The organism is Endozoicomonas sp. 8E, assembly GCF_032883915.1.
In the GTDB taxonomy this organism is placed as follows: Bacteria; Pseudomonadota; Gammaproteobacteria; order Pseudomonadales; family Endozoicomonadaceae; genus Endozoicomonas_A.
On record NZ_CP120717.1, the window covers coordinates 3,794,828 to 3,852,498 of the forward strand.

Annotated in this window: 26 protein-coding genes and 5 tRNA genes (1 of these 31 cut by a window edge); 11 read left to right on the top strand and 20 right to left on the bottom strand. The window is 50.4% G+C overall.

Annotated features, from left to right (window positions below; genetic code table 11):
- On the bottom strand, positions 1-206 hold the 5' end (the start) of the coding sequence (locus P6910_RS12520) for a LysR family transcriptional regulator (RefSeq protein WP_317141634.1). Its footprint begins 751 nt before the window's first position; only the first 206 of its 957 coding nucleotides appear in the window; the start codon lies at positions 204-206; the stop codon falls past the left edge of the window.
- Between the two features lie 384 nt (positions 207-590).
- Between P6910_RS12520 and aceA the strand changes: the two genes are divergently transcribed.
- The gene (gene aceA, locus P6910_RS12525) at positions 591-1,862 is read left to right on the top strand and encodes an isocitrate lyase (protein ID WP_317141635.1); all 1,272 of its coding nucleotides are present in this window, start codon (positions 591-593) and stop codon (positions 1,860-1,862) included.
- A gap of 180 nt (positions 1,863-2,042) precedes the next feature.
- Entirely contained in the window at positions 2,043-3,044 is a 1,002-nt protein-coding gene (locus P6910_RS12530; protein ID WP_317141636.1) for a threonine/serine dehydratase, read from the top strand.
- A gap of 190 nt (positions 3,045-3,234) precedes the next feature.
- On the opposite strand, the gene rraA is transcribed toward P6910_RS12530, so the two are convergent.
- Positions 3,235-3,717, bottom strand: coding sequence for a ribonuclease E activity regulator RraA (gene rraA, locus P6910_RS12535; RefSeq protein ID WP_317141637.1), 483 nt, complete (start codon positions 3,715-3,717; stop codon positions 3,235-3,237).
- A 142-nt stretch (positions 3,718-3,859) separates the two neighbouring features.
- Positions 3,860-6,229 (bottom strand): phosphoenolpyruvate synthase, encoded by a 2,370-nt coding sequence (gene ppsA / locus P6910_RS12540; RefSeq protein ID WP_317141638.1) that lies wholly within the window; start codon positions 6,227-6,229, stop codon positions 3,860-3,862.
- A gap of 206 nt (positions 6,230-6,435) precedes the next feature.
- Between ppsA and P6910_RS12545 the strand changes: the two genes are divergently transcribed.
- Entirely contained in the window at positions 6,436-7,257 is an 822-nt protein-coding gene (locus P6910_RS12545; protein WP_317141639.1) for a pyruvate, water dikinase regulatory protein, read from the top strand.
- Positions 7,258-7,283: 26 nt separating this feature from the next.
- On the opposite strand, the gene prpF is transcribed toward P6910_RS12545, so the two are convergent.
- From prpF to P6910_RS12570, 5 genes are read right to left on the bottom strand one after another with little or no spacing between them, the layout of a single operon-like run.
- Positions 7,284-8,474 carry a 2-methylaconitate cis-trans isomerase PrpF gene (gene prpF / locus P6910_RS12550; RefSeq protein WP_317141640.1) on the bottom strand — a complete coding sequence of 397 codons (1,191 nt, stop codon included), beginning with the start codon at positions 8,472-8,474 and terminating at the stop codon, positions 7,284-7,286.
- Between the two features lie 2 nt (positions 8,475-8,476).
- Positions 8,477-11,077: a Fe/S-dependent 2-methylisocitrate dehydratase AcnD gene (acnD, locus tag P6910_RS12555; protein WP_317141641.1), complete on the bottom strand. Its 2,601-nt coding sequence runs from the start codon at positions 11,075-11,077 to the stop codon at positions 8,477-8,479.
- Between the two features lie 18 nt (positions 11,078-11,095).
- Positions 11,096-12,238 (bottom strand): 2-methylcitrate synthase, encoded by a 1,143-nt coding sequence (gene prpC / locus P6910_RS12560; protein ID WP_317141642.1) that lies wholly within the window; start codon positions 12,236-12,238, stop codon positions 11,096-11,098.
- Between the two features lie 38 nt (positions 12,239-12,276).
- The gene (locus P6910_RS12565) at positions 12,277-13,116 is read right to left on the bottom strand and encodes an oxaloacetate decarboxylase (RefSeq protein WP_317141643.1); all 840 of its coding nucleotides are present in this window, start codon (positions 13,114-13,116) and stop codon (positions 12,277-12,279) included.
- A gap of 59 nt (positions 13,117-13,175) precedes the next feature.
- A complete protein-coding gene (locus P6910_RS12570; protein ID WP_317141644.1) occupies positions 13,176-13,868 on the bottom strand; it encodes a GntR family transcriptional regulator in 693 nt (230 codons plus the stop codon).
- A gap of 255 nt (positions 13,869-14,123) precedes the next feature.
- On the opposite strand from P6910_RS12570, the gene pabB reads away from it, so the two are divergent.
- Both pabB and P6910_RS12580 read left to right on the top strand, forming a co-directional pair.
- On the top strand, positions 14,124-15,524 hold the full coding sequence (pabB, locus tag P6910_RS12575; RefSeq protein ID WP_317141645.1) for an aminodeoxychorismate synthase component I: 1,401 nt from the start codon (positions 14,124-14,126) through the stop codon (positions 15,522-15,524).
- Positions 15,525-15,596: 72 nt separating this feature from the next.
- The gene (locus tag P6910_RS12580; protein WP_317141646.1) at positions 15,597-15,878 is read left to right on the top strand and encodes a hypothetical protein; all 282 of its coding nucleotides are present in this window, start codon (positions 15,597-15,599) and stop codon (positions 15,876-15,878) included.
- A gap of 32 nt (positions 15,879-15,910) precedes the next feature.
- Here P6910_RS12580 and cysB read toward each other — a convergent pair whose 3' ends face one another.
- Positions 15,911-16,885: an HTH-type transcriptional regulator CysB gene (gene cysB / locus P6910_RS12585; protein WP_317141647.1), complete on the bottom strand. Its 975-nt coding sequence runs from the start codon at positions 16,883-16,885 to the stop codon at positions 15,911-15,913.
- Positions 16,886-17,082: 197 nt separating this feature from the next.
- Here cysB and P6910_RS12590 point away from each other — a divergent pair, with 197 nt between their 5' ends.
- Entirely contained in the window at positions 17,083-17,853 is a 771-nt protein-coding gene (locus P6910_RS12590) for a sulfite exporter TauE/SafE family protein (RefSeq protein WP_317141648.1), read from the top strand.
- A gap of 196 nt (positions 17,854-18,049) precedes the next feature.
- Positions 18,050-19,126, top strand: coding sequence for a 3-deoxy-7-phosphoheptulonate synthase (locus P6910_RS12595; RefSeq protein WP_317141649.1), 1,077 nt, complete (start codon positions 18,050-18,052; stop codon positions 19,124-19,126).
- A 43-nt stretch (positions 19,127-19,169) separates the two neighbouring features.
- Here the strand turns inward: P6910_RS12595 and P6910_RS12600 are convergent, their stop codons facing one another.
- Together P6910_RS12600 and greB are read right to left on the bottom strand one after the other, a co-directional pair.
- Entirely contained in the window at positions 19,170-19,481 is a 312-nt protein-coding gene (locus P6910_RS12600) for a hypothetical protein (RefSeq protein WP_317141650.1), read from the bottom strand.
- A gap of 249 nt (positions 19,482-19,730) precedes the next feature.
- Entirely contained in the window at positions 19,731-20,216 is a 486-nt protein-coding gene (gene greB / locus P6910_RS12605; protein ID WP_317141651.1) for a transcription elongation factor GreB, read from the bottom strand.
- A 175-nt stretch (positions 20,217-20,391) separates the two neighbouring features.
- Here greB and P6910_RS12610 point away from each other — a divergent pair, with 175 nt between their 5' ends.
- Positions 20,392-21,639: a protein kinase domain-containing protein gene (locus tag P6910_RS12610; protein WP_317141652.1), complete on the top strand. Its 1,248-nt coding sequence runs from the start codon at positions 20,392-20,394 to the stop codon at positions 21,637-21,639.
- Positions 21,640-21,905: 266 nt separating this feature from the next.
- Here P6910_RS12610 and nfuA read toward each other — a convergent pair whose 3' ends face one another.
- Positions 21,906-22,487 (bottom strand): Fe-S biogenesis protein NfuA, encoded by a 582-nt coding sequence (gene nfuA, locus P6910_RS12615; RefSeq protein ID WP_317141653.1) that lies wholly within the window; start codon positions 22,485-22,487, stop codon positions 21,906-21,908.
- A gap of 326 nt (positions 22,488-22,813) precedes the next feature.
- On the opposite strand from nfuA, the gene P6910_RS12620 reads away from it, so the two are divergent.
- The 3 genes from P6910_RS12620 to P6910_RS12630 all read left to right on the top strand — a co-directional run bounded on the left by P6910_RS12620 (position 22,814) and on the right by P6910_RS12630 (position 29,593).
- Positions 22,814-24,013, top strand: coding sequence for a multidrug effflux MFS transporter (locus P6910_RS12620; RefSeq protein ID WP_317141654.1), 1,200 nt, complete (start codon positions 22,814-22,816; stop codon positions 24,011-24,013).
- Positions 24,014-24,316: 303 nt separating this feature from the next.
- Positions 24,317-28,024 (top strand): methionine synthase, encoded by a 3,708-nt coding sequence (gene metH, locus P6910_RS12625; RefSeq protein WP_317141655.1) that lies wholly within the window; start codon positions 24,317-24,319, stop codon positions 28,022-28,024.
- A 237-nt stretch (positions 28,025-28,261) separates the two neighbouring features.
- On the top strand, positions 28,262-29,593 hold the full coding sequence (locus tag P6910_RS12630; RefSeq protein ID WP_317141656.1) for an MATE family efflux transporter: 1,332 nt from the start codon (positions 28,262-28,264) through the stop codon (positions 29,591-29,593).
- A gap of 82 nt (positions 29,594-29,675) precedes the next feature.
- On the opposite strand, the gene P6910_RS12635 is transcribed toward P6910_RS12630, so the two are convergent.
- The 8 genes from P6910_RS12635 to P6910_RS12670 all read right to left on the bottom strand — a co-directional run bounded on the left by P6910_RS12635 (position 29,676) and on the right by P6910_RS12670 (position 56,450).
- Positions 29,676-49,874: a VCBS domain-containing protein gene (locus P6910_RS12635; protein ID WP_317141657.1), complete on the bottom strand. Its 20,199-nt coding sequence runs from the start codon at positions 49,872-49,874 to the stop codon at positions 29,676-29,678.
- Between the two features lie 484 nt (positions 49,875-50,358).
- Positions 50,359-51,639, bottom strand: coding sequence for an IS4 family transposase (locus P6910_RS12640; RefSeq protein WP_317146543.1), 1,281 nt, complete (start codon positions 51,637-51,639; stop codon positions 50,359-50,361).
- Between the two features lie 276 nt (positions 51,640-51,915).
- Positions 51,916-52,008, bottom strand: a tRNA-Ser gene (locus P6910_RS12645).
- A gap of 42 nt (positions 52,009-52,050) precedes the next feature.
- Positions 52,051-52,127: transfer RNA gene (locus P6910_RS12650), tRNA-Arg, on the bottom strand.
- A 22-nt stretch (positions 52,128-52,149) separates the two neighbouring features.
- Positions 52,150-52,226: transfer RNA gene (locus tag P6910_RS12655), tRNA-Arg, on the bottom strand.
- Between the two features lie 22 nt (positions 52,227-52,248).
- A tRNA-Ser gene (locus P6910_RS12660) sits at positions 52,249-52,341 on the bottom strand.
- Between the two features lie 39 nt (positions 52,342-52,380).
- Positions 52,381-52,457, bottom strand: a tRNA-Arg gene (locus tag P6910_RS12665).
- Between the two features lie 174 nt (positions 52,458-52,631).
- The gene (locus tag P6910_RS12670; protein ID WP_317141658.1) at positions 52,632-56,450 is read right to left on the bottom strand and encodes an autotransporter outer membrane beta-barrel domain-containing protein; all 3,819 of its coding nucleotides are present in this window, start codon (positions 56,448-56,450) and stop codon (positions 52,632-52,634) included.
- Positions 56,451-57,671 lie beyond the last annotated feature (1,221 nt).

The window sequence follows — 57,671 nt, forward strand, 5'->3', positions numbered from 1 at the left end:
AGGGCGAGAGCCCTCTCTGTTGGTGACATGCCTTCACTGGTTCTTACCAGCAGAGGGTCGTTAAACAGAGTCCTGAGCCTTTTCAACCCGTTACTCATGGCTGGCTGGGTTATGCCCAGTTGCTCAGCCGCTTTGGTGACACTTCTTTCACGCAGAAGCACATCCAGATACACCAGCAGGTTCAGATCAACACGAGCCAAGTTCATATTTTTTGTTTACATCCTGAAGCGGTTCGCCAGATGGCCAAAAATAGTTATCCCCCTGCTGCAAAGTCAGACAATCGTCTGATCCTGAAAAACGCCCTCATTTATTGCTATAAGCGGTAGCAAGCTTTTTGACTAACATCAAGGACACCTGAATCCAGAGAATACTGCTTTAAAGCCTCCGTGAATCCAATGACATTAACTTCCCGACTATGAAAAGAGCTTTTCAGTAAAAGGGCCAACTATTAGTAGCAGAGGAAAGGTATTGTGACATTTTTGACGAGAATATTCACTATAACCATAATAAATTATCAAGTTTGTTATCTTTTGTTATAGATTGAAATTGCCTTGACAAACAACCGTTTGATTTTCAGGAGAGGCGATAAAATGTCTACTTATAATCGCGCTGAAGAGATTGCTCGCATCGAAAAGGACTGGTCAGCAAATCCTCGTTGGGCCAATGTAAAACGCACCTACAAAGCTGAGGATGTCGTCCGTCTGCGCGGTTCCATTAAGGTAGAAAATACCTTTGCTCAAATGGGAGCAGACAAACTCTGGACTCTACTCTATGAAAACAAGTCACGCAAGGGTTACGTAAACAGTCTGGGGTCTCTGACAGGGGGTCAGGCACTGCAGCAAGTTAAAGCGGGACTGGAAGCCGTTTACTTGTCTGGCTGGCAGGTGGCTGCCGACAATAATTCAGCCAGCTCCATGTACCCCGATCAGTCTCTCTATCCGGTAGATTCGGTACCGGCGTTGATCGAAAGAATGAACAACAGTTTCATGAGAGCAGATCAGATCCAATGGAAAAATGGTATTGAACCCGGTGATGAAGGCTTCAGAGATATGTTCGCCCCCATTATTGCCGATGGCGAGGACGGCTTTGGTGGAGTCCGTAACACTTACGAGCTGATGAAAAGCATGATCGAAGCTGGCGCTGCGGGTGTTCACTTTGAAGACCAGCTGGCTTCTGTCAAAAAGTGCGGGCACATGGGAGGAAAAGTTCTTGTTCCTACCCAGGAAGCTGTCGACAAACTGATTTCTGCTCGACTGGCCGCAGATGTCGCCGGAGTTCCGACTCTGCTTATGGCAAGAACCGATGCCAGTACAGCTGATCTGATCACCTCTGATATTGATGATTATGATCAGCCTTTCCTGACCGGCGAGAGAACCAAAGAAGGCTTCTATCGCACCCGCAAGGGTATTGAGCAGGCGATTGCCCGGGGACTGGCTTACGCACCTTATGCCGACCTGCTCTGGTATGAATCAGAGACACCGGATCTGGATGAGGCAAGAACCTTTGCTCAAGCTATTCGCTCCGAATACCCGGATCAATTACTGGCCTATAACTGCTCTTCTTCCTTTAACTGGAAAAAGAACATGGACGATAAAACCATTGCCCGCTTCCAGGATGAACTGAGTGAGATGGGTTACAAATTCCAGTTCATCACACTGGCAGGCATTCACAGTATGTGGCACAACATGTTCGATCTGGCCTACCACTACGGTAAGGGAGAGGGCATGAAACATTACGCAGAAATGGTTCAGCAACCCGAGCAGGCTGCGTTTGAACGAGGCTACACCTTTTCATGCCCTCAGAAAGAAGTAGGGACAGGATACTTTGACCACATCACACACGTGATCCAGAAAAACCGATAGTGCCTTAATTGATTGTGAGAAATTTAGGGGTTTTCTGACAATTTTTAGCACCCGAAGCAGCTCTTCATCTTCAACGGATGAAGAGCTGCTTCTTATTACGAGCCATTTTCCATAGCGATAGGAACCCCCACCCCCTGCATAGTGTCTATTCTGTACTGAGTTGTACAAAATGGAACCCCTATGCCGACCTCTATGCCTATCCCTGACTTAAAAACCCTGAAGGAAATCTATCAAAGCCTGCAGAGCTTCACTCGAAAGACACCTCTGATTCCCAGCGAAGAACTGGGAGCCAGAGTCCAGGGCAAAGTATTTGTAAAGGCTGAGTCTCTGCAAAAAACCGGCGCGTTTAAATTCAGGGGAGCCCTTTACAGACTTCTGAAACTCACTAAACACGAGAAATCTCGAGGCGTTGTTGCCTATTCTTCTGGCAATTTTGCCAGAGGACTGGCTGCAGCAGGCGAGATACTGGGCATTGATGTTCACCTTGTTATGCCCGCTGATGCCCCGAAGAACAAGATAGAAAGCGCCCGCGCCCATGGTGCCGATGTTAAACTCTGTTACGAATCCGATCCATCCAGAGAGGAGGCAGCTGCCGCGGAGGCCGTTAGGCTCTCCCAGCAGCATGACTATTCTCTGCTTCACCCTTTTGATGATGCCACTCTGATTCAGGGTCAGTCCGCTGTTGCCATGGAAGCTTCCGAACAACTTGAACAGATGGGGGAGACCTGCCATTTCCTGTTATGCCCGACCGGTGGTGGTAGCCTGGCCGCCGGTTCGAGCATGGTTTTTAATACTGCGAACTATCCTGACACTCAGGTACTGGCAATTGAACCCTCCGGATACGAAGGGATGACTTTATCGATTGAAGAAGGGCACCGTGCCAGAGCGGACGGCAAACTATTCAGTTCCTGTGACGCCCTTCAGGCTTTGAGCCCGGGGGAAAACAATCTCTCAATCATACAGAATTCAGAAGTCGCCGGTCTGGCCGTTGATGAAGAGTTTGTTCACGAAGGCATCCGATTTGCAGCTTCCAAGCTGAAGCTGATCCTCGAGCCCAGTGGCGCAATTGGACTCGGGGCACTATTGCAGCACTCAGAAAAGTTCATGGGAAAAACAACTGTAATCATCGCTTCAGGCGGAAACATTGATATTGAAAAGTACTCCATGATCATTCATCGATGACCCAGCCATCGTTTCAGGCGATCTAACAGCAGGCTGTTTTCAACCGGGGGGGATAATCGTCCACACCCGCTGCTATGCATCTTTTCTCATCTTATTCTGACGTTTCTATAGCCTGACTGCCATCTTCCGCCAGCACCAGATTCAAACCCTGTTTATGCAGCAGAGACGACAATACTCTTTCAAGAGTGCGTCATAGCAACCGCTCTCGGGAGAAAAGCATTCCATTGTTATCGGCGTAAACATAGCCCTCAGGTGCAAAATTAACACCATGAAAAGAGACCACCAGATTACTCTCACCCACGCCTTTTTTATCTGTTTTCATGGGATGGCAGCCCAGCGCCTGAACACCCAGTGGTAAATCGGCAATAATATCAACATCCCTGATACAGCCATAAATAATTATCCCTGCCCACCCGTTTTCAACGGCACGCTCTGCCAGCATATCGCCCAGCATGGCCCTGCGCATGGAGCCACCGCCATCAACCACCAGCACTCTGCCTTCTCCCGGCTGCCCTACCCACTCACGAACCAGAGAATTATCTTCAAAACACTTCAAGGTCACGACCTGTCCATGAAAAGCATTAACGCCACCAAAGTTTTTGAAACCTGGTTCAGCAACGGAGATCTGTTCAGGAAAATCATCACAAAGATCCGGGGTTGTAAACTGAGTCATTCTTTTTTCCTTCTTTTATCGACAGGGTTTGCCGACAAAAAGTGTACAGGAATCAATGAAGTGAAGAAGACAAGTGAAGTGAATAGTGAATATAAAGAGAAATGATGAAGCCCGCATTGCAGGCTTCATTTATAGCTCATAGCTATCGAGACTCATTGTCAGCGAGGTACAGCCAGGTTTCCAACACAGAATCCGGATTCAGAGAAACAGTCTCTATTCCCTCTTCCATCAACCATTTGGCGAAGTCAGGATGGTCACTCGGGCCCTGACCACAAATACCTACATATTTACCCTGTTTTCTACAAGCCTGAATAGCCATCGACAATAACTGCTTGATGGCAGGATTACGTTCATCAAAGAGATGGGCAATCAGACCGGAATCCCGGTCCAGACCCAGTGTCAGCTGAGTCATATCATTGGAGCCAATGGAGAAACCATCAAAGTATTGGAGGAAGTCATCAGCCATCAGCGCATTAGAAGGCAATTCGCACATCATGATGACTCGAAGACCGTTTTCACCTCGTTTCAGACCAAACTTCTCCATGATGGAAACCACCTGACCCGCTTCGTCCGGCGTTCTGACAAAAGGCACCATCAGCTCAACATTGGTCAGCCCCATTTCATCACGGACCCGCTTCATGGCCCGGCATTCCAGTTCGAAACAATCCTGAAAATCTTCAGAAATGTAGCGTGACGCTCCCCGGAAACCCAACATCGGGTTCTCTTCATTGGGCTCATAGAGATGACCACCCACCAAATTGAAGTACTCATTGGACTTGAAGTCAGACAAGCGAACAATGACCTTTTCCGGTGCAAAGGCCGCCGCAATGGTGGAGACTCCCTCTACCAGTTTTTCAATATAAAAGTCTACCGGACTGCTATAGCCTGATATGCGCTCACCTACTTGTCGTTTCACATCCACAGGGAGCTTGTCAAAATTCAGCAGAGCTTTCGGATGCACACCAATCATCTTGTTGATGATGAATTCAAGTCTTGCCAGACCTACACCTTTATTAGGCGTACGAGAGAAACTGAAAGCACGATCCGGATTACCTACGTTCATCATCAGCTTGAAAGGCAACTCTGGCATGACATCCAGGTCACGAACCTTGTGTTCAAAGTTTAACAGACCCTCATATATAAAACCGGTATCCCCTTCTGAACAGGAAACAGTTACGGGAGTGCCTTCCCTGAGCCTGAAGGTCGCATCGCCACAACCCACAACCGCAGGGATACCCAGCTCACGAGCAATAATGGCCGCATGACAGGTTCTGCCACCCCGGTTAGTCACGATGGCAGAAGCCCGCTTCATTACCGGCTCCCAATCAGGATCAGTCATATCAGTGACCAGAACATCGCCTTCCTGAACCTTGTCCATCTCATCAATATCTTCGATCAGGCGAACTTTACCCTGACCGATTTTCTGGCCAATACTGCGACCTTCAACCAGTAACGCACCCTTCTCTTTGAGGATGAAGCTTTCCAGCTTTCTGCCACTGCTCTGGCTTTGTACGGTTTCAGGACGAGCCTGAACAATGTAGAGCTGCTGATCATCACCATCTTTAGCCCATTCAACATCCATTGGACAGCCGTAATGTGCTTCAATAGCCATGGCCTGACGACATAATTCAGTAACATCCTCATCGTTGATTGAGAACTGTCCTCTGGCATCCAGATCCACATCTACCGTTTCTACGGAACGACCTGCCGAACCGCTGTGGCCGTAAATCATCTTGATCGCCTTGCTGCCCAGGGTGCGTCTCAGAATACCGGGGCGCCCGGCTTTGACAGCAGGCTTATAGACGTAAAATTCATCCGGATTAACAGCACCCTGAACAACTGTCTCACCCAAACCGTATGAAGCCGTAATAAACACAGCCTGATCAAAACCGGACTCAGTATCCAAAGAGAACAGAACCCCGGAAGAACCAGTCTCGCTGCGCACCATTCTCTGAATACCGGCAGACAGTGCTACATTTCTGTGATCAAAGCCCTGGTGAACACGGTAAGCAATAGCTCGATCATTAAAGAGTGAGGCAAACACTTCGCGAACAGCAATCAGTACGTTTTCTGCACCGCGAATATTCAGAAAAGTCTCTTGTTGACCCGCAAAAGAGGCATCGGGAAGGTCTTCCGCAGTCGCTGAGGAGCGGACCGCTACTGGCAGGTCATCACTCCCGGAAAGGGACTGGTAAGCTTTGATAATGGACTCTTCCAGTTCCGGCCTGAAAGGCTCCTCCATAATCCAGCGACGGATTTTTGCACCAGCCGTGGTCAACGCCCGGATATTATTGATATCCAGATCATCCAGCAGGTTATGAATTCTTTGATAAAGTCCATTGCCATCGAGAAAGTCCCGATAAGCCTCGGCCGTTGTCGCAAAACCACCAGGCACTTTTACCCCAGCCTTGCTTAAGCCACTGATCATCTCGCCTAAAGAGGCGTTCTTACCGCCGACTTTTTCGACGTCTCCCATGCCCAGAGTTTCCAGGCCAACTACAAAATTATTCAAAGCAGCATTCCCCGCTCTTTTCTATCTGCTTATGGCTGTTTCGGTTAGCCAGGTGTGCTTGTATGCTTACGGCCAACTCTTGGCTTTTTTGTACAAAAGACAAACGTCTGATATACCAGACTCAGTCCAGCCTATCGCTTCCGTGTTTCGGTAGGTACACTATGTTAGATTTTGTTATAAAATGAAATACCTTGAAGGAAAAAAATGTGAAAAGAACGGCAGTTTTCGTCTCAGACGGCACAGGAATCACTGCGGAGTCGTTCGGACAGAGTCTCCTCGCGCAGTTTGAAGGCTATGAGTTTCAACATGTTACCTTCCCTTATATAGATTCCACTGCAAAAACCATTCAACTGATTGAAAAGATTCACAGCATTCACAAAGTAGAACAAATAAGACCTGTCGTCTTCATGACAGTTCTGAATGAAGACGTCAGTCGCATACTTCACACCAGTGGTGCCTATATAATAGACCTCTTCGAAACTTTTCTGCCGGGTCTTGAGCATGAGTTCGGCCAACACCCTCTCTATAGAACAGGCAAAAAGCGTTCCACAACTCACAGCCATATTTACCACCGACGTATAGAAGCCGTTCAGTTTGCACTTGATAATGATGACGGAGCAAAAACAAGAAATTATGACAAGGCAGATATTATTCTGCTGGGGGCCTCCAGAAGTGGTAAAACCCCATCCTGCATTTACCTGGGCCTGCAGTTTGGCATCTTCGCTGCGAACTATCCCATCACAGAAGAAGATTTGGATGAACCGCTCAGACTCCCCAAACCCCTGCAGCCACACAGGGACAAACTGTTCGGCCTGACGATCCACCCCGGTCGTCTGGCCGGCATTCGCCACGAAAGACGCCCGAACTCACGCTATTCATCCAGCCAGCAATGTCAATTTGAAATCCATACGATTGAGCAGATTTATCGTAAGGAACGCATTCCCTACATCAACAGTACTGATTACTCCGTTGAAGAAATTTCTACTCGTATTATGGATCTTGCTCACCTCAAACGACGGCTGAAGTAATATTCGATGGAGTCATGGGTGTCAAATTAAAAAGAATCCCCGGGGACTCTTACCCAACCTTCCATCAAAACCCGGGCACTGCGACTCATAATGGCTTTTTTCGCTGTCCACTCTCCGTTTTCCAGGGCAGCTTCTGCCCCAACACACAGGACTCCGGAGGGGTGTCCGAAACGAACCGTATCACGTTCACCGCCACCTGCAGCCAGGTTTACCAGTGTTCCGGGAATAGCGGCAGCAGTAGCGATGGCTACTGCCGCAGTTCCCATCATGGCGTGGTGAAGCTTGCCCATGGACAAGGCTCTTACCAACAGATCAATATCATCCGCTTTGATCTCTTTACCACTGGCTGCGGTATATGGAGTGGGCCTGGCGACAAAGGCAACCTTGGGAGTGTGCTGACGTTTTTCAGCTTCATCCACACGGTCAATGAGCCCCATCCGGACAGCACCATAAGCACGAATGGTTTCAAAACGTGCCAATGCCTCTTTGTCACCATTAAGGGCTTCCTGCAACTCAGCTCCGATATAACCCAGCTCCTGCGCATTCAGGAAAATGGTTGGAATACCTGCATTAATCAGCGTGGCTTTCAGCGTCCCACCCTCTATAACATGAGAGGGAACTTCCAGATCATCAATCAGGTTACCCGTTGGGAACATAACGCCATCACCATCGGCCGGATCAAGAAACTCCACCTGAACTTCTGCCGCCGGAAAGGTCACTCCATCCAGCTCAAAATCTCCAGTCTCCTGAACCACTCCGTCAGTGACAGGCACATGGGCAACGATGGTCTTTTTTATATTGGACTGCCAGATGCGCACCACAGAAACACCATTCTTTGGTACACGACTGGGGTCAATCAGACCTTTACTGATTGCAAAAGCACCGACAGCGGCAGTCAGGTTGCCACAGTTACCACTCCAGTCTATAAAAGGCTGATCAATGGAAACCTGGCCGAACAGATAATCCACATCATGATCAGGCTGGTGGCTTTTAGACAGAATGACGATTTTACTGGTGCTTGAAGTAGCTCCCCCCATTCCGTCAGTATGCTTTCCATAAGGATCAGGACTGCCAATCACCCGCAGCAACAGTTTGTCACGGACTTCACCGGGAGTCTGTGCCCGCTCAGGGAGGTCATCCAAACTGAAAAAGACTCCTTTACTGGTGCCACCCCGAATATAACTGGCTGGCACCTTGATCTGAGGCACATACGACATTCTTATTTGCCCTCCAGAAAGTCCTTGGCAAATCGCTGTAGTACACCACCAGCAGCGTATACAGAAACTTCTTCTTGTGTATCAAGGCGACAGGTCACAGTTACTTCCAAGGTTTCACCATTGGCACGATGAATCAGCAGCGTCAGATTCGCTCGTTGAGCAGGCTCACCCAGAACATCATAAGTTTCAGTGCCGTCCAGACCCAGAGTTTTACGGGTAGCGCCATCCTTGAATTCAAGTGGCAGTACCCCCATACCCACCAGGTTGGTCCTGTGGATACGCTCAAAGCCTTCAGCCACAATAGCTTCAACACCGGCAAGACGAACACCTTTCGCAGCCCAGTCACGGGATGACCCCTGGCCATAATCGGCACCCGCAATAATGATCAGTGGTTGCTTGCGATTCATGTAGGTTTCAATCGCTTCCCACATGCGGATTTCTTTACCTTCAGGCTCAATACGGGCAAGGGAACCCTGTTTCACCGAACCCTTGTCATCCAGACACATTTCGTTGAGCAGTTTCGGATTAGCAAAGGTCGCTCGCTGTGCGGTCAAATGATCACCACGGTGTGTGGCATAAGAGTTGAAATCTTCTTCAGGCAATCCCATTTTCGCCAGATATTCACCTGCCGCAGAACTCGCCAGAATGGCATTCGATGGTGACAGATGATCGGTAGTAATGTTGTCACCCAAAAGTGCCAGAGGACGCATACCTTTGAGAGTTCGCTCACCAGTAAGCGCTCCTTCCCAGTAAGGAGGACGACGGATATAGGTACTCATTGGACGCCAGTCGTAAAGCGGACTACTGGCTTCTTTTACCTTACCCAGATCAAACATAGGGATGTAAACTTCGTTAAACTGCTCTGGTTTCACACTTTCAGCAACGATCGCATCAATATCTTCATCACTTGGCCAGATATCTTTCAGAGTGATGACATTGCCGTCTTTATCTGTCCCGAGTGCATCTTTTTCTATATCAAAACGAACGGTACCGGCAATGGCATATGCCACTACCAGAGGCGGAGAAGCCAGAAAGGCTTGTTTGGCATAGGGGTGGATACGGCCGTCAAAGTTGCGGTTACCGGATAATACCGCTGTAGAGTAGAGGTCGCGATCAATCAATTCTTTCTGGATGTTCGGGTCCAGGGCACCACTCATACCGTTACAGGTCGTACAGGCGTAGGCGACAATCCCAAAGCCCAGTTTCTCCAGCTCAGGCAATAAACCAGACGCTTCCAGATAGAGTCTGGCAACCTTGGAGCCTGGTGCAAAAGAGGATTTAACCCAGGGCTTGCGCACCAGACCCAGTTCATTTGCCTTTCTGGCAACAAGGCCCGCAGCGACAACATTGCGAGGGTTGCTGGTATTGGTACAGCTGGTGATGGCAGCAATGATCACTGCACCATCGGGCAGAAGACCGGCTTTTTCTTCGGCCTGAGCTTTTTCCAGATCTACAGCAATGCCACGCTTAGCCAGCTCAGAGGTGGGCAGACGACGATGAGGATTTGATGGCCCCGCCATATTACGAACAACAGTGGACAAGTCAAACCTGAGTACACGCTCGTATTCGGCAGTTTTCAAATCATCAGCCCAGAGCCCGGTTGTCCTGGCATAATTTTCAACCAGTGCCACCTGCTCCGGCTCACGCCCTGTAAGCTTTAAATAGTCGATGGTTTGCTCATCGATGTAAAACATGCTCGCAGAAGCACCAAACTCCGGTGTCATGTTGGAGATAGTGGCACGGTCACCAATAGTCAGATCCGCAGCACCTTCACCAAAGAACTCGAGGTAAGAAGAAACAACACGCTCATTACGCAGGAACTCTGTTATGGCCAGAACAATATCGGTTGCGGTAATACCGGGCTGACGCTTGCCTGACAGCTCGACACCAATAATCTCTGGAAGACGCATCATGGAAGGACGCCCCAGCATAACCGTTTCAGCTTCCAGCCCACCAACACCCATTGCAATAACACCCAAAGCATCGACATGAGGCGTATGGCTGTCTGTACCCACACAGGTGTCCGGATAAGCGACACCATCGCGGGCCTGAATCACCGGAGACATTTTCTCCAGATTGATCTGGTGCATGATGCCGTTACCCGCCGGGATAACATCAACATTTTTAAAGGCCGTTTTGGTCCACTCAATAAAATGAAAGCGATCCTCATTACGTCGATCTTCAATAGCACGGTTCTTTTCAAAAGCGTGCGGATCATAGCCTCCGAACTCTACAGCAAGAGAGTGATCAACAATCAACTGCGTGGGAACCACCGGATTAACCTCGGCAGGATCACCTCCCTGTTCGGCAATCGCATCACGGAGGCCAGCCAGATCAACCAGAGCCGTCTGGCCGAGAATGTCATGACACACGACACGGGCAGGATACCAGGGAAAATCAAGCTCACGTTTACGTTCTACGATTTGCTTCAGGGCATTCGTCAGGGTTTCGGGGTCACAGCGACGAACGAGCTGCTCAGCCAGAACCCGGGAAGTATATGGCAGAGTTGCGTAGGCACCAGACTGGATCGCTTCGACGGCTGCGCGAGTATCGAAATAATCCAACTGAGTGCCCGGTAATGGTTTGCGATGTGCAATGTTCATAACTTCAGGCCTTCTTTTTTATATACGATCTTCGATCGCAACCCACTCAGCACTTTCCGGACCGGTGTAGTCCGCAGAAGGACGAATAATACGATTATTGGCTCGCTGCTCCATAACATGTGCCGCCCAGCCAGAAACCCGTGAACAAACAAAGATCGGTGTAAACAGCTTGGTTGGAATACCCATGAAGTGATAAGCAGAAGCGTGAAAGAAGTCGGCGTTACAGAACAATTTCTTCTCGCGCCACATGACCGCTTCAACACGCTCGGAAACAGCGTACAGGTGCTCATCGCCAACCTGCTGAGACAATTTCCTGGACCACTCTTTAATAATGGCGTTACGAGGATCAGACTCACGGTAAATCGCGTGACCAAAGCCCATAATCTTATCCTTGCGAGCCAGCATGGCCATAATGTTCTGTTCCGCTTCATCGGCAGAGCGCCAGTTCTCAATCATAGCCATAGCGGCTTCGTTAGCACCGCCATGCAGAGGTCCACGCAAAGAACCAATTGCAGCCGTTACACAGCTGTGAACGTCAGAAAGTGTGGAAGCACAGACACGGCCGGTGAAGGTAGAAGCATTAAATTCATGCTCGGCATACAGAATCAGGGAAGCGTGCATTACCTGAACATGCAGAGGCTCTGGCTTACAGTCATGCAAAGTCCACAGAAACTGTTCAGCAATGGAGTCTGCTTCGGTATCTACACTAATACGAATGCCTCTATGACTGTAGTTGTACCAATAATTGATCATGCCCGGAAAGATGGCCAGCATACGATCGATGTGATCCAGCTGTTGGGAAAAACCATGCTCAGTCTCCAGATTACCCAACATTGAACAACCGGTTCGCATAACGTCCATTGGGTGCGCACCCGCAGGGATCTGCTCCAGCACCATCTTCAGGGCATCAGGCAGTGAACGCATACCTTTCAGACGGGTTTTGTAGGCTTCCAGCTCAGTCTGATTGGGCAGCTTGCCATAAAGCAGCAGATAAGCCACTTCTTCAAACTGTGCCTTGTCAGCCAGTTCCTTGATGTCATAACCGCGATAAGTCAGACCAGAGCCGGTTTTACCAACGGTGCAGAGTGCAGTTTCCCCAGCAGACTGACCACGCAGGCCAGCACCACTGAGTTTCTTATTGGAAAGCGTCTTTTCTGCCATGATCGTTCTCCGTTCTTCTTATTAAATAAGTGTCATGATTAAGGGTTCAGAAACTCTTTGGTCTTAACCAGTCGCTCACGCTCCTGAAATGTCATCATGCCATTGGCAATGGCACCGCTGTTGCCGTCACGCTTGATGACTTCAAGCACTTCACGCATAGCAGTCACTGCAGCTCGCTGCAGATCAGAAGGAATGATGATCAGTTGATAACCCATTGCTTTCAGATCTTCTGTGGGTACCAGCGGTGTCTTGCCGCTGTAAAACATATTGATCAGTTTCGGGCCAGGTGCCTGTCTTGCGATCTCTTCAATCTGCTTAATAGTCTGGGGCGCTTCGACGAACAACATATCCGCCCCCGCTTCAAAGTAGGCCTTGGCCCGTTCGATTGCATCATCAAAGCCGGTTACCGCAATAGCATCTGTTCGCGCTATGACAGTGACATTACCGGCATACTTGGCAGCAATGGAAACTTTCTTGCACATCTCTTCAGTGGACACCAGAGACTTGCCATCCAGATGCCCGCAACGCTTTGGAAATTCCTGATCTTCCAGGTGAAAGCCACATACTCCGGCGCTTTTGAAAAGTTCTACGGTGCGCCTGACATTAACTTCGTTACCGAAACCAGTATCCGCATCGGCAATTACAGGAAGTGAAGTAGCTTCACAGATTTGACGAACACGATCGACCACTTCAGTCAGCGTCAGCAGACCAATATCGGGGACACCTGTGCTTCGTGCTATCGCACCACCACTTCCATACAGTGCAGAAAAGCCCGCTTCTTCACCCAGACGAGCAGAGATACCGTCGTATACACCAGGTGCGGTAACAATGCCCTCTTTAGCAATAAGTCGACCAAGGGCGTTGTTTTTATCACTCATTTCAAGTCCTCTATTTATCCAGAAAAAGATTTCGCTCCCTGGAGCAAAGGTTATGTCATTCAGCCATGCTGGTGATTGGAGTCAATGAATTGTTCAATTTCTTTTCTGGCCCGGGCAATATGGCGACGCATCAACATTTCGGCGAGCTCACCATCACGGTCTTTCAGAGCCCTGAAGATCATCTGATGCTCAGTCAACGCTTCTTCAGGACGAGCAGTACGACCTGAAGTTTTCCGGTACATTTGAATCAGATGATAGAGCTCATCGCAGAGCGAGCGGATCAGCCTCTGGTTACAGGATCCGTGGATCACGCGGTAATGAAAATCCAGATCGCCTTCCTGATCAATGTATGACTGACCACTGTGCTCATAAATATGGCTGGCGTGTGTTTTAAGCAGGAATTCGAGATCCAGCAGTTGCTGATCGGACATATGTTTCGCTGCCAATCGAGCCGCCATTCCCTCAAGCGCTTCCCGAACGGCAAAAATTTCTGATAATTCATTCTGGTTAAGCGTGACTACCCTGGCACCTACATGGGGAGCACGAACAACGAGACCAGCACCTTCAAGTTTCAGGAGAGCCTCTCGAAGAGGACCACGCCCGACTCCGTACTTTCTTGAAAGCTCTGGCTCTGAGATTCGGCTGCCCTGACTTAAACGACCCGAAGTAATATCTCCGATCAGCAGGCCCACCACCTCTTGCGCCTGAGTCTCAATACGAACCGGATCCTTGTTTGAGAACTTTTCTGGCATAAGAACTGTTTACAATATTCTTTTTTACAACCATTTATACATTAGAAATGCTTCGGAATATAGATTATTGTTAACAATCTGAGAATTAGCAAAATTTTTGCACGATATATTGCTTTCAACTGAATAAAGATTAACTTCTTAGAGCCTGACCGGTCTTTGAAAACAATACTCCTGAACAATAAAACACCAGAAAAGTCCGTAGCGCCAACAATACTCTGAAGGTAAAATGCGCGTCTGATCTAACCCGGGATTTTTATGCCTTTTATGAAAGAGCTATTCATCGTTGAACTGGACTACCTGAGTGACTCCAGCCCTTATTTCGAGCCTTTTATCAAGCAAGCCTGGGCATGTTATCTGGACAGCTGTTCGTCCTCTTCCATAAAAGAACAACACAATCGCTATGACATCATCACGGCTGATCCTTGGGCCGTCGTCACCGTAGACAGCTACTACCGCATAAAGACCACCAATCGTCTATCCGGTGAAATTCGGGTTGAGAGCGATCGGTCACCTTTCAAGATACTGGATGATCTACTCGCAACCATGTCGGAAGTAGAGCATCCTGATTTACCCTTTACGGGTGGCGCCCTCGGATTTTGGGGCTACGAACTCTGCGGCTTGAGTGAGCCAGAAAAGATTCAGTCACGACAGCTAGAAGCGCCTTTAATGAGCGTGGGTCTCTACCATTGGGCCATTATTTGCGACCACCACCAACAAAAAACCGTCTTTTTCAGCCACCCTGATATGCCAGACAATAACCGGGAAAGCATTCTTGCTCGCATCCATAACAAAGCAGGTCTCGAGGATTCAACGCCATTCCAGTTGCAGGAAAATTTTTCTACTACCATCAGCGAATCAGAGTATGAATCCGCCTTCAACAAAGTAAAGGATTACATACTTGCAGGAGATACCTATGAAGTGAATCTGACTCAGGAATTCACCAGTCGATACCATGGAGACTGCTGGCAGGCATACAAACATCTCAGGAAAGTGAGTCCGGCGCCCTATTCTGCTTACCTGTCCCATCTCGATGTTGTTGTCCTGAGTCACTCGCCAGAGCGATTTATAAAAGTGACAGATTCCAAAGTAGAAACTCACCCCATAAAGGGTACAAGGCCCCGGGGTGAAACACCTGAAGAAGATCTCGCCCATGCTCAAGAATTATTGGCCAGCGAAAAAGATCGCTCTGAGAATCTGATGATTGTTGACCTCTTGAGAAACGATCTCGGTAAAGTCTGCAAACCCGGAAGCATAAACGTTCCCAGACTGTTTGAACTGGAAAGTTATGCCAATGTTCATCATCTGGTCAGCACAGTGACCGGCGAACTGAGTGAGGAACACAGCATTCTCGAATTGATGGAAGGAGCCTTCCCGGGTGGCTCAGTCACCGGCGCCCCAAAAATCAGGTCCATGGAAATCATTCGTGAACTTGAAGCTGTCGCCAGAAACGTATACTGCGGCTCCATTGGCTATATTAGCTGTAACAACAAGATGGACACCAGCATTACCATCAGAACTCTGGTTGCGCAGAATCAAAGGCTTCGCTGCTGGGGTGGAGGTGCCATTGTTGCAGACTCAGACTGCCACCAGGAATATCAGGAATCCATAACCAAGGTAAAAAACCTGATGTCAGCTCTCGAGACTTTCTGTGAATAAATGACCACGGGCGAAGAAAAAACAGCGTTTTCATAATAAAATAAATCGCAAACTAGCCACAGGAGTCTCTTGATGAAAATCACCATGGTCAAAAAAATAATGGCGGACGGTAGCCCCTGCAAAAAATGCAGTGAAGTTCTGGAGCGACTTCAAAGCTCCGGTTACCTTGAAAAAATTGACCAGGTACTGATTGCCAAAGAAGGTGAAACTTCGAGCGAAGGTGCACTTCTGGCCGACCACTACCAGGTAGACAAGGCTCCGTTTTTTGTTGTTGAGGAAGACGGTCAGGAACCGAGAGTCTACACAGTTTACTTCAAGCTGGTGAAGGAAGTGCTGAATCGGCAGGCTGCGTGATGCAGCCGCCACTTCAAAAAAGAAAATAAAAGTCAGTGATCGGGCAGCTGAACACCAGAGAAAAGTTCATCTACCTCGGTTTTGTTGTGCCTTGAAATCGCTTCCTGCACAACTTCTTTCGTCAAGTGTGGCGCAAAATGCTGGATGAAGTCATACATAAATCCGCGCAGGAAGGTCCCTCTTCTGAAACCAATCTTAGTGACACTAGGTTCAAACAGGTGATCTGCATTCAGGGGAACCAGGTCAGAATCCAGCTCTGGGTCATAGGCCATCTTCGCAACAATCCCCACACCCAGCTTCAATCTCACGTAGGTTTTGATGACATCAGCATCGGTTGCCGTGAAGACAACTCTGGGCGACAAGCCTTCATTCATAAAGGCCTCGTCCAGCTTGGAGCGACCTGTAAAACCAAATACATAAGTCACCAAAGGATGTCGGGCAACATCCTGCAGTGTCAGTTCAGATATTTGTGCCAGTGGATGATCTCTAGGGACAAGCACACAGCGATTCCAGCGATAGCAGGGCATCATCACCAGATCGTTAAAGAGTTCGAGCGCTTCGGTCGCGATGGCAAAATCGACGACACCGTCAGCGGCCATCTCGGCAATCTGGATCGGAGCCCCCTGATGCATGTGCAGGGATACATCCGGATACTGGGAAATAAAATTATTGATGATGTCAGGCAGCGCGTAACGTGCCTGAGTATGAGTCGTAGCAATGGACAGAGAGCCTTTACGTTCATCACTGAACTCTTGTGCCACCTGTTTGATGCTTTCGACTTTCCTGAGAATTTCACCCGCAGTTTCTATAATTTTTTCACCAGCCGGGGTGATTCGGGTCAGATGTTTACCGCTGCGGGCAAACACCTCAACACCCAGTTCATCTTCAAGCAGGCGAATCTGTTTGCTGATACCGGGTTGCGAGGTATATAAACTCTGCGCTGTGGCGGATACATTGAGATCATGGTGAGCGACCTCCCAGATATAGCGCAGTTGTTGCAGCTTCATTGATGGCCTCCGGTCGAGCTAACGTCTACCCATAGCGTGAAAAAATACAAGCACTCTTAGTTCATAGCGGCATAAGAGAATATCATTTAATTACTTCCAAGAATACAAGCCGGTCGCTACAGTTACCAGCGAATCATGCAGCTTTAATCATGATTTCAAACATCGCCTGAGCTACTTATAACTTTAGACCATATTTTATGGACACATTGCTCTACATTTCAGCGGGTGCCAGCGTGGGCTTTGCCGTTGGCTTAACCGGCATAGGAGGCGGGTCACTAATGACTCCGCTACTCCTTTTATTTGGATTTCCGACTCACATAGCAATAGGTACGGACCTGTTGTATGCCGCCCTTACCAAAGTCAGCGGCGTCTGGGTTCATCATCGACAAAATAGTGTTAACTGGCGACTCGTCAAACTACTGTGTATGGGAAGTATCCCAGCGACTGTGGCTACTATATTCCTGTTGAAATATCTTTTCACCGGAAGCGATCATTATAGCCCGATACTTACTACCTGCCTTGGCTTTATGCTTACCTTGACAGCACTGGTGCTTATATTTAGCAACAAATTGAAAAAAATGCAGTTTTACAACACAAAAATGCTGTCTGGGAACAGACTGAAGTACTTTACCGTATTTATGGGGATGGTCCTGGGCGTTCTGGTCACCCTGTCATCTGTAGGAGCTGGGGCACTAGGTACAGCGATCCTTTTGCTGATATACCCTGCACTGGTTTCTGTGAGAGTAGTCGGCACTGAATTGGCACATGCTGTCCCCCTTACCCTCGTTGCCGGGATAGGTCATACCTTGCTGGGCAATGTTGATTTTAACCTTCTGGGAGCACTGATGATTGGTTCACTCCCAGCCATTTATGTGGGCACTAAAGTTGGCAAATACATGCCAGAGAACATAATGCGTATGATTCTGGCCGCCATTCTGCTGGTGCTAGGTATTCGCTACCTAATGTAAACCAGCAAGATTCCACAATGATAGCAACGACTTAAATTAAGCAAAATTATTATTCACAGGGTTGTAGCAGCCACAGTTCTTGATTAGAGTGAATCACCGTCGTTGATCTCTGCAAGCCCGACTTCTACATAACCGGGCGAGCAATCTAAGGCGCAAACCCGGAAGGGAGTAATAATTAAAGTTGAGAGCGAAACAAATGGCCGCATTACCGATTGAAAACCTGAACATTGAATCCCAGGACTTACTGGTCACTCCAGAGCAGCTGAAAAAGGAAATTCCCTTGAGCGAAGCTGCTGAGCGAACCGTTTCCGAAGGCCGTGAAGTTATTCGCAACATTCTTGATGGCAAGGATCATCGTCTTTTTGTTGTGGTAGGTCCCTGCTCTATCCATGATGTTGAGGCGGCCATGGATTATGCCGGACGTCTAAAGAAACTGGCAGATGAGCTTAGCGACACTCTCTATCTGGTCATGCGCGTCTATTTCGAAAAGCCACGTACCACTGTGGGCTGGAAAGGACTGATTAACGACCCACACCTCAATGACTCTTTCAAGATTGAAGAAGGTCTGCACATTGGCCGTCGCCTGCTGATGGATGTTGCTGAGCTTGGTATGCCTTCAGCCACCGAAGCTCTGGATCCTATCTCGCCACAATACCTGCAGGATCTGGTGTCCTGGTCTGCTATCGGTGCCCGTACCACTGAATCCCAGACCCACCGTGAAATGGCCAGTGGTTTGTCTTCGGCTGTGGGTTTCAAAAACGGTACAGATGGCGGCCTGGAAGTAGCGATCAACGCTCTGAACTCGGTATCCAATCCTCATCGTTTCCTGGGTATTGATGGCAATGGTCAGGTAGCTGTCACGCGTACCAAGGGGAACCAATATGGTCATATTGTTCTGCGCGGTGGTAACGGCAAGCCCAACTATGACTCTGTCAGCATGACTCTTTGCGAGCAGGAGCTTGAGAATGCCGGCATCAAGCCAAACGTTATGGTTGATTGCTCTCACGCTAACTCTAACAAGGACCCGGCGCTTCAACCTTTGGTCATGGAAAACGTGACCAATCAGATTATCGAAGGCAACAAATCTGTTGTGGGCCTCATGATAGAAAGCAACATTGGCTGGGGTGCCCAGAAAGTGCCCGAAAACCTTGAAGACCTGAAATACGGTGTATCGATTACTGATGCCTGCATTGACTGGGAAACTACAGAGAAAACCCTTCGTGATATGAAGGAGAAGCTGAAAAACATACTTCCTGCAAGAATTACAGAATAATTAACAGCATGACACGGTCAATTTATGACTGTGTCAGCGTCCTTTAAAACAAATCGAATTGATGTCCTTGTGCGGCCTCTTTAGTCCCGGATACATCCATCTCTTCTCTCAGACCAGATAACAGGTCCATTTGCGATTCTGGCACTTCTACACAAACTTCATTGAGAAAACTGGAAGAAATCAAGCGTTTTTTTGGCATATTACTGATTCTTCTAGCCAAGATAGCAGCACAAATCGGGCAAACTTCCGGCAGCAAGTGATTGGTCAGCACTTCATAGTGGTGCGCGCCGTGTAACACTTCTGTACACAGTGTGCGATCCGCGCGAGATTCAATATCAAGATTGGCTTCTACCAAGTGTGTACACCGGGAGCCGCAAGATTTGATGATCTTGGCTACGAAGAAATTTGACAGTATGGCTTGCTTATACCGTTTCACAGTTTTTTTATTTACTGGAACAACCAGAAACATCACAAAAAAGGCGCATTATGATATACGTTTATGGCCAACTGTTACACCCTAAAACCATCTTAGGTAAAAATACAGCAAAAGGCTCTGCTCTTTGGTTATGAACTCCGGTTAAAAAATCCAGAACCGAAATTGCTATCAAAGTGAATTGAAAGGCTTGTATTGTATCTTGTTGATAAACCAGATTTTGTTTCCCTCCGGCGTTCTGACCAATACTTCGTCGTCAACCTGCTTACCGATTAAAGCCCTGGCCATGGGTGAATTAACCGTTATGTGGCCCCGCTTGACGTCAATTTCATCAGACCCCACAATCCGGCATTGAAGCACATCCCCTTCCTCATTCTCGACCTCTACCCAGGCACCGAAAAAAGCCTTGCCTTCCTGCTCAGGTGAATAATCCACCACTTTGACAACATCAAGCCGCTGGGTGAGAAAGCGAATTCTTCGATCAATTTCTCTCAGCAGCCTTTTCCCTTCCTTATACTCAGCATTCTCACTTCGGTCACCCAATGCTGCTGCTTCAGAAACTGCCTGAGTCACTTTGGGTCTCTTATGCCGCCAGAGGTCATGCAGCTCTTCTTCAAGCTTGTCTTTGCCAGCTTGTGTAATAAGATTCGACTTCATTCAATGCCAATCCAGTGAAATCCAGCTTTTTTATAGAAAAAAATGAGTTAACCCAACATCCTAATCAAAGATAGAAATCAATCAAGGCACTGTTTGTATCAATATCATCCAGCGCAGTCATTTTATTTACATTTTCATCTATAGTGTGAATATTGATCAATCAAGGACGATTACCATGGAAGCCCTACCTACACCCGGTCTAGCCGAACCAGCCAATAAATTACCGACACTGGAAAAACAATATAAAGAAAGTTGGTTCTACGCATTTTTGCGAAGCATCAAACTTGAATTTGTTGCCAAACTGCTCAAGCTGGAAAGAGTCGAAATATTAATTGTCCCGGTCTTTGAACGAAATATTGAATCACAAGAGCCTGTCCCTCGTTATTACGTTAATCCAAGAGACTTAACCAAGGGCGCACTGGTCGGAGTCAAAGGTCACTATTGTGTAGAAAAGGGGGATGAAGATGCTGATTCTGTCCAGCGTTGCATCAACCTTAACAAACGAGTACCTGAGGATATCAGAGACTGGGTTAATGTCCGCAAGAACAGCTCTGCCAATGAGCTCACGGACAAAGAGCTTGAGGCCACCTGCACTGCACTTGAAGAATTGGTCAAGAAGAAAAATCAACAACTTGAAAAATGGCATGCCAACGAAGTTGAAACAATCCAGAAGCTGCACCAAAAAAAAGGAAAACAGGATACAGGCGCTAGCTATTTACCAAGCCTTGTTGAGGCAGATGGAAAAACATTCAAAGCCTATTCAGGATCACCCGCAGCACTGGTCTGCCCTAAGGCCGGAGAGTCCTTAAAACCATTTACAGACAAAATAAAGCCAGTTTTGGACTGTCTGGTTTACATCCATAGCAAAGGTTTTGCCCACGGCTGTGTCAGCAAAGAATGCATTGTTGAGGATGATAACCAGATTAGACTTGATGGTTTTGGCATGGCAACCCAACATCAGGACAGAGCGGCACTTCATGATAAATCCATGATGAACCGGGTAAAATACTTTTCTGACACCATTTTTAACGTTCCTCACCCTGAACTTTTGCCACCAGAAGCTTTCTCCCACGAAAAAGGTTACGAGACAGCTGGTGATATTTGGGCGCTAGGTGTCACTATCGCTCATTGGATTGCTCCTGAAGAGAGTCAGAGGATTACCAATGGACACATAGTTGAGACCCTGCAAAACACCGGTAAGTTGGAGACATCCAGAGAGGCCATCGTTAAATATGGCAAAAAATTAAAAGATGCCTGTAGTAAAACATTGGAAAGAGAGACTCGATCCGGGCATCGTTTCATGATTTTAGAACTCTTGCCTAAGCTACTGGAAGCCAACCCAGAGAAGAGATGTACAGCAGAGCAAGCTCTAAACCATCGTTGCTTCAAAGAGGAATTAGACAACCCCGTTGCTGCCAGATAATTGCCTGATTGCCATAGCCTCCCAAATAAATGTGGACTGATGAACAATCGGTCCCTCTTTTTTTATATGAGTTTTAAAGTTTGAACGGAGCCTCATTTCAATTAACAGCATTAAATATGATTGTATATTGTACATACATAATTAAGTGATGCTGATTCGCTATTTGCACCATTTTCCAGTGCACAAAAAACCGGTTTATGGGACGACGGGACTCGCTTAACGGAGTGCCATTAGCCTATAAACCGGTTCTTCAGACAGACAGCCTCTTACTTGAAGTATGCGTTCTCGGTAATGCTGTGATCTGTCACATCCCTGACGCCCTTCAACTCAGGAATTCGTTCGATCAGAGTTTTCTCGACACCGTCTTTCAAAGTCAGATCCACTGCACTGCAGCCCTGGCAACCACCACCAAACTGCAAAACAGCAACATCCTCATCAATCTCAACCAGAGAAACAACACCACCGTGGGAAGCCAGCCCCGGGTTGATTTCGGTCTGCAGGAAATAGTTGATTTTCTCGTCCAGCGGACTGTCTTCACTGACTTGAGGCAATTTGGCATTCGGTGCCTTGATAGTCAGCTGGCCACCCAGTTTATCTTCGGAGAAATCAACAACAGCGTCTTCCAGGTACTGTTCACTTTTTCCTTCTACATGGCAATTGAAGTATTCCAGCTCAAGAATCAGATCCCCTTCCTTCTCCTCTCCAGGTTTACAGTAGGCAAGGCAGGTTTCAGCATAAGGAGTACCAGGCTGGGTAACGAACAGACGCACCCCAATACCCTCCACATTCTGCTTCTCTAACAGGGTGGCCAGGTACTTTCGTGCTGCTTCCGTAAATGTAATCTTCAACTCAAGAACCCTCTCAACATTCTGTCGACATTCTATGCCATTCGGCGTTATGTTGAAATCCCCAGTGGGGCAGTCAGGTATTAAAGACTTGTGCTTCAACGACGGCAGGTTACACCCCATTACTGTAGTTGTCTCTTTAATGCTTCGTGAGTCCCCAGTCTTATGTGAAATTATACGATTGTTACCCAGTTCAAAAGCTTGTACCCTTCGCGCTCTTTTTCCAGGGTACAGGGGAATTTTGCCTGAAAGTAAGGGTCCAATTAATTCCTTCGAGCCCGTCGAACTTATCCCTTCACGCATAAATTTCAGTAGAACGAGTCGCAGCCATGAGCTCATTAGATATAGAAAAACACTCCACTACTGTCCTGATGATACTGACACTGTTTGCCATTGTTGGTCCGGTATCTATCGATATATATTCACCTTCTCTTCCGGCTATAACAGAATATTTTGGCAGTAACAGTGCTACAACCCAGTGGAGTATCGGTATTTTTATGCTGGGTTTTTCGATATCGATGCTCATTGTGGGCCCGCTGGCTGACCGCCTGGGTCGTAAAAAGACCTTGATGCTGGGTTATGCCCTCTACCTGCTTGCCACTGCTGTCACCCTGTTGACCAATAACATTGGCCTGTTCATCGCTGCACGCTTTGCCCAGGCCGTATTTGGTTGCTTTGGTACTGCCGTTGCCCGAATTTTGGCCAAAGATTACTTCCGCGACCAAATGGAAGTGAGGATGCTGTCCTACATCAGCGCCTGCCTGACACTGGCCCCTATGCTGGCTCCCATCGCAGGTGGATTTATTCAAGAATATGCAGGCTGGAGGTACAACATTCTGGCCATGGGGGCAATGGCCATTATTGCGATGATTAGCCTGCTATTTATCCCTGAAAAACATCAAATCCCCAGAAGTGTTGGCCACCCTATCCTCTCAGGCTATAAAGACGTATTAACTGACTGGCGCTATTTACGGTTCACTATCGCTGCCGGGACAGCCTTCTCTGGCGCTTTTGTTTTTGTCGCCGGTGGTCCTTTTGTAATGATCAGCCAATTGGGCCTGGCTCCAAAATATTATGGATTCCTCTTTGCGATAGCCATTGCAGGCTACCTTTTCAGTGCCACCTATGGCCCCAAATTGAATGACCGGTTAGGACGTGAGAAAAGTACTCGACTTGCCTGGATCACTCTGGCTGCAGGTGCAAACATTTCCTTTGCTACTGCCTGGTGGAGTCATGGCAGCTCTATTCCGGGTTATATGTTTGGTATGGTTGTCTTTGAGCTGGGACTGGGTCTCTTTATGCCCCTATGCCAGGCCAGAGCCACCGAACATATGATTAGCAATGCAGGCACCGCTGCCGGCCTGATCTTCTTCATAGAAATGCTGCTGGCTACAATGGTCAGTGGTTTGGTGGGTTCACTGCCACAAATGGGTACACTGACGCTTGCCAGTGTAACTTTGGTTGCCACCCTGGTCGCTGGGTTTTGCCTTCAAAAGAATAGCCATGACAATATTCAGGCTTCAGCATAAGCATCCCGATGTTAAAAACGGCCAAAGAGGGGTCCAGACCCTTTGGGTTTATGGCCTGTCAAAACTCGCAAATATTTTATTCGCCCGTGAGTTTACGTCATTATGCCTGCAGCTGTGTCACAATCCCCCCCCATATTACTTACTTTTTCTATGGACATGAGTAATTTGAAGTAGACACTCTTCGGCTCATTTCTGATACCATCGCCCTCCTGAAAATACTTACAAGCAGCCGTGAGCCGTCAAACTGAAATCTTGGCGGCCTGTTTCATGGCAATAGAGAGAACTGGCCCGGAATCTGTACCCATGCCTAACAGTCAAGAAAGAGCACACTTTCCAAGAGCAAACCTTCTCAAAGAGCAATTGGAGAAACGGATTCTGATCCTTGACGGTGCCATGGGCACCATGATTCAAGGCTATAAACTGGATGAAGAAGATTACCGTGGCGAACGGTTTGCTCATCACGGCTGTGACCTCAAGGGCAATAATGACCTTCTCTCTCTGACACGCCCTGAAATTATCAAGGAGATTTACCAGTCTTACCTGGATGCCGGTGCTGACATTCTGGAAACCAATACCTTCAACGCTACAACTATTGCCATGGCTGATTACGAGATGGAACATCTCGTACCGGAGATCAATCGGGAGTCAGCCCGTATAGCCCGGGAAGTCGCGGATGCAGCCACCGCTCAAAACCCTGATAAGCCCCGTTTTGTAGCAGGAGTACTAGGCCCAACCAACAGAACTGCTTCGATTTCGCCTGACGTCAACAATCCAGGCTATCGCAACACCAGCTTTGAAGCACTGGCTATTGCCTACAAAGAAGCAGCCCTTGCACTGATTGAGGGCGGTTCCGATATCATTTTAATCGAAACCATTTTCGATACCCTGAATGCCAAAGCCGCTATCTTTGCCGTAAAGGAACTGTTCGACGAACTGGGCTACGAACTGCCCATCATGATTTCAGGCACCATTACCGATGCCTCCGGACGCACCCTTTCAGGGCAGACCACAGAAGCTTTCTGGAACTCTGTTCAACACGCCAATCCTATCTCTGTAGGTCTGAACTGTGCCCTGGGTGCCAGCGAGTTACGCCCTTACCTGGAAGAGCTGTCAAACATTGCCAACACTTATATCAGCGCACACCCGAATGCCGGCCTGCCGAATGCGTTTGGAGAGTACGATCAAGCTCCGGCTGAAATGGCAGAAATTGTTGCCGAATTTGCTGAATCCGGCCTGGTGAACATTATCGGTGGTTGCTGCGGTAGTACACCCGCTCATATCAGTGCAATTGCTGATAAAATGGCGTCCATTGAAAGACGACAGATTCCAGAAATTTCTGTCGCCTGTCGTTTAAGCGGCCTTGAACCCTTCAATATTTTTGCAGACTCCCTGTTTGTCAATGTGGGTGAACGTTGTAATGTAACCGGCTCTGCACGCTTCAAACGCCTGATTATTGAAGAAGATTACGACACCGCTCTGGACGTAGCCCGCCAGCAGGTTGAAAACGGTGCCCAGGTCATCGACATCAACATGGATGAAGGGATGCTGGATGCCAAAAAGGCTATCACCACTTTCCTGAATCTGGTGGCCTCCGAGCCGGACATATCCAAAGTACCGGTCATGGTGGACTCATCTAAATGGGATGTCATCGAAGCCGGCCTGCAATGCATTCAGGGGAAAGGTATTGTTAACTCTATCAGCCTGAAAGAAGGCGAAGAGGCTTTCCGCCACCAGGCAAGGCTATGCCGTAATTACGGTGCTGCCGTTGTGGTGATGGCTTTTGACGAGACCGGTCAGGCTGACACCGAAGCCCGCAAAATAGAAATCTGTAAGCGTTCTTACGACATTCTGGTTAATGAAGTTGGCTTCCCGCCCCAGGACATTATTTTTGACCCGAATATCTTTGCTGTGGCCACCGGTATTGACGAGCACAACAATTATGCGGTGGACTTCATTAATGCAACTCGCCACATCAGGGAAAACCTGCCCCATGCCATGATCTCTGGCGGCGTCAGTAACGTTTCTTTCTCATTCCGGGGTAATAACCCGGTCAGGGAAGCAATTCATGCTGTCTTCCTGTATCACGCCATCAAAGATGGCCTGACGATGGGTATTGTGAATGCCGGACAGCTGGAAATTTACGAGGAAATCCCCAAAGAGCTGCGTGAACGGGTTGAAGATGTCATTCTCAACCGCAATAACTTAGCCACAGAAGCATTGCTGGCCATTGCAGAGGACTATCGCGCTGGCAGCACCGGCCAGAAGAAAGTCGAAGACCTTTCCTGGCGTGAGCAGGACGTCAACAAACGTCTTGAACACGCTCTCGTGAAAGGGATAACCACCTACATTGTTGAAGACACCGAAGAAGCTCGTCAACAGGCAGATCGCCCCATTCATGTTATCGAAGGTCCATTGATGGATGGTATGAACGTGGTCGGCGATCTGTTTGGAGCCGGTAAAATGTTTCTACCGCAGGTCGTCAAAAGTGCCCGTGTTATGAAACAGGCCGTTGCCCACCTGATTCCCTTCATTGAAGAAGAGAAAGACGGCGACGTTCAGTCCAACGGCAAGATACTGATGGCTACCGTTAAAGGCGATGTACACGACATTGGCAAAAATATAGTCGGCGTTGTATTGGCCTGTAACAACTTCGAGGTAATCGATCTCGGTGTTATGGTGCCCTGCGAAAAAATCCTCCAGGTAGCCAGGGAAGAAAACGTCGACATCATTGGTCTCAGTGGTTTGATCACACCGTCTCTGGACGAAATGGTGCATGTCGCCAGCGAGATGCAACGCCAGAACATGCATCTGCCCCTGTTAATCGGCGGTGCAACCACTTCCAGAGCTCATACAGCGGTTAAGATAGAGCCACAGTTTCAGAATGATATAGCGCTTTATGTGACCGATGCATCCCGCAGTGTTGGTATTGCCACTCGACTGATGAGTAAACGATTAAAACCGGAACTGATCGAGGAGACGCGTACCGAGTACGAAAAAATTCGAGTACGCCACGAGAAGCGCAGTAATAAGCGACAACTACTGACTTATCAGGAAGCCGTTGATAATCGTTTTGATGCAGGCTGGAACAACTATCAACCACCCGTTCCAACCTTCACAGGTGTAAAAGTCTTTGAAGATTACCCATTGGAAAAACTCGTGGAGTACATCGACTGGACACCTTTTTTCATCACCTGGGATCTGGCGGGAAAGTATCCGAATATTCTGGAAGATGAAATTGTCGGTGAAGCAGCCACCAACCTTTACAACGATGCCAGAGCCATGTTGAAAGATCTTGTTGAGAACAAGAAGATTGGTGCTCGTGCGGCTATTGGCTTCTGGCCAGCGTTCCAGGTGAACAACGATGACCTTGAGGTTTATACCACCGAAAGTCGCTCTGAAGTCAAAGTCATGCTTCATCATCTTCGTCAACAGAACCCGAGACCGGATGATAAGCCAAACTACTGCCTGTCAGACTTTGTGGCGCCAAAAGCCACCGGCCTGAAAGACTATGTGGGTGGTTTTATCACTACGGCGGGAATTGGTGCAGACGAACTGGCTAAAACCTACGAAGACAAAGGTGATGACTACAACAGCATCATGGTCAAAGCGCTTGCCGATCGTCTGGCAGAAGCTTTTGCCGAGCATATGCACGAAAAAGTTCGCAAGGAATTCTGGTGCTACGCTCCCCATGAAGCCTTGAGTAATGAAGAACTCATCAAGGAAAAGTACACTGGCATCCGCCCTGCCCCGGGCTACCCGGCCTGTCCGGACCACACAGAAAAAACAGCACTGTTTGAGCTTCTGAATGGAGAGGAAAATACCGGAGTCAACCTGACAGAACACTTTGCCATGATGCCTGCTGCCAGTGTCAGTGGATGGTACTTCTCTCACCCGGAATCCAAATACTTTGGTCTGGGTAAGATCGCCAGGGACCAGCTTGCTTCTTACGCTGAGCGAAAGGACATGAGTTTGGAAGAAGCCGAACGCTGGTTACGCCCAAACCTGGAATAAGCCAGGACTTATCGAATCAGGCAGGAACAGATCTCTGCTCTCAAAGATCTGTTCCAGTCACTGAAATGTTTAATACTTTAAATCACTTTTCCAGAAAGTCTTCAGCCCGGACATATTCTCATTAGAAACCAGCCGATAATCTCTGCAGCAGGATAAAAAGCATTCAGTTCTGGCGTGACACAGACACTTCTAAACGCATACAATCTATCAGAAACATCTAAAAAGCCTGAGGTTTGCTTGAAACAGCGCGTTACTACCATACTGAAATTGAGCACCCCTATCATCATAGCGATGCTGTCACAAAGCCTCCTGAATCTTGTCGATGCTGCCCTGGTAGGGCCCCTGGGAAAAGAAGCACTTGCTGCAGTAGGTGCCGCCAGTTACGCAAACTTTGTCGCACTCTCCCTCGTTGCAGGACTCTCCGCCGGTGTACAGGCCCAGGTAGCCCGCAGATTAGGTGCTGGCCTTAGCCTTCTCTGTGCGACACCCGTCAACCATGGCATCATCATCGCACTATTCTTTGCCCTGCCCGTCAGTCTCATATTGATGTTGTTAGCCCCCTGGATATTGCAAATTTTTAACCAGGGTGAACTGGTACATGACACCGCCGTTAGCTATTTTCGAATTCGTGTCATGTCCCTGGCTGCTGCCGCTCTTTGCCTCTCTTTCAGAGGTTACTGGAATGGCACTGGCAGACCTTCAGGGTTCCTGCGTATTCTGGTCGTCTCCCATCTCTTCAATGCGCTGGTAAGTTTCCTCTTTATCTATGGCATAGGTCCATTACCTGCAATGGGTGTTCCCGGTGCAGCACTTGGTACTTTTCTGGCTATGTACCTCGCCGCCATGCTGAATTTGTTCAGCCTTCTGGGGATCGCCAGAGAACAGGGATTCATGGACTTCAGATTTTTAATGAAACGTGACTTCAGGCAAACCATTCGACTGATCAGACTGGCTGTTCCGGATTCTATGCAACAGTTGCTGTTCTCTCTCGGCTTCATGGTGCTATTTGCCATCATTGCCCAGATGGGAACCAGTGAACTGGCCGTAGCCCATGTTCTTATGAATATTTCCCTGTTATTAATTTTACCGGGTATGGGTATGGGTATGGCCGCTAATACCCTGGTGAGTCAGAGCCTGGGAGCCGGTAAACCGGATAAAGCCTGGCGCTGGGGCTGGGATATTGTCAAGGTGGCAGCCAGTGTACTGCTGCTTCTGAGTCTGCCATTACTTATTGCCCCCGAGTTCCTGCTAAGCCTCTTCCTTCATCAGGAGTCTCTTGTCGAAATGGGAAAAATTCCTCTTCAGCTGACCGGTATGAGCATCTTCCTTGATGCAGCCTCCCTTGTATTCACACAGGCTCTCCTGGGTGCCGGTGCAAATCGCACTGTGCTGGGCATAAGAGCCGCCGGACAGTGGTTAATCCTGCTGCCGCTGTGCTGGCTGGTTGGGCCTGTACTCGGTCTTGGACTGACTGCAGTCTGGCTGGTTCAGACGTTGCAAAGACTGATCAGCTCAATGGCTTTTGTCATGGTCTGGCAGACCCGCAAGTGGGAAAGAATCACTGTTTAGACATTTCCCGCCATAACAGTATTTTGTCGTCAAATCCATGAGATCATGAATAAGACGACAAGATGTGCGGATCGGAAAAATACTAGCTACCGACGCCATGATCCAGATTATTGTTATCCATCAGGTTATTAAGAATATCAGCATCACTGCCGCCCAGGGCGAACAGGTCAACATCCTTGAAGGTGACTTTCTTCGTAACATCACCATTGGCAGTATCACTGATCTCCATCACTGTATCATTGCCACTGGCAACAAAATGGAAATGCTCATCAAGGCTATCACTTGGGTCCACCAGAATATCATCCAGTTTCAGTACATCACCTTCATCGGTGCTGAAGTCGGTAATAGTCAGCTCGGCAGGGTTTTGCGCTGTGCCGGTGGTATTGAAATCAAAGATATCAGTCCCCAGCCCACCAGAAGCAGTGACGTCGTCATGGTCAATGGTGAAAATATCGTCCCCTATATCGCCGATCAGTGTATCCAAACCAGCACTGGAACTATGATCAAAGCCCGCCACCCGATCGCTGATGCTGTCCACATCATTACCGCTGCTGTCACTCAGGCTGCTGCCGGTATAGCTGAACAGTAGCTGTTCTGAACCGTCCATCTGGGCACCATCAAAGGTCACGGTAACTTCCTGACCGTTTATAGCAACTCCAGTCACCAGACGTGCACTGCCATCAATTTGAACGGTAAAGTCAGAGTTCAAGGGCGAGCCGGAAATGGCTTCGGAGAAGCCCAGCACCAACTCATTACCGGAAGCCAGCGATGAGGTTAAATCAGGCGCTTTCAGATCCGACTGAGTCACACTGCCTGAAGCAAGTGCATCGGTGGTTGACGCGTTCCCGGCCAGATCCTTAATAAATCCGGCGGAGATATCCAGTGCATCATCGCTATAATCACCACCAGAGTTGGTTTCAATACTATCAGCTTTGGCCGCTGCCAACTCAATAACGAGTGTACTGTTATCCAACACTTTGGCGGACAGTACATCATCTTCAGTGAAGCTCTCGGTCAATGATCCATTGACTTTATAGCTGAGTTTGCTCCAGTCCAACACCAGCCTTAACTCAGCACTGTCGGCGGCGGTGTTGCCACTTAAAATATCATTGAAGTTTGAACCCGACAGCTCCAGCTGATTGGTATCGGGGTCATAACTGGCCGAGGCAATGGTGGTGAGCGGAGCAGTCGTATCGATAATCAGATCTGAACTGTTGTTATCCAGGGAACCTGCTCCTGAAGGTGCTGTCAGGGCGATACTCTGCTCTGAATTGACCGTTATAGCGCCATTACTCCATGAAGAAGTTGCAGGCTCTTTAAACACAGTATCGATGGGGTTGGACGCCGCAAGGGAGATATTGCCAGTAACATTATCGCCACTCTGAATTGTATAACGGTATAAAAAGCTGTTGTTATACTCGCCGGATAAGTGGGCAGTCGTGTCCATTACTGCGGTTTGTTGCGTGCCGCCAATATTAAACCGGAGTTCAGGTGCTGTACTGTAGTCAAGTTTAACCACATGGTTGAAATCCACCTGAATCAACAACTCCTCACCGGCTTTATAAGTGTCATTCACAGAGACAACACGAACATCCGTAATTGCGTTGCCTTGCCTCCCCAGCGCGGTTGGCGCATCCGTAGGAGAGAGAATTTCCATATCCAGACCGTTTGACGGTGACGAAAAAGAATAGTCGTTGCCAGCACGGTCTACCAGAAACCCTTCTTCAACGTGTACAACCATAATGTCTGGCCAGTCACTGTAGCCCCGAAAGTCTTGTTCAAACGCATCAGCCCCACTCTGGTTCAGGTCTATTTTCATCTCATGACCTATTGTTGGGTGCCGTTCAAAACTACTGGCCGAAAAATCATCTGCATTGAAATAATGCCGCTCGCCAGTCTCTGTATTTTCAACGTACAGCTTGCTCCAGTCCGGCGTCATCTGGCTGACTTCGTTGGAATTAAGTATTTGATTACCATCTGAATAAATAAATATCCGCCCCGGCGTATTCTCACTTGCGTTGCCCACCCAGAAATTAACCGCACCCAGACCTGGTAATGAAGGAGCAGTGGTATCAACTTCAAGTGCCGCATTGGTGGCTAGAGAGTTCACTTGTGCCCCCGATGGTAGCGTACTAACATCAACCGAATTACCAGCAAGGTCGGTAATGCTGCCGTTGGACAGATCCAGGCTGCTGACATCCAGGTCCGAGCTATTCTCACCGCTGCCAACCGTGTAATTGAACACCAGTTTGTCCGTTCCGGCACCGCTGGAGTAGGTGGCCTGACCACCAGTATCCAGATTTAGGGCTGGAATTCCACTAATATCAACAGCTTCAGTAAAAGACACCTCGATCTGGATTACCTTGCCTTCATTGTAAGGGCCATCCGAGGTCAGGCTATCAACTGAGGTAATTTCTGGAGCATTAACATCAATGGTGGCATTGCCCGTCTGAGCCAGTGCATCGTTACTGTTAACCGGAGGCAGCTTGGTCAGCATGTTATTCCCTGCGGAATCAAAGACCATGACTCCAGCAGGTATGGTCAGTGCCGTATCCGAGGCATAATTAAGCCCCTGGGTGTTTTCACTGTTGCCCGAGCCAACGGTATAGACAAACCTCAATGTATCGCTACCTGCACCACTGTCGTAAGTAGCTACAGCACCATTATCCAGTGCCAGGGTTGGGTAAGTGCTGGCATCAGAAGGGTCTATGCCACTGACATTCACAGACTCACTGAGCTGGACAAGGATGACCACTTCATCACCATTAATGAAGCGACCCGGATCTTCAAGCCGCACCTGCACTACTGTTGGAGCAGCAATATCGGCATAATCCAGAGCCAGGTCACTGACAGCTGCTGCCCCTTCGTTACCCGCCAGATCCTTCAGGAATCCCGCCTGAATATCAACACCGTCCTCCGAGCCCTTGTAGCCAAAAATACCCTCAAGTTCAGCAGCCTTGGCGTCAGTCAACTGAATCGACAGGGTATCCGTTCCTGCCAGACGGGCAACCGTCACATCACTGGCAGAGAAGCTGACGTTCTGGGTGATACCGTCATCCTTGTCGATATCAATTACCAGCTTGCTCCAGTCCAGCCTGCCTGAAAGATCGGCGGTGGCACTTTCGCTGTTGTTCAGCAGTTGATCAAAATCCGCTCCCTTCAGCAGGAGCTGGTTTTTGTTTTCATCGTAGGCGGCACTGGTGATGGTGGTGGTAGCTGCATCCGTGTCGATGACAATTTCACTGTTACCTGCCAATGACTCAGTGCTGGCGGTTCCGGGCAATGTCAGACTAACGCTACTGCCAGCGCCATTGACCAGAGAACTCACAGCCGACGAACCGACATGGCCGTTACTGAACGTCAGAGAACTGGTATCACGATAGTTGAGGTCATCAATGTTTTCCCCGGCACTAACGGTATGGCGGAACACAAACTCCCTGGTGCCATCACCGGAGACGTAAACTGCATTACCCCCATAAGGATCAGCTTGGGTCGGCTGCCTGTCATTGAGCAACAACAAAAGAGGATCATTGTTGGCATCGTAATTTTGCAGCGAGACCTTTTCACTGAACCGTACACGAATCAGAATCTCATCACCGGCCTGATAGCTTCCGTTTACGGTATCAGAGGAAACATTAAGAACCGTAGCGCCGTTGCTGGTGACCGTGACCGCCTGGTCAGCAAGGGCATCCGTAGTAGATCGGTTGCCCGCTCGGTCAGCCATAAAGCCTTGACTGATATCCAGTGCGGTGTCCCCTGATACGGTACTGAAACCATTGTTGTCCAGTACCTTGTTGACGCCTTCATCAATGACAATCTCAACCCGGTTGTTGTGAATCTCTACTGAACCAATATCGGAGGCGTCAAGACTGACACTTTCAAAGCTACCATCAGGCTGTTTCAGTTTTAAGGAGAGTTTGCTCCAGTCAAAGCGCGACAGGCCATCTCCGGTCAGGCTCAGGCCAGCGGATTCGCCACTGCCCAATAACGCATCAAAACCACTGCCATTGATGGTCAGCTTTTGATCGTTGGCGCCTTCGGGAGCCAGGGTAACCCCGGTAATAGACACATCAGGGGCGGAGCCATCAATCATGATATCCGCCGAACTGGCCAGTGAATCGCTATTGGCAGCAACAGGAACCGTCAACACAGCGGCATTGCCCGACAGGTCTTTAATCGTGCCACCATTAAGTTGTAAGGCACTGGCACTGAGCACATCCAGGTCAGGCGCCTCGTCTCCTGGCTGAACGGTGTACTCAAACACCAGATCCTGAGTGCCAGACCCGGAACTGAACCGGGCAGCAGAGATATTGTCACCAGTGCCCAGCAACAGTACCGGCGTCCCCTTCACCTCCACAGCTTCATCAAAGCTCACCTGCAAGCGGATAACGGAACCCGTTGCGTATTCCCCATCCGCTGTCAAGCTGGTGATACCGTTAACAGAAGGTGCAATACCATCAGGAGGCAGTATGAAGATCTCCACGCCAGCGCTATTGCCATCGTTCATGGTGTTACCAGCCGCATCCTGGAAGAAGCCATCACTGGTAATCCGGATCAGATCCATACCTTCCTCATTACCATAGCCTGAGGTGGCACGCATGCTGGAAAGCTTGCTACTACTGATCTTGATGTTCAATTGTTGATCGTTCACGGCCAGAGCGGATTCAATATCAGCCGCGCTAAAGCTGATATCCGTGTTACTACCACTATTGTCAACAACCCGCCATGAAAGTTTGGACCAGTCCAGTCTGCCAGTCAGATCGGTATCGGTGGACTCTCCTGGTGACAACAGTGAGCTGAAACCATCACCGGAGAGCGTCAGAATACCCGCTGAACTGGCTGAGCTGCTGCTGAGTCCTACGGTAGGAGACACCGTATCAATCCTGATGTCGTTTTGTTGAGCCAGGGCTCCGGCTTCATTCAGGTCAGGCAGGAGCAAGTCTGCGTTGTTACCTAAAAGGTCGGTGATCGTGCCGCCATCAAGATCCAGTGCAGAGGTGGATAATGCATTGAGGTCAGCAGACTCATCGGGGTTCGCCACCGTGTAAGTAAATGACAGGACATTTGTTCCTGTACCACCGCTGTACGTAGCAAGACGGTCAACGGTTCCTGTTTCTAGCTGCAGGGTTGGATTCCCTGTAACCTGAACTGGCTCAGAAAACTCTACCTTGACGGTAATAGTGTCACCATCGCGATACCACTGATCCGCGTCATCACTGTAAAGACGCACAACTTCCGGGTTACCCGCGCTGTTGGTCACGTTGTCGACGGAGAAGCCGGATATCAAAGAGGTGTCATTGCCGACAAGGTCTTCCAGGCGATCATTGTCCAGAGCACTACCCGCAGCGGACGGAGTGTAATCCAGAGTGACCGACTGGCCATCCGTAATCGCTTTGGAGAGCGTCAGGGTCAGCTGCTGGCCATTGATGGCAAGACTACTGACCGATTCACTTTGCCCATCCACGACAATACTGAACAGGGAGGGGTTGATGGTGGCATTATCATTCAATGCCTCACTGAAGCTTAATGTCACAGTGTTACCATCCACCTCGGCGGTGGACAGACTGGGCGAAATCGTATCCGTGATATTGGTGACAGTCACGTCGCCATGATTGAGGGCAGCGGCGTCAAAACCCCGCAGATCTTCGACCCGGTCGTTGTTACTACTACTGTCAGCACTGGACAGACTGTAGCTGAATGTCACCGACTCCCCGTCTGCCACAGGACTGGCGAGCTGCACCGTCACCTGATTACCGCTGATCGAGGCACTGCTGACCGACCTGCTGGCACCCGCCACCTCAACATTCAGAATACCGGTCAGACTGACACTCTCGTTCAGATCCTCTGAGTAAGTCAGGACAAGGGTGTCACCGTCCACCACAGCATTGTTGAGAGTAGGTACTGATGTATCAGTATTATTCTCAACCAGGGCACTAGTGAAATCACTGCTATCATTGCCCTGAGCATCTTGAATGGGCCCGCCCCCATTATTGCTGGCATCCACCACGCTATAAGACAACTGAACAATATCCGCATCGCCAACCGGGCTGTCCAGGGACAGTGTCATTCGGCTACCGGAAATACTGACGTTTGATACCGTGCGGCTGCCACCACCCACCAGAGACAGAGTGAAGGCACTGCTATCAGGAACGCTGCCATGGTCAAGTGATTCATTATAATCAATGATCAGCTGATCACCCTCTACGGTCATATTCTGGCGGACTGCTGCTGAAACATCAGGTGTCACTGTAGCTGAAAAACCGCTCAATGCCGCAAACGGGTTGATCCCTACCTGTTCCTGAAGAGCATTACTGCCCGGTGTATAATCAAGTGCCAAACTGCCCGAGGGGCTGACGGCTGTGTCCAGGCTTAGGCGAATCTGGGTATCATTAAGGTAAGAGACATTAAGAACATTGACGGCGCTACCATCAATGGCCACATCAAAGTCAGCCAGGTCAGGAACGCTGTCCCTGTCCATATTTTCACTAAAAGTCAGCACCAGATTCTGGGTATTGGCCACGATTTCAGCAGAGGACAGGGTGGGGGCAGTACCTGAGAAAGTGACGCTTGAAGTATCCGTTGTGACATTGCCAGCACTGTCTGTCTGGGTAACGGTAATATCGAGTTCGCCGTCAGACAGGCTACTGACATCCAGCTCGCTGCCTGCCAGAGTCCATGTGCCATCTACATCAACAGTGACAGTCACAGAGACAGTAGCAGCCGATGAATCCTCAATGCTGACCTGGATAGAAGCGCCCGGCTCACCTACACCAGAGACCAGAACAGCACCTTCTTCAGTAGCATCAATCTGATTGTCACCCATTACGGTGTCATCAATAGCAATAGTGCGGCTCAGGATTAACTGCCCATCGCTCTGCAATTTTTCAATAATTTCCTGATCGGTGTTGCCCAGAGATGAGAGATCCGTGTTTTCCAGCACAATTTGCTGAACTATATCGCCACCGGCCACCGTGCTGATATCAATAATGGTGTCACTACCTTCTACACGGAACTGGATAAACTGGTCAGCCGAAGTACTTTCTTCACCACTGAGCAGGGTGTGCAAATCGAGAATATCACCACCGGCACCAACAGAAAAATCTGTAATATGGTCAACAGCTGGGTCGGCAGCGGTGCCACCATCACCAGCTTGCCAAACCAACCGATCCTGACCACTGCCACCTGTTAACCAGTCATCGCCCTCACCACCAATCAGAACATCAGCGCCTGCCTCACCGTACATAAAGTCAGTATCGTTGCCACCCGTCACAGTATTACTCTGTGCATCACCCCGGCTGACATCTGCGCTATAAGTGGTCGCAGAACTGGCAACACCACCTGCTTCCGTCGAGGTAACACTGATATTCAGCGGATCACCGTCGTTCAATGTTAAGGAGGGCGTGAAGCTCCAGTTACCATCACTGCCAACCGATGCACTGTAATTGTTACCATTGATAGTAAAATTCAGCACGGCATCTGGTTGACCGGTACCGGTGATTACGGGCTGGAAACTGCCATCTAGCATCACCGAATCAATTTTAGGCGGTGTATAAAAGTCAATGGTATAGGCACTGCTCTCCAGCGCACCATCACTCACCTTGAAACCTACACTGCCATGATGGCTACCGTTAATGCTGGCATCTGCGGTAAATTCCAGGTTGGGAATATCACTGGCACTGACTACCTGGTTAATGGAGACGGCACTGCCGTTTAATGTCAGGCTTCCCGAAGCAGGCAGGGATGTCAACGTAATGGAAGCAAGGCTATCCCCTGAATCCACATCGCTGAAGCCAAATTCAGCAAGAGTAAACGTATGCTTTCCCGCTTCACTGAGACTCAGATTGTTATCAGCTGCAATGGGTGCGTCGTTGGTGCCGTTAATGGTAATCACTATATCGTGGGTGGTGCCATCCAGAGACCTCACCGTAATGGTTTCATTCAGGCTGTCACCATCCCCGAGAGCCTGAATAGCTGACTGACTGTTATCCGCTGAATAGCTCCAGCTGCCATCGGTGTTCATGGTCAGTGAACCATAGGTGCCAGATATAGTCTCTCCGGTAAAACTCCCCTCGCCGTTATCTACATCGTTCACACTCAGGCTTCCTGTTGCAGTCAGGATATTACCAGCATCTTCAGCAACACTACCGGTGTCTGTACCACTGATCACCGAAGCATCGTTGGTGCCAGTTAATGTGATAGTCACCTGCTGATCGACGGTGCCGCCTTCGCCATCGTCAACAGTCACGGTGTAGGTCTGGGTCAGGGTCTGGCCTGCACCCAGGTAATCAATGTCCGCATCATCAACACTGAAACTCCAGTCGATCCGGCCGCTGCCGTCGCCCTGGGTGTCGTCCGCCACGGTGGCGGTGAGGCTGCCCAGATAACCATTGGCACCGGCACTGACGCTGACAGTCTGCTGGTCACTCAAATCGACATCGGCGATGGTGAACGAGCCGGTGTCAGTCAGGCTGTTGCTGTTCTCACCAGCACCGCCGTCGACGATCTCGGTCACGGCCCCGGCCACATCGGTGGCACTGCTGATGGTCGGTGCGTCGTTAGTACCGGTCAGGGTGATACTCACCTGCTGATCGACGGTGCCGCCTTCGCCATCGTCAACAGTCACGGTGTAGGTCTGGGTCAGGGTCTCGCCTGCACCCAGGTAATCAATGTCCGCATCATCAACACTGAAACTCCAGTCGATCCGGCCGCTGCCGTCGCCCAGGGTGTCGTCCGCCACGGTGGCGGTGAGGCTGCCCAGATAACCATTGGCACCGGCACTGACGCTGACAGTCTGCTGGTCACTCAAATCGACATCGGCGATGGTGAACGAGCCGGTGTCAGTCAGGCTGTTGCTGTTCTCACCTGCACCGCCGTCGACGATCTCGGTCACGGCCCCGGCCACATCGGTGGCACTGCTGATGGTCGGTGCGTCGTTAGTACCGGTCAGGGTGATACTCACCTGCTGATCGACGGTGCCGCCTTCACCATCGTCAACAGTCACGGTGTAGGTCTGGGTCAGGGTCTGGCCTGCACCCAGGTAATCAATGTCCGCATCATCAACACTGAAACTCCAGTCGATCCGGCCGCTGCCGTCGCCCTGGGTGTCGTCCGCCACGGTGGCGGTGAGGCTGCCCAGATAACCATTGGCACCGGCACTGACGCTGACAGTCTGCTGGTCACTCAAATCGACATCGGCGATGGTGAACGAGCCGGTGTCAGTCAGGCTGTTGCTGTTCTCACCAGCACCGCCGTCGACGATCTCGGTCACGGCCCCGGCCACATCGGTGGCACTGCTGATGGTCGGTGCGTCGTTAGTACCGGTCAGGGTGATACTCACCTGCTGATCGACGGTGCCGCCTTCGCCATCGTCAACAGTCACGGTGTAGGTCTGGGTCAGGGTCTCGCCTGCACCCAGGTAATCAATGTCCGCATCATCAACACTGAAACTCCAGTCGATCCGGCCGCTGCCGTCGCCCAGGGTGTCGTCCGCCACGGTGGCGGTGAGGCTGCCCAGATAACCATTGGCACCGGCACTGACGCTGACAGTCTGCTGGTCACTCAAATCGACATCGGCGATGGTGAACGAGCCGGTGTCAGTCAGGCTGTTGCTGTTCTCACCTGCACCGCCGTCGACGATCTCGGTCACGGCCCCGGCCACATCGGTGGCACTGCTGATGGTCGGTGCGTCGTTAGTACCGGTCAGGGTGATACTCACCTGCTGATCGACGGTGCCGCCTTCACCATCGTCAACAGTCACGGTGTAGGTCTGGGTCAGGGTCTGGCCTGCACCCAGGTAATCAATGTCCGCATCATCAACACTGAAACTCCAGTCGATCCGGCCGCTGCCGTCGCCCTGGGTGTCGTCCGCCACGGTGGCGGTGAGGCTGCCCAGATAACCATTGGCACCGGCACTGACGCTGACAGTCTGCTGGTCACTCAAATCGACATCGGCGATGGTGAACGAGCCGGTGTCAGTCAGGCTGTTGCTGTTCTCACCTGCACCGCCGTCGACGATCTCGGTCACGGCCCCGGCCACATCGGTGGCACTGCTGATGGTCGGTGCGTCGTTAGTACCGGTCAGGGTGATACTCACCTGCTGATCGACGGTGCCGCCTTCGCCATCGTCAACAGTCACGGTGTAGGTCTGGGTCAGGGTCTCGCCGGCACCCAGGTGATCAATGTCCGCATCATCAACACTGAAATTCCAGTCGATCCGGCCGCTGCCGTCGCCCTGGGTGTCGTCCGCCACGGTGGCGGTGAGGCTGCCCAGATAACCATTGGCACCGGCACTGACGCTGACAGTCTGCTGGTCACTCAAATCGACATCGGCGATGGTGAACGAGCCGGTGTCAGTCAGGCTGTTGCTGTTCTCACCAGCACCGCCGTCGACGATCTCGGTCACGGCCCCGGCCACATCGGTGGCACTGCTGATGGTCGGCGCGTCGTTAGTACCGGTCAGGGTGATACTCACCTGCTGATCGACGGTGCCGCCTTCACCATCGTCAACAGTCACGGTGTAGGTCTGGGTCAGGGTCTCGCCGGCGCCCAGGTAATCAATGTCCGCATCATCAACACTGAAACTCCAGTCGATCCGGCCGCTGCCGTCGCCCTGGGTGTCGTCCGCCACGGTGGCGGTGAGGCTGCCCAGATAACCATTGGCACCGGCACTGATGCTGACAGTCTGCTGGTCACTCAAATCGACATCAGCGATGGTGAACGAGCCGGTGTCAGTCAGGCTGTTGCTGTTCTCACCTGCACCGCCGTCGACGATCTCGGTCACGGCCCCGGTCACATCGGTGGCACTGCTGATGGTCGGTGCGTCGTTAGTACCGGTCAGGGTGATACTCACCTGCTGATCGACGGTGCCGCCTTCGCCATCGTCAACAGTCACGGTGTAGGTCTGGGTCAGGGTCTGGCCTGCACCCAGGTAATCAATGTCCGCATCATCAACACTGAAACTCCAGTCGATCCGGCCGCTGCCGTCGCCCAGGGTGTCGTCCGCCACGGTGGCGGTGAGGCTGCCCAGATAACCATTGGCACCGGCACTGACGCTGACAGTCTGCTGGTCACTCAAATCGACATCAGCGATGGTGAACGAGCCGGTGTCAGTCAGGCTGTTGCTGTTCTCACCTGCACCGCCGTCGACGATCTCGGTCACGGCCCCGGTCACATCGGTGGCACTGCTGATGGTCGGTGCGTCGTTAGTACCGGTCAGGGTGATACTCACCTGCTGATCGACGGTGCCGCCTTCGCCATCGTCAACAGTCACGGTGTAGGTCTGGGTCAGGGTCTGGCCTGCACCCAGGTAATCAATGTCCGCATCATCAACACTGAAACTCCAGTCGATCCGGCCGCTGCCGTCGCCCTGGGTGTCGTCCGCCACGGTGGCGGTGAGGCTGCCCAGATAACCATTGGCACCGGCACTGACGCTGACAGTCTGCTGGTCACTCAAATCGACATCGGCGATGGTGAACGAGCCGGTGTCAGTCAGGCTGTTGCTGTTCTCACCTGCACCGCCGTCGACGATCTCGGTCACGGCCCCGGTCACATCGGTGGCACTGCTGATGGTCGGTGCGTCGTTAGTACCGGTCAGGGTGATACTCACCTGCTGATCGACGGTGCCGCCTTCGCCATCGTCAACAGTCACGGTGTAGGTCTGGGTCAGGGTCTGGCCGGCGCCCAGGTAATCAATGTCCGCATCATCAACACTGAAACTCCAGTCGATCCGGCCGCTGCCGTCGCCCTGGGTGTCGTCCGCCACGGTGGCGGTGAGGCTGCCCAGATAACCATTGGCACCGGCACTGACGCTGACAGTCTGCTGGTCACTCAAATCGACATCGGCGATGGTGAACGAGCCGGTGTCAGTCAGGCTGTTGCTGTTCTCACCAGCACCGCCGTCGACGATCTCGGTCACGGCCCCGGTCACATCGGTGGCACTGCTGATGGTCGGTGCGTCGTTAGTACCGGTCAGGGTGATACTCACCTGCTGATCGACGGTGCCGCCTTCGCCATCGTCAACAGTCACGGTGTAGGTCTGGGTCAGGGTCTCGCCGGCGCCCAGGTAATCAATGTCCGCATCATCAACACTGAAACTCCAGTCAATCCGGCCGCTGCCGTCGCCCTGAGTGTCGTCCGCCACGGTGGCGGTGAGGCTGCCCAGATAACCATTGGCACCGGCACTGACGCTGACAGTCTGCTGGTCACTCAAATCGACATCGGCGATGGTGAACGAGCCGGTGTCAGTCAGGCTGTTGCTGTTCTCACCTGCACCGCCGTCGACGATCTCGGTCACGGCCCCGGTCACATCGGTGGCACTGCTGATGGTCGGTGCGTCGTTAGTACCGGTCAGGGTGATACTCACCTGCTGATCGACGGTGCCGCCTTCGCCATCGTCAACAGTCACGGTGTAGGTCTGGGTCAGGGTCTGGCCTGCACCCAGGTGATCAATGTCCGCATCATCAACACTGAAACTCCAGTCGATCCGGCCGCTGCCGTCGCCCTGGGTGTCGTCCGCCACGGTGGCGGTGAGGCTGCCCAGATAACCATTGGCACCGGCACTGACGCTGACAGTCTGCTGGTCACTCAAATCGACATCGGCGATGGTGAACGAGCCGGTGTCAGTCAGGCTGTTGCTGTTCTCACCAGCACCGCCGTCGACGATCTCGGTCACGGCCCCGGCCACATCGGTGGCACTGCTGATGGTCGGTGCGTCGTTAGTACCGGACAGGGTGATACTCACCTGCTGATCGACGGTGCCGCCTTCGCCATCGTCAACAGTCACGGTGTAGGTCTGGGTCAGGGTCTCGCCGGCGCCCAGGTAATCAATGTCCGCATCATCAACACTGAAACTCCAGTCGATCCGGCCGCTGCCGTCGCCCTGGGTGTCGTCCGCCACGGTGGCGGTGAGGCTGCCCAGATAACCATTGGCACCGGCACTGACGCTGACAGTCTGCTGGTCACTCAAATCGACATCGGCGATGGTGAACGAGCCGGTGTCAGTCAGGCTGTTGCTGTTCTCACCAGCACCGCCGTCGACGATCTCGGTCACGGCCCCGGTCACATCGGTGGCACTGCTGATGGTCGGTGCGTCGTTAGTACCGGTCAGGGTGATACTCACCTGCTGATCGACGGTGCCGCCTTCGCCATCGTCAACAGTCACGGTGTAGGTCTGGGTCAGGGTCTCGCCGGCGCCCAGGTAATCAATGTCCGCATCATCAACACTGAAACTCCAGTCGATCCGGCCGCTGCCGTCGCCCTGGGTGTCGTCCGCCACGGTGGCGGTGAGGCTGCCCAGATAACCATTGGCACCGGCACTGACACTGACAGTCTGCTGGTCACTCAAATCGACATCGGCGATGGTGAACGAGCCGGTGTCAGTCAGGCTGTTGCTGTTCTCACCAGCACCGCCGTCGACGATCTCGGTCACGGCCCCGGCCACATCGGTGGCACTGCTGATGGTCGGTGCGTCGTTAGTACCGGTCAGGGTGATAGTCACCTGCTGATCGACGGTGCCGCCTTCACCATCGTCAACAGTCACGGTGTAGGTCTGGGTCAGGGTCTCGCCGGCGCCCAGGTAATCAATGTCCGCATCATCAACACTGAAACTCCAGTCGATCCGGCCGCTGCCGTCGCCCTGGGTGTCGTCCGCCACGGTGGCGGTGAGGCTGCCCAGATAACCATTGGCACCGGCACTGACGCTGACAGTCTGCTGGTCACTCAAATCGACATCGGCGATGGTGAACGAGCCGGTGTCAGTCAGGCTGTTGCTGTTCTCACCAGCACCGCCGTCGACGATCTCGGTCACGGCCCCGGCCACATCGGTGGCACTGCTGATGGTCGGTGCGTCGTTAGTACCGGTCAGGGTGATACTCACCTGCTGATCGACGGTGCCGCCTTCACCATCGTCAACAGTCACGGTGTAGGTCTGGGTCAGGGTCTGGCCGGCGCCCAGGTAATCAATGTCCGCATCATCAACACTGAAACTCCAGTCGATCCGGCCGCTGCCGTCGCCCTGGGTGTCGTCCGCCACGGTGGCGGTGAGGCTGCCCAGATAACCATTGGCACCGGCACTGACGCTGACAGTCTGCTGGTCACTCAAATCGACATCGGCGATGGTGAACGAGCCGGTGTCAGTCAGGCTGTTGCTGTTCTCACCAGCACCGCCGTCGACGATCTCGGTCACGGCCCCGGCCACATCGGTGGCACTGCTGATGGTCGGTGCGTCGTTAGTACCGGTCAGGGTGATACTCACCTGCTGATCGACGGTGCCGCCTTCGCCATCGTCAACAGTCACGGTGTAGGTCTGGGTCAGGGTCTCGCCTGCACCCAGGTAATCAATGTCCGCATCATCAACACTGAAACTCCAGTCGATCCGGCCGCTGCCGTCGCCCTGGGTGTCGTCCGCCACGGTGGCGGTGAGGCTGCCCAGATAACCATTGGCACCGGCACTGACGCTGACAGTCTGCTGGTCACTCAAATCGACATCGGCGATGGTGAACGAGCCGGTGTCAGTCAGGCTGTTGCTGTTCTCACCAGCACCGCCGTCGACGATCTCGGTCACGGCCCCGGCCACATCGGTGGCACTGCTGATGGTCGGTGCGTCGTTAGTACCGGACAGGGTGATACTCACCTGCTGATCGACGGTGCCGCCTTCGCCATCGTCAACAGTCACGGTGTAGGTCTGGGTCAGGGTCTCGCCGGCGCCCAGGTAATCAATGTCCGCATCATCAACACTGAAACTCCAGTCGATCCGGCCGCTGCCGTCGCCCTGGGTGTCGTCCGCCACGGTGGCGGTGAGGCTGCCCAGATAACCATTGGCACCGGCACTGACGCTGACAGTCTGCTGGTCACTCAAATCGACATCGGCGATGGTGAACGAGCCGGTGTCAGTCAGGCTGTTGCTGTTCTCACCAGCACCGCCGTCGACGATCTCGGTCACGGCCCCGGTCACATCGGTGGCACTGCTGATGGTCGGTGCGTCGTTAGTACCGGTCAGGGTGATACTCACCTGCTGATCGACGGTGCCGCCTTCGCCATCGTCAACAGTCACGGTGTAGGTCTGGGTCAGGGTCTCGCCGGCGCCCAGGTAATCAATGTCCGCATCATCAACACTGAAACTCCAGTCGATCCGGCCGCTGCCGTCGCCCTGGGTGTCGTCCGCCACGGTGGCGGTGAGGCTGCCCAGATAACCATTGGCACCGGCACTGACGCTGACAGTCTGCTGGTCACTCAAATCGACATCGGCGATGGTGAACGAGCCGGTGTCAGTCAGGCTGTTGCTGTTCTCACCAGCACCGCCGTCGACGATCTCGGTCACGGCCCCGGCCACATCGGTGGCACTGCTGATGGTCGGTGCGTCGTTAGTACCGGTCAGGGTGATACTCACCTGCTGATCGACGGTGCCGCCTTCGCCATCGTCAACAGTCACGGTGTAGGTCTGGGTCAGGGTCTCGCCTGCACCCAGGTAATCAATGTCCGCATCATCAACACTGAAACTCCAGTCGATCCGGCCGCTGCCGTCGCCCAGGGTGTCGTCCGCCACGGTGGCGGTGAGGCTGCCCAGATAACCATTGGCACCGGCACTGACGCTGACAGTCTGCTGGTCACTCAAATCGACATCGGCGATGGTGAACGAGCCGGTGTCAGTCAGGCTGTTGCTGTTCTCACCTGCACCGCCGTCGACGATCTCGGTCACGGCCCCGGCCACATCGGTGGCACTGCTGATGGTCGGTGCGTCGTTAGTACCGGTCAGGGTGATACTCACCTGCTGATCGACGGTGCCGCCTTCACCATCGTCAACAGTCACGGTGTAGGTCTGGGTCAGGGTCTGGCCTGCACCCAGGTAATCAATGTCCGCATCATCAACACTGAAACTCCAGTCGATCCGGCCGCTGCCGTCGCCCTGGGTGTCGTCCGCCACGGTGGCGGTGAGGCTGCCCAGATAACCATTGGCACCGGCACTGACGCTGACAGTCTGCTGGTCACTCAAATCGACATCGGCGATGGTGAACGAGCCGGTGTCAGTCAGGCTGTTGCTGTTCTCACCAGCACCGCCGTCGACGATCTCGGTCACGGCCCCGGCCACATCGGTGGCACTGCTGATGGTCGGCGCGTCGTTAGTACCGGTCAGGGTGATACTCACCTGCTGATCGACGGTGCCGCCTTCACCATCGTCAACAGTCACGGTGTAGGTCTGGGTCAGGGTCTCGCCGGCGCCCAGGTAATCAATGTCCGCATCATCAACACTGAAACTCCAGTCGATCCGGCCGCTGCCGTCGCCCTGGGTGTCGTCCGCCACGGTGGCGGTGAGGCTGCCCAGATAACCATTGGCACCGGCACTGATGCTGACAGTCTGCTGGTCACTCAAATCGACATCAGCGATGGTGAACGAGCCGGTGTCAGTCAGGCTGTTGCTGTTCTCACCTGCACCGCCGTCGACGATCTCGGTCACGGCCCCGGTCACATCGGTGGCACTGCTGATGGTCGGTGCGTCGTTAGTACCGGTCAGGGTGATACTCACCTGCTGATCGACGGTGCCGCCTTCGCCATCGTCAACAGTCACGGTGTAGGTCTGGGTCAGGGTCTGGCCTGCACCCAGGTAATCAATGTCCGCATCATCAACACTGAAACTCCAGTCGATCCGGCCGCTGCCGTCGCCCAGGGTGTCGTCCGCCACGGTGGCGGTGAGGCTGCCCAGATAACCATTGGCACCGGCACTGACGCTGACAGTCTGCTGGTCACTCAAATCGACATCAGCGATGGTGAACGAGCCGGTGTCAGTCAGGCTGTTGCTGTTCTCACCTGCACCGCCGTCGACGATCTCGGTCACGGCCCCGGTCACATCGGTGGCACTGCTGATGGTCGGTGCGTCGTTAGTACCGGTCAGGGTGATACTCACCTGCTGATCGACGGTGCCGCCTTCGCCATCGTCAACAGTCACGGTGTAGGTCTGGGTCAGGGTCTGGCCTGCACCCAGGTAATCAATGTCCGCATCATCAACACTGAAACTCCAGTCGATCCGGCCGCTGCCGTCGCCCTGGGTGTCGTCCGCCACGGTGGCGGTGAGGCTGCCCAGATAACCATTGGCACCGGCACTGACGCTGACAGTCTGCTGGTCACTCAAATCGACATCGGCGATGGTGAACGAGCCGGTGTCAGTCAGGCTGTTGCTGTTCTCACCTGCACCGCCGTCGACGATCTCGGTCACGGCCCCGGTCACATCGGTGGCACTGCTGATGGTCGGTGCGTCGTTAGTACCGGTCAGGGTGATACTCACCTGCTGATCGACGGTGCCGCCTTCGCCATCGTCAACAGTCACGGTGTAGGTCTGGGTCAGGGTCTGGCCGGCGCCCAGGTAATCAATGTCCGCATCATCAACACTGAAACTCCAGTCGATCCGGCCGCTGCCGTCGCCCTGGGTGTCGTCCGCCACGGTGGCGGTGAGGCTGCCCAGATAACCATTGGCACCGGCACTGACGCTGACAGTCTGCTGGTCACTCAAATCGACATCGGCGATGGTGAACGAGCCGGTGTCAGTCAGGCTGTTGCTGTTCTCACCAGCACCGCCGTCGACGATCTCGGTCACGGCCCCGGTCACATCGGTGGCACTGCTGATGGTCGGTGCGTCGTTAGTACCGGTCAGGGTGATACTCACCTGCTGATCGACGGTGCCGCCTTCGCCATCGTCAACAGTCACGGTGTAGGTCTGGGTCAGGGTCTCGCCGGCGCCCAGGTAATCAATGTCCGCATCATCAACACTGAAACTCCAGTCAATCCGGCCGCTGCCGTCGCCCTGAGTGTCGTCCGCCACGGTGGCGGTGAGGCTGCCCAGATAACCATTGGCACCGGCACTGACGCTGACAGTCTGCTGGTCACTCAAATCGACATCGGCGATGGTGAACGAGCCGGTGTCAGTCAGGCTGTTGCTGTTCTCACCTGCACCGCCGTCGACGATCTCGGTCACGGCCCCGGTCACATCGGTGGCACTGCTGATGGTCGGTGCGTCGTTAGTACCGGTCAGGGTGATACTCACCTGCTGATCGACGGTGCCGCCTTCGCCATCGTCAACAGTCACGGTGTAGGTCTGGGTCAGGGTCTGGCCTGCACCCAGGTGATCAATGTCCGCATCATCAACACTGAAACTCCAGTCGATCCGGCCGCTGCCGTCGCCCTGGGTGTCGTCCGCCACGGTGGCGGTGAGGCTGCCCAGATAACCATTGGCACCGGCACTGACGCTGACAGTCTGCTGGTCACTCAAATCGACATCGGCGATGGTGAACGAGCCGGTGTCAGTCAGGCTGTTGCTGTTCTCACCTGCACCGCCGTCGACGATCTCGGTCACGGCCCCGGTCACATCGGTGGCACTGCTGATGGTCGGTGCGTCGTTAGTACCGGTCAGGGTGATACTCACCTGCTGATCGACGGTGCCGCCTTCGCCATCGTCAACAGTCACGGTGTAGGTCTGGGTCAGGGTCTCGCCGGCGCCCAGGTAATCAATGTCCGCATCATCAACACTGAAACTCCAGTCAATCCGGCCGCTGCCGTCGCCCTGAGTGTCGTCCGCCACGGTGGCGGTGAGGCTGCCCAGATAACCATTGGCACCGGCACTGACGCTGACAGTCTGCTGGTCACTCAAATCGACATCGGCGATGGTGAACGAGCCGGTGTCAGTCAGGCTGTTGCTGTTCTCACCTGCACCGCCGTCGACGATCTCGGTCACGGCCCCGGTCACATCGGTGGCACTGCTGATGGTCGGTGCATCGTTAAAACCCTCAATTGTCATTGAAGCCGTCTGGTTAACCACTCCCCCATGCCCGTCTTCAACTTGATAGCTGTACTCAAGCTTTTCCGACTCTCCTGCCGCCAAATGGTTATAAGCGGATGAATCCAGAGATAAGCTGTTGCCATCCTCTGAGAGACTGATACCAACGGGATCACCAGCGGTGAGCCGGAGTTTCATAACATTTAAGGTATCGCTTTGATCAATATCTCTGGCACCTGCCAACAAATCGATACTCTGCAAGGATGAATTCTGATCTGTCCGCAATAAAATTGCATTTTGAACCACCGGGTCATCATTACTTCCTGCCAGGGTGATGCTGGCGGTTTGGGTTGTGAAATCTCCCTGTGAATCCGACACTTGGTATTCGTAGGTGATGATTTCCGTCTCGCCAAAGGCAAGGTACTTATAAGCTTCCGGGTTAATAACCAGCTCTGATCCTTCTCCGCTCACACTAAAGCCGACTTCATTACCAGAAACCAAGCGAAGGCTCGTAACGGACAATTCATCGTTCAGATCCTTATCACTAGCTTTTTGTAAAAGATCCAGACTAATGCCAGAATCATTCTGGTTTAGATCAAGAACAATCGGGGCCTCTACTTCAGGTGTATCGTTGACACCTTCTACCGTTATGCCTACAGATGCCTGACTTCTGTTTCCCTGTGAATTGATAACCTCAAAGACAAAAGTAACAGTCTGGTTTTCACCCGGTGCCAAATAATCAAAGTCGGCTCCAGGCTTAAACTCAAAAGAGCCGTCACCACTAATATTTATTGAACCTGCTTCCGGTGCAGAAACCAGGGAGTACGTCAATGCTCCACCAGCACCACCACTGTTATCTGTCGCAGAAAGCTGTCCCTGAAAGATCGGTGCATCTTCATTAGCATCCATTGACGACGCCAGAGCAACGGGCTGGTACGAAATAACGGCAGGCTCTGGAGACTCCGATTCATTCTCAGATTCTTGTTGTTGAACAATATTGTTAGTGACAGACCTGCTGCTGGCAGCCAAGATCTCTGAAGACTCGATAATTGATTCCTGATCTACCTGGTCATCACTTTCAAGTGTGATAACAGGCATATCTAACGGGGCGAGCTTGGGTTCTGTCTGGTCAGGGCTTCTCTCTTCAGAGGCATCTTCCCTGGACGCTGAAGATTCTGCAACGGAACCGCCGACATCTGCTCCTTCAGCAATGGCGTCCTGAATCTCTTCATCAGCCAGCTCTTCCTCGACCTGTTCTTCATCGATATCAGTATCCTGACCAGACAGCACACTGTCTGTAAGAGTATGTGGCTGCTGCCCACTCAGTTCCAGAATCTGATTATTGGATGTTGTAATGAAAACGGGATCACCATTTTCCGAAACTACCCGATCATTGAGAAAAACTTTGTCCCCTGGTTCGAGAACTATTTGGGTTCCATCCGGCTTTATGGCGATTACTTTACCAGATGCTGCTGAGATCTCACCAATGGCAGGTGCAGAGTTTCCTGAGCTTGAATTCATATTTCTGTACTCTCTCTGAATCCTGAGGGAATCGAGGAAAGTCAATCCAATTGCTGTGCAGCCAATTCAGCACAGAATAAGGCGAGTTCCCTTCGCTGCTACATTCACGAAATTCCGAAAAAACAGTTTAAAGTTTACTAGTTTCAGGTTAGACAGATTAAAATAACTTTATTGAAATGCTCCGACATTCAGTTTTTAAATCTCTCTAAGAGGCATTTGTAGCAAAGGTTACACCTTCCATTACTTTGCACTTTCGAGCAAGTTAACAACTTTTAAACTACTTTTCTTGGCAGATAATTTCTAATGAATGAAGCTCATCTGGGAAATTGATATGATTTCTTCTTAAAATCGCTGTTATTATACCGACACACCTTTACCAGCCACCTCATACTGAATGGCGGCAAACTTAGAGTATTGCAAACAAGACTCAGCTATTTCGATCTCAGGATGACTATCAAGTATGTCATACTTCTTAGGTTAGACATTAAGCCCCACCCACAGCACAAAGACCTAATCTTGTACGCCCTGAACAGCCATCTCGTGCAGGGTGTTCACGTTTCGCATTATCTGCCCAGAAGTCCAGCAGCTTCCTTGTATGTGAGAGCAGAGACTTTCCTGCATTCATCAGAGATAAAACGACATTACCAAACAGCCGGGTTCCACTTTTCATCGCCTTATGCGTCGAGATTTCTTCAATGGCTCCACTTTCGTAGAGGTTCGCCTGCGCAGCATGGGCAAGATACCTTTTCAACGTCACAACCACGAAGGACATCAGAATCAGGCTAAAAACCAGTGTCGCTGATTTAGTGTTAAAACGATGCCACCCTAAATAGGACTTGATCTCTTTGAAGATAAGCTCTATCTGCCATCGTAGACGATAGGCCTGAAGTACTTCACTCAGGGTGAACTCAACCCGGTTAAGGTTGCTTACAACGAATACCCATTTCAGTCTCCTGTCATTCCAGCGGACAACCAAACGATATGGCCAGGCTTTGAATCCTGGCCATTCTACATCCAAGTCGAGGCATTGATCTTTAGGGAAGCCAGACAACACCTCCTTAAGTTTTTTCCCTTTGTAGCGATTGAGATTTTTGCCATCCTCTCGTACTGCGCTGAGTATCGTCGGGTTGATACTCTGAGGTGCCTTGCAGATAAAAGACCCCTCCCGATCATCAATGGCAGCAAAGCGTTCCAACTCAAAATAACCGGCATCGATCAGCATCAGGATATTAGCCATGGAGGTTGGCAGTGGTGGCAGACAGTCTCTTTCTGAACGGGTATCTTCAGTGAGCTGCACGCGCACCAGATTGTTGGTAAGAAGATCCATTGTCGTATGAAGTTCGACAGCAGCAGGACTGACCGTTGAGAACCTGCCGGGAAATGTTTCCTTTAGGGCATCGTAGACAGCCTGCGATGAGCCGTCATGAATCAGAATGTGCTCAAACTCTGAAAATGGACTGTCCTCATCAAACGCCATGACTTTGCGGGTAAAGACTTCCAGACATTGCACCCATAGCCAGAGGACAAGAGCAGGCATCGCGTCTTTTTTAGCTTGATTTGCCCAGGAACGATAAGAGACATTCAGCCCCGTCAACTCATTAAATTTACGGTGGAGATCGGCTTGAGTATCGCAGTTTCCATCACCAGCAAGGGCATCAATCAGTGAAAGGATAAAGTCCAAGGGGCGGATATCTCGCTGTCGTATAGTAAAACCAAGCTGTTCCGCCATGCTGAGGAGTTCAGACCGGTCAAAACACGTCAGCAGTTTTTTTCAACTAGTCTACTATTTGCGATACTCATCTTGTTCAGCCTTGATACTTTTCGCGAAGCTTTATTTTGGCTGTTCAAGGTGAGTTCTGCCGCTGGAAATGGATCTTTTTTGAGCTTAATGTCTACCCTAAGTGTCATGCTTAGCAGTGATCATTTAACAAATGCTGTAGAATTGAGTCTGTCATACAAAGGACAGTTTTTTGAAACCTAAGAAAAAGAAGATTTTTTATATAGTTAACTATTGATAAATCAATGAGTTAAGAGAGTAGAATGGCGGTGAGGGAGGGATTCGAACCCTCGATACGGCTACAAACCGTATACTCCCTTAGCAGGGGAGCGCCTTCAGCCTCTCGGCCACCTCACCATCGTATTCTTTGTTTTGACGGGGTTATCTAACTTTTCAAAATGGCGCGTCCGGGAGGATTCGAACCTCCGACCGCCTGGTTCGTAGCCAGGTACTCTATCCAGCTGAGCTACGGACGCTCATATTTGAAAACTTCTCAAATGGCGCGCTCGGGAGGATTCGAACCTCCGACCGCCTGGTTCGTAGCCAGGTACTCTATCCAGCTGAGCTACGAGCGCGTTATACCGATGAATCATTTACTGGCGGTGAGGGAGGGATTCGAACCCTCGATACGGCTACAAACCGTATACTCCCTTAGCAGGGGAGCGCCTTCAGCCTCTCGGCCACCTCACCGGTACAATTTATACTAACGACACTTGCCGCTTCAGTGAATGGCGCGCTCGGGAGGATTCGAACCTCCGACCGCCTGGTTCGTAGCCAGGTACTCTATCCAGCTGAGCTACGAGCGCGCTGCATCAACGGGAGCGAACTATAGAGATTTAACCCCGAGGAGTCAACGGTATTGTGGCAATTTTCACATTTGAACAACAACACACAACAACAAAAAAAGCCCCACACAGGCAGGGCTAAAAAGTTCAGGTCCTATTAAAGACACGGGTGGTTAGGCACTAGTTTGCAACCAATCAAAAATCATAACGGATAGTTGCATTCAAGCTATCCGCCTTGAAGTCCCCCATCCAATTATTGTCATAATGTAGACTCAAACTCAGGTTGTTTTCCATTTTGTACTTAATACCCAAACCGGCCAAGAAGCGATTTTGCTCACGATCATCACCAGTGAATGTCAAGGTTTTACCGCCTTGAAGGATTGTCACTGTTGCTTCAGGCTTTTCATCCTTAAAGTCATGATAACCCATCAGAACAAACTCGGGCTGAAGAATACCCCGACCCAACTCGTAATCACCCATAAGCGTCAAACCTGCACCCAGTTCCATGACTTCGAATTCCTTCATCTTACGCTTCTGAGCCCAGTCACCTGTTTGCTTTTCAGTGAGATCATCAAAGCTAACACTGGCATAGTCAAAAGTAACCTGAGGCTTAAGAACCCACTGATTTATCTGATAGTTATAGCCAGCTACTAAACGTGCACCCCAGATAGTGCTATCGGCTTCACCTCTGTAAGAAGTCTTTTCCAGCTGAACTTTACGTTTGTATTCATTAACTCCCTTACCGTAACTAAACATCGAGTCCAGGAAGTAATTATTTTGATTCCATCCAGTATAAAGGGTACCCATATAAGTATCGGTCGTTGTTTCACTTTGGATGTCGTTAGTTTCAACCTTTGTATTACCATAAGTGAAGGCAAAACCGACCGTCATCTGATCATTAAGTGTGGTATCAGCACCAAAAGTGACTCCATTAACTCTGGCTTGATAACCTTTTAGAGATTCATCACTATCAAGCTTTCCGTTATTGAAAATATACTCGACCCAAAACCCATGAGACTGATACATATCGCCCGCATTAACTCCAGTATGGTTACTGCTGAGACGACGACCAATGGACTCATTAACTTTATTTTGCAAAGTTACAGAAGCACGACCCACTCCGTTATTCAGATCAGGCAACTGCTGGTCAGCAAACAACTTGATACCCTGCTGCTCCGCCATTGTTACAAGGTCGAACATAGACTGAGATGAAGCAAGATTGTCAGTAGACAATGCCGATTCATAGGTAGCAATGTACATTTTGGCCTGATCATCAGACAGACCATATTGAGAGCGCAACTTCTGAACTGGATTGTCATCATACTTAATATTAATTGAGTACATAAACTTGCTAGTCTTCTCACTCTTCGCAAATCCACTGTCTGAAGCATCTATGAATACAGTACCTGTATCTGGAGCATCAAAGCTGCCCTCTACTTTATCGGCCTCAACAACTGTAATCGAAGTAGTCAAAGGATTGCCAGATTCGGCTTCCTCGTAAAGATTTTTGGCATTTTCAAAACGTTTCTTACTATCAATACCTTTGGTTAAATCAAGTTTGACCTGATTCTGTCCCTTCAACTTCAAAGAACCATCAACACTGACATAGGGTACAGACGAAAGTGTTTTATCATCGGCATCCACGACAAGCAAAAGGTTAGCACCTTTCTCAAGCGTTTTGCCCTTGGTTGCTAACAGTGAAGGTGCCGACTCAAAAACAGGGGTATTTTTCTCATCCAGCTTGCTTTGCTTAAACGTCTTAAAGAGTTTCAACGTACCTTCGGAATCGACAACCAAAGGGGCAACCACTTTGACCTGCTTGAGTTCAGTAGATTGATAGATAGGCATTTGAGACTTTTTAGTAGCTACCCTATCCAAAGTTCGCAGCTCAGTAGTGCCGGGCTTAACATCAACCTGGCCCGTTACAAGCACTTCCCTTACATGCCCGCTCTCTTTTCCATCAACAACGCCACCAATTTCACCACCCTTCAAAGTACCTTTTTTCAGAGTAACTGTTGAACCAGTGAAGCCTTTCAGGCTACCTTCAAAAGTACCACCATCCAATACAAAGTTTCTGAAACCATGAATATCCTTGGTCACTTCCTGTCCGACAGCCAGAGTTACATCTGCGTCTCTACTGACGAAAACAGGCTTCGTATCATTAGACATTGATCGAACAGTCGCATTTCCTCTCAGGTCAAACGAAATCAGTGGCTTTTCGAGCGTACTGACTTCGTCGACATACAGCAGACCATCTTCAACTAGAACTTTCTCAATATCCGAAAGGCTGACATGTGCGACAGAGCCTTTTCTAACCTCAAACACATCAAGTACATCTTCAGCTTCAACATCAACAACGTGCTCCGCAAAGCCATCGATGGAGCCTTCAATTGCCTTTTGAACATTAAGACCTTTAACTGGAACAGCCTTGATTTCAGTGACCATAATTGAGTTTGGCTGTTTCATTTTCTTGGTGTTGTCATTACCTTCTGACTCATCAGAAATAGTACTTTCCAGAGCAATCTTGTTTTCTTCCTGAATACGCAGATGGGTATTACTTAGAACGATATTCTGACCGGCTACAACGCCTTTTCCAGCATTTGCTGTATCGTCCGAACCTGAATCAACAGTTATATCACTGTCTGTGATAGTGACATCAACGGACGCTGGAGTACAACCATCTTCCGCAACACCGATTTGTCGAACAACTAACCTGGAGCCTTTGATCTGTATATCTTCATAGCCTTTCAGGTTAACAGTACCTTTTTTAGCCCCATTGATAACTGCTACCGTAGCTTTTCGTGCAAGTGACTTATGGACCTTTTCACCATTCTTATTCATGGCTTCTTCCATAACTTCCAAATGCTCCGGTAGAACTCCTATCAAGTCTAAAAAAGTATCAACAGTCTTGGCTTTTTTTCCGTCAACCTCGACATCAACACCCGTTACATCATCAACATCTTTGAGATAGATGATCGTAGATCGGATAGCGCCATCTTTTGCAATACGTACCGATGTACCTTCTTTGGAAACAAATGCATCAAGTGCTCGTTCACTTGTGCCGAAACCTTCATGCACCGCACTGGATCTCTCAGAAAGAACAACTGTGCCGTATGCCTTAACATCAGCCTCGTCTCCAGTCGCAGCTGATGCTACCACTGGCACTCTTTCTCCTTCTTTAAAACCGCTACTGACATCCGCCAGCTCCAACACTCTGGTTTTGAAGCCCAGCCCGGTCACTTTACCATTGCCATTTGTCTTTAATTCAAAGACTTCTTCAACTTTGGCCAGTTTTTCAAGAACTGTTTTTCTGACACCTCCATCAGATAAATCGATGCCTTTGAGTACGATTGCATCTGGTGCCACCTTGACCTTTTTCGTTTTATTGGTAGATTCATCCACAACTTCTTTTTCAACGAGAATGGCATCCCGAAGTGCTAAATCTTCAAGCTCTACCAATCTTTTTACGTAGGCTTTCCTAGCTTCATTAAGGCTTTGACCGTCTTTTTTAAAAAAGTGTTTATCAAGCCCATAATCTTGACCGCTGAAGCTGGATTGTGTCTCTGCAACACCCAAAGACTCAAGTGTTCTATGCGCTCTCTCCAAAACGGCCTTTTGATGCTTAACCAAAGGCTCTGACTCTATTGGCTCGCCATCATAGGGAGATACACTTTTTTCACTTAGCAATAAAAAATCGGGTGCATCTATTTCAAGCTGCTTCCAGAAACTGGCATTGATGAATAAACGCTCGGCATCTGTTTGTTTTTCATCATGTTTAACTTTATAGACTTCATATCGTTTAACTGCCTTGTCAGCCTGTTTAATCAGTGGATCATCGGCAAGCATTTCATTCCGAACTTTTACCATCTCGGAAAGATCCACTTTTTCAACTGTTTTAAAGAAATCTTTACTATCCACGAGGAATTGAGCCTGTGAACAATTACTATAACCACCAACAGCCGTGACCACGGCTATGGAAAGCAGTGTCTTATTAAACACCTGAACTTGTCTCATTACTCCAACCCCAACCTCTTATATGGATGTTTTTCTCGTTGAATTTTCTCATTCATGAGCTTTCAAATTAACGGACACATTAGGCATAGAAGCCTGAAGGCAGGGTATCGTACAGATCGAAACAAGTAATATTAAATACTTTTTCAGAATTAAAAGTGATATTGATTTTTCTATAGATTCTATAGATATATAAATTTGATTTTTTAGAAACCAGCAACTAGCTTCCAATATTTACTAATTAAAGCAGTGGTGAAATTTTCGTGTCTTTTTAACAACCACAACAAAATAAATCAAAAAAGGCTAGGTTAAACCCCTATATTAAGAGCCTAAACTTCCGATAAATAAAAAGGTACATTAGTTTTATAAAACTGTTTACCTATGAAATACATTCTTTTAATACTTTCTTTCTGCATTGTTTTCTCTGGTTGTCACACCCCTGCTCCTTTTAATACCACTACTACACAAATTCTGACTAGCTCAAAAAAACTGTTCTCTGTTGAAATACCCACTTCGACCCACACCCTCAAGGCATGGCTACCTGAAAACGCTAGAACAGAAAAATTAAGGGTCTATATAGAAGGAGATGGTAAAGCCTGGCTAAATAGGGGTATAGCCTCTTCCGACCCAACACCGGTTAATAGACTGGTTCACGGTCTTATGTTGGAGGATCCATACTCCGATATCGCTTATCTGGGCAGACCTTGCCACTACATCATGACCAAGTTCTGCAATAAATCAGTCTGGACTTTTGGCCGCTACGACACGGCTTCTCTGACAAGCATTAATGAGGCTTTAGATTATTTGAAGAAAAAGGGTGGTTACAGAAAACTCGAGCTGATTGGTTACTCAGGAGGGGCCACTATGGCCCTGTTATCCGCGGCCCAAAGGGATGACGTGACCTCAATCTTGACGGTGGCTGGCAACCTCGACCCGTTTTTCACCAACCAGTTTCATAAAGTCAGCCCAATGCCTTCTGCACTAAACCCGTTAGATTTTCGAAATAAACTCAAAGACATTCCTCAAATACATTTTTATGGCAGTAAAGACCCCATAATCCCTTATCAGATTTCAAAGCATTATCAAAAATCACTGAGCAGTGAGAAGTGTACAGCAATCGTTAGAGTTGAAGGGGTAACACACCACAAAGGCTGGAGCAGAGAATGGAGCAGATTGATAACTACCAGCCCCCCCTGTAATCTTAATGAGAAAGAAAACACTAAA

What these genes read in the sequence shown, in the direction of transcription:
- P6910_RS12670 (WP_317141658.1), bottom strand. Translation starts at nt 56,450, where the DNA reads ATGAGACAAGTTCAGGTGTTTAATAAGACACTGCTTTCCATAGCCGTG.
- P6910_RS12590 (WP_317141648.1), top strand. Translation starts at nt 17,083, where the DNA reads ATGGACACATTGCTCTACATTTCAGCGGGTGCCAGCGTGGGCTTTGCC.
- pabB (WP_317141645.1), top strand. Translation starts at nt 14,124, where the DNA reads ATGCCTTTTATGAAAGAGCTATTCATCGTTGAACTGGACTACCTGAGT.
- P6910_RS12580 (WP_317141646.1), top strand. Translation starts at nt 15,597, where the DNA reads ATGAAAATCACCATGGTCAAAAAAATAATGGCGGACGGTAGCCCCTGC.
- P6910_RS12635 (WP_317141657.1), bottom strand. Translation starts at nt 49,874, where the DNA reads ATGAATTCAAGCTCAGGAAACTCTGCACCTGCCATTGGTGAGATCTCA.
- cysB (WP_317141647.1), bottom strand. Translation starts at nt 16,885, where the DNA reads ATGAAGCTGCAACAACTGCGCTATATCTGGGAGGTCGCTCACCATGAT.
- P6910_RS12530 (WP_317141636.1), top strand. Translation starts at nt 2,043, where the DNA reads ATGCCGACCTCTATGCCTATCCCTGACTTAAAAACCCTGAAGGAAATC.
- prpF (WP_317141640.1), bottom strand. Translation starts at nt 8,474, where the DNA reads ATGTCGTATGTGCCTCAGATCAAGGTGCCAGCCAGTTATATTCGGGGT.
- rraA (WP_317141637.1), bottom strand. Translation starts at nt 3,717, where the DNA reads ATGACTCAGTTTACAACCCCGGATCTTTGTGATGATTTTCCTGAACAG.
- P6910_RS12565 (WP_317141643.1), bottom strand. Translation starts at nt 13,116, where the DNA reads ATGAGTGATAAAAACAACGCCCTTGGTCGACTTATTGCTAAAGAGGGC.
- P6910_RS12570 (WP_317141644.1), bottom strand. Translation starts at nt 13,868, where the DNA reads ATGCCAGAAAAGTTCTCAAACAAGGATCCGGTTCGTATTGAGACTCAG.
- prpC (WP_317141642.1), bottom strand. Translation starts at nt 12,238, where the DNA reads ATGGCAGAAAAGACGCTTTCCAATAAGAAACTCAGTGGTGCTGGCCTG.
- P6910_RS12595 (WP_317141649.1), top strand. Translation starts at nt 18,050, where the DNA reads ATGGCCGCATTACCGATTGAAAACCTGAACATTGAATCCCAGGACTTA.
- aceA (WP_317141635.1), top strand. Translation starts at nt 591, where the DNA reads ATGTCTACTTATAATCGCGCTGAAGAGATTGCTCGCATCGAAAAGGAC.
- P6910_RS12610 (WP_317141652.1), top strand. Translation starts at nt 20,392, where the DNA reads ATGGAAGCCCTACCTACACCCGGTCTAGCCGAACCAGCCAATAAATTA.
- greB (WP_317141651.1), bottom strand. Translation starts at nt 20,216, where the DNA reads ATGAAGTCGAATCTTATTACACAAGCTGGCAAAGACAAGCTTGAAGAA.
- P6910_RS12620 (WP_317141654.1), top strand. Translation starts at nt 22,814, where the DNA reads ATGAGCTCATTAGATATAGAAAAACACTCCACTACTGTCCTGATGATA.
- metH (WP_317141655.1), top strand. Translation starts at nt 24,317, where the DNA reads ATGCCTAACAGTCAAGAAAGAGCACACTTTCCAAGAGCAAACCTTCTC.
- acnD (WP_317141641.1), bottom strand. Translation starts at nt 11,077, where the DNA reads ATGAACATTGCACATCGCAAACCATTACCGGGCACTCAGTTGGATTAT.